The organism is Arthrobacter sp. sptzw42, from assembly GCF_059089685.1.
Genome location: NZ_JBNHEX010000012.1, coordinates 1 through 56,482, shown reverse-complemented (window position 1 = coordinate 56,482; position 56,482 = coordinate 1). Strand labels below are relative to the sequence as shown.

Here is a 56,482-nt window from a genome sequence, read left to right as displayed (position 1 = left end):
CCGGTGACCTTGTTATGCAGAACGGCGGAGCGCACGTTGGCATCTACGTCGGCAACGGCATGATGATCAGCGCCCTGAACCCCTCCCAGGGAACGCTGCTGCACTCGGTAGCCGCTACCGGCTCCTCCGCGTTCTTCACCATGAACTAGTTCTTCGACCTTACGGTCCAAGAGCTTTTTCTTTGCCCAAACACGCTTTTCGCTAAATCACACATCCCCGTTCAGGGCGTGCCGGCGTACCCCCAAGATGCCGGCACGTCCAGTCCCCTTTGGCTGCCTACATGCGGTTCGAAGGAAAACGAAAGAGAGAACTGATGACTACTCGTGCAACCGCACGGCACCGCGCCGAGGTCACCAAAACCAACTCGCTCGCCATCATTGCCAAAGCTGTCGGCGACAACGCCGGCGGCGTAGGACGCCAGGCGGCTGTTATCGCAGCGGCTTCCGGCCTTGTCCTGACCAGCGGCCTGGCAGCCAACGCTGCTGACGCCAACGTCCAGCGTGATTCCGCTCCGGCTTCCACCCTGGAAGTTGAATCAACCGTTGAGGCTCCGATTTCGGCTGCTTCCACCATCGCCATCTCCTTCGAGAAGCCGGCTGTAACCACCACCCCGGCCCCCGTAGTGGAAGCCCCCGAGCCCGAAGTCGAGGCAGAAGCTGAGGTTCAGAAAGCCGCTCCGGCTCCTGCTCCCGCCACACGGACTGCCGCTGTCGCCAAGGTGACCGCCACGGCGCCGGCAGCAGCCGCTCCGGCAGCAGCCGCGCCCGCCGTTTCTGCACCGGCAAGCGGCAAGGGTGCGGCCATCCTGTCCGCCGCCTACGCACAGCTCGGCGTTATGCAGGACTGCACCATGCTGGTTACCAACTCCCTGGCTGCCGTGGGCATCAACTTCCACGACTGGCCGGCAGGCTACCTTTCCCTGGGCCGTACGGTTAGCGCTGCAGAGGCTCAGCCGGGCGACCTCATCTACTACGCCAACGGTGGTTCCGGCATGGCGCACATCGCCGTTTACGCCGGCAACGGCCAGGCCGTCCACGGTGGCTACAACGGCAACCAGACTGTTGTCTTCAGCGCCAACGTAGGCTCCGGCCCGGTGTTCATCCGCGTCAACTGACACTCTTCCGCCACGTTTTGCATAGCTGACGAAATCCAGACAGGACCCCTGCCCTTCCGGCGGGGGTTCTGTCAGTTAACCCGGAGGGTTTGCGGGTCCCGCGCCTATTTTGGTTCGGACACGGCTGCCTCCGGCTTCAGCGATTAGCTGATAGTGCACTTCTTTGTTTACTCTTGTGGTGTCGATCCATAGCCCGGACATGCCGAGGGCAGCCGGCCCTCGTGCCCCTGACGGGTGCGGCCGTGAAGAGGTACGTGCATGCGCACTCTCGTTCTGAATGCTGGATATGAACCGCTGGCGGTTATTACTTTCCGCCGGGCGCTGGTGCTTGTGCTCACGGGCAAGGCGAGCGTTGTGGCTGAGGGGGACGATCCCGTCGTGGGTCCCCAGGAGATTCTGGGCCGCCCGTCCGTGATCCTCCTGAACCGCTACATACGCCCCAGATACAACCAGTCCACGGCCGTTAGCCGACGCGGAGTGCTCCGGCGTGACGGGCACAAGTGTGCCTACTGCGGTAAAGCTGCGCACACCATCGACCACGTTCAACCAAAGTCCCGCGGAGGTGCGGAGTCCTGGGAAAACCTGGTGGCTGCCTGCTTGAAATGCAACAACGTCAAGGGCGACCACACCCCGGCGGAAATGGGCTGGAAGCTGAGGTTCGTCCCGGAGCCTCCGCATGGGACCATCTGGCAGATCAAGGAACTCGAGAAGCCGACGCCCGCCTGGGATCCGTTCCTGCTGCCCGAACGTGCTGCGTAGCACCAGTGTCGGACGGCTTCCGTGCCCCCGGACTAGGCTGGGGGAATGGAGCAAAAGGGGTCGGATTTCAATGCCTTGATCCTGGCCGGCGGTCGGTCATCACGGCTGGGCGGAGTACCGAAGCAAGGGCTCGTCTTCCAAGGTGCAACCCTCCTGCAGCAGTCACTGGCCGCGGCCTCCGGGGCCTTCCGTACAGTAATAGTTGGCCCGGACCCAGGTGCACTTCCCGCAGGTGTGCTCTCATGCCGGGAGCAACCCGAGTTTGCAGGCCCGGCCGCTGCTGTGGCCGCTGGCCTTGACGCGTTGGCCCAAGCCGGAAGCGAACAGACGTACACCCTGGTGCTGGCCTGTGACATGCCGCGGATCTCTGCTGCCGTGCGGGCCCTGAGGAAGCCGCTGGACGACGATGAACTCGGAGGCGACGGGCTCATGGCCTGTGGGGAAGACGGGCGGCCCCAGCACCTCGCCGGGTTCTACCGCACAGGCATGCTAAAAAAGGCTGCGGAGGATCTTGCGTCGCGGGGCGCCTTAACTAACGGTTCGATGCGGGCACTCCTTGCTAGTCTTGACCTGCAGCTTGTCACCGTCCCCACCGGTTCCACTGACGATGTGGATACCTGGGATGATGCCGCCGCACTAGGAGTTGACGCCGGGACTACGACGAATTCCAGGACCGGCGCGGCAGCAGTTGATTTGGGAGGCAGTCAGTGAAAAGCCAGGACGAAACGCTGGAGGAGTGGTGCAGGTCCCTGCTCCAGGCTTATGAGCTTGAGGACGTCCAGGTGGATGTCAACGCCGTCCTCGCCCTTGCAGGGGCAGCAGCCCATTCTGTCGTGCGGCCTGCGGCGCCCCTCACTACCTTTATCGCCGGCTACGCGGCCGGCCTGGCTTCAGCGGCCGGATGCAGCACGGAAACGGCGTCCATGGAAGGTGCCCTGGCCGTGGCCCGATCTTTGGCTGCCGACTACGACGCTGAAGCTGCCGGGACTCCCGGCGAATGACCGAGGAGCCCGGGGAAGAACGGAGTTCAACGGACCTGCCGGAGAGGCCGCGGCATCTGGCCCACACCTGGGAGGAAGCGAGGCTTGCCGCCTTCGAAGCAGCCACACCTATTCCGGCCGGACCTGTTCCCCTGCAGTTTGCCCTGGGCCGAAAGCTTGACCAGGACATTACTGCGCTCCAGGACATGCCCCACTACGCCTCCTCCGGCATGGACGGCTGGGCGGTCAACGGCAGCGGCCCGTGGATCCTGGCGGAACCGGGCGCCCGGCTGGCGCCCCACCAGGCCAGCCCAATCGTCACCGGCGGGCTGATTCCTCCCGGCGGAAAGGCTGTGCTTCGCAGCGAAAGCGCCGTACTCGGCACGGACGAGGACGGCCTGCCGGTCCTGATGACGGGTGGGAGCGCCCCGCCCGGGGAACCCCGCAACGGCCAGCATATTCGCAAAGCCGGGGAGGAAGCCCTGGCCGGAGACGTGCTGGTCAAGGCGGGAGCGAAGCTCAACCCTGCCCATCTGGCACTTGCGGCACTTGCCGGCTACGACGAACTGCAGGTCCAGGGAAAACCCCTTGTCCGGATGCTGTTCACCGGCTCCGAAGTTATTGAACAGGGAGTGCCAGTCCCGGGCAAGGTGCGGGACACTTTCGGTCCGCAACTGCCGGCAGTCGTGGAGATGCTTGGCGGCATAGCGGGGGAACAGCACCGGATCGGGGACTCCTACGATGAGTGGCTCGCCGCCTTGGAGGACGTGGTACCTGAGGTGCCCGGCGCTCCAGACCTGCCGGCCGACGTCGTCATCACCACGGGCGGGACCGGACGCTCAGGCACGGACCACCTCCGCACGGCGGTGGCAGAACTGGGGGGCAGGCTCGTCGTCGACGGGATCGCGATGCGCCCGGGACACCCGGCTGTCCTGGCGGAACTGCCGGACGGCCGCTTTGTCCTCGGTCTTCCAGGGAACCCGCTCGCCGCCATGATGGCACTGGTCACTGTTGGGGCGCCCCTGCTCGCCGCGCTCGGCCACGGCAGCCTGCCCCCTGTCCAGGAAGTGCCCTGCGGAAGCATGATCGAACCCGATCCGGGGCGCACCCGGCTGATGCCCTTCCGGCTCCTCTACGGGATGGCATCTCCGGCGCAGCACAACGGCCCGGGGATGATGCGCGGGTTGGCCTCGGCCGACGGCGTGATGGTGGTGCCGCCCCACGGAGTCCAACTCGGCGAGTTGGTGCCGGCCGTTGCCCTGCCCTGGGGGCCACCCAGTCCGGCAGCTGGTGATCCTGCCGGGAAGGCAAAGCCAAGGAGCGCACCGCGGCAAACCAGGACCGCCGCCAAACCGGCAGCCAGCGGGCCCGTAGACTGGAGTGAACTGCTTGGCTGACGCTGCTCCCGGCCGTGCCCGGTTGGTGTCAGGCTGCGGCAGTTGTCATGATGGACCTATGAAAACGCAGGGGTGGGAATGGGCCGGGTAACCCAGCGCCGGAAGGTGCACAAGTACGTCCTTGACGGTTCTCCGAAGGCGCTCGAGTTTCCGGTACGCCACCGTGAGGATGTCCTCGCTGTGGAGGAGCCCCTGGAGATCCGGCTCGGACAGCTCTCCTTTTCTGTCACTATGCGGACCCCTGGCGACGACTTTGACCTGGTGGCCGGCTTCCTGGTGTCAGAGGGGATCATCTGGAGCTCCGAGCAACTCGTGTCGCTGCGTTTCTGCGCCGGCGAAGATGAAAACGGCGTCCAGACATTCAACGTGGTGGAAGTCCAGCTAAGGGCGGACGTCACAATTCCGTCCATCGGCCGCCACATCTACACGTCGAGCTCCTGCGGCATTTGCGGAACGGACTCCGTGGAGTCAGTCCAGAAGTCCTCGCACTACAGTCCCGCCGCAGACCCGCTGACCATCGACGCTGAGCTCCTCGCATCGCTGCCCGCCCTCCTGCGGAAATCCCAGCGCCTTTTCGAGGACACCGGGGGAGTGCACGCCGCCGGATTGTTCAACATCCAGGCCGACGGCGGCGCGGAGCTGTTGTGCCTCCGAGAGGATGTAGGGCGCCACAACGCCGTGGATAAGGTGGTGGGCTGGGCGCTGCGTGAAGGACTGCTCCCGCTCCGCGGCACCGTCCTCCAAGTCTCGGGGCGGGCGTCCTTTGAACTGGTGCAGAAAGCGGCGTTGGCGGGAATTCCCGTGCTCGCCGCGGTCAGCGCGCCGTCAAGCCTCGCGGTTGAGCTTGCAGAGGCCAGCGGCGTGACGCTTGCCGGCTTCAGCCGGGGAACCAGCCTCAACATCTATGCCGGTGACCACCGGATCGTCAGGCCCGTAGCCCGGACTGCCGCCGACGCCCGGACCTGAGCCGGTTTCCCCGCCCGCCCTGCGCGGAAAACGTTTTTTGGGGGATGTTGTCCGCCGGTTATGGCGAGTAAGCTACCAGCGGGTAGTTTTATCCGCCGAATGGACAACATGGTCCACGATTTCAGCGCTGAAGAGGGCCAACATTGCATGACGACCGCCGAATCACGGAAGTCCGCCTCGAAAGATTCGTCCGAGAACGCATCAACCCCGCCGTATACAGCCGGAGCCTCCCCCTCAGCCTGAGCAGTTGGGACGTGCCGGACGAACCCGTGCCGGCCCTCGAGGCCATGCGGCAGAAGTTCCAGCCGCAGGAACACGGCGCTCCCTGGGGAAAGCCGTGGGCTACCAAGTGGCTTCATCTCCAGGGGGAAGTCCCCGAGTCCTGGGGCACGGAGCCGGACACTACCCTTGAAGTGGTGGTCGATCTGGGGTTCACCATCGAAGTGCCGGGTTTCCAGTGCGAGGGCATCGCATGGCGGGCCGACGGCACCATCATCAAAGCGGTGTCGCCGCGGAACCAGTACATTCCGCTCAAGCTTCTGGGCGGCGGCATGGCAGTGGACTTCTATGTGGAGGCCGCCGCAAACCCTGATGTTGCGCAGGGCTGGACGTTCGCCGCCACACCTTACGGCGACAAGGCAACGGCCGGAACGGCACCCCAATACAGGCTGGGAACCATTGCCATCGCCGAGCTGAACCAGGCTGTGTGGGAACTGCAGCAGGACATCTGGACCCTGTCCGGCCTGATGGTGGAGCTGCCCCTGGAGCTGCCGAGGCGGCACGAGATCCTGCGGGCGCTTGAGCGCATGATGGACGTGATGGATCCCGACGACGTCGCCGGCACCGCAGCCGCCGGCAGGGCCGCCCTCGCCGAAGTGCTGGCGCGTCCCGCCTATGCGTCCGCTCACCAGCTCGTTGCCACCGGCCACGCGCATATCGACTCGGCCTGGCTTTGGCCCGTCCGGGAAACCATCCGCAAGTGCGCCAGGACGTTCTCCAACGTAGTGGCGCTGATGGATGAGTACCCGGACTTCGTTTTCTCCTGCTCGTCGGCGCAGCAGCTGGCCTGGATCAAAGAGTTCTACCCTGAACTCTTCGGCCGGATCCGGGAAAAGGTGCGCGCCGGGCAGTTCGTACCCGTAGGCGGCATGTGGGTGGAGTCCGATACCAACATGCCCGGCGGAGAGGCGATGGCGCGGCAGTTCGTGGAAGGGAAAAGCTTCTTCCTTGCCGAGTTCGGCGTGGACTGCCAGGAAGCGTGGCTGCCGGACTCCTTTGGATACTCCGCAGCCCTGCCCCAGATCGTCAAGTCCGCCGGCAGCCGGTGGTTCCTCACCCAGAAGATCTCCTGGAACCAAACCAACAGAATGCCGCATCACACCTTCAACTGGGAGGGCATCGACGGCACCAGGATCTTCACGCACTTCCCGCCGGTGGACACCTACAACTCCCAGCTCAGCGGACGCGAACTCGCCCACGCCGAGCGGAACTACCGCGACCACGGCCGCGGCACCGTCTCGCTGGTGCCCTTCGGCTATGGTGATGGCGGTGGCGGCCCCACCCGGGAAATGCTTGCGGCTGCCGTGAGGACAGCAGATCTGGAAGGATCTCCCAAGGTGCGGATCGGTTCCGCCGCCGGCTTTTTCCAGCAGGCCGAGGATGAGTATCCGTCGCTGCCGGTGTGGGTGGGGGAGATGTACCTCGAACTGCACCGCGGCACCTACACCAGCCAGGCCCGGACCAAGAAGGGCAACCGGCGCAGCGAACACCTGCTGCGCGAAGCGGAGCTATGGTGTGCAACTGCAGCGGTCCGTGCAGGGGACAGGTTCACCTACCCCGCCGCCGAGCTCAAAAGGCTCTGGCGCCTGGTGTTGCTGCAGCAGTTCCACGACATCCTTCCAGGCAGCTCCATTGCCTGGGTGCACCGGGACGCCGAACGCGATTACGCAACCATCGAAGCTGACCTCGAAACGCTGATCACCGCTGCTGCCAAGGCAGTGGTTGGCTGCGGAGACCGGGAGTTCCTGTTGAATGCAGCACCGCATGCCCTGGGCGGCGTGCCTGCGATGGCTGCCGGCGTCCCTGCGGCGCAGTCTGCTCCCGCCCGCTCCGCAGCGCGGGACGGTGGTTTCGTTCTGGACAACGGCATCATCCGGGCAGTCCTGGATGCGGACGGCCTGCTCACTTCGCTTTGGGATTATGCCACTGGCCGGGAAGCGATTGCGCCGGGAGAACGCGGCAACCTTTTGGAACTACACCGCGACACCCCCAATGAGTGGGACGCCTGGGATATTGACGAGTTTTACCGCCGCAACGTCACTCCGTTGACCTGCGCGGAGTCGGTGCGGACTGTCGACGAGGACGGCACGGCTGCGGTACTGGTGGAGCGGAGGGCAGAGTCCTCGGCCATTACCCAGCGCATCAGCCTCGCCGCCGGAAGTCCTTCGCTGTCGATCACCACGTCTGTGGACTGGCAGGAGCGGGAAAAGCTGTTGAAGCTTGGCTTCGCACTGGATGTGCGGGCGGACCGGTCTGCGGCGGAAACACAGTTCGGTCACGTCTTCCGGGCAACCCACACCAACACGTCCTGGGAAGCGGCGAAGTTCGAAATTTGTGCACACCGCTGGATTCACGTGGGGGAGCCGGGCTACGGCGTCGCCGTTTCCAACTCGTCGACGTACGGCCATGACGTCACCAGAAGCATCAGGGCGTCCGACGGCGGCACCACCACCACAGTGCGTATGTCGCTGCTGCGTGCCCCGAAGTTCCCGGATCCGGATGCGGACCGTGGACGTCACGAGCTGACCGTCACCGTCCGGCCCGGCGCCGGCATTGCCGATGCTGTCGAGGAAGGATACCGGACCAACCTTCCTCCGAGGCTGGTCACCGGAGCCTCGCCGGTGGAGCCGCTGGTTTCGCTGTCAAACCCGGCTTTGGTGGTGGAGGCTGTGAAGCTCGCAGAGGACGGTTCCGGAGATGTCATTGTCCGGTTGTACGAATCGCTGGGGCAGCGTTCCGGGGGAACGCTCACCGCGAACTTCCCGGTACGGCGGATCACTGCCGTGGATCTGTTGGAACGCCAGGTGGATGCTGCCGGCGTAAACGCCGGCGTGGACGGGGCGGAGCTGCTGCTGCGGCCGTTCCAGTTGGTGACGCTGCGTCTTGTTCGCGGACAGGAGCAGGCGGGCGGAAAAGGGCCTTAAATGGCTGAGTGGGGGCGGTCCCCAACGGCCGCCACCACTCATCCCCCCAAAGCGTGCAAAGGCCCCCGGGGGCCGCATTCGTCCAAGAAAGTATCCCCGTTCGTAAACGCCCCGCAGCCCCCACCTTCACACATTCATGATTGTTTCACATTCTAATGATTTTGTGAAAGCGGGAAAGGTTACGTTTCGGTAGATGTCCTTCTCAGCGGGTGGCTCCTGCTGTTTCTGACTCTCGCGACCCAGATGAGGGCCAGGCCGAGGACGAAGCAGAGCACCGCCGTGTAATTGACGATGAACTCCAGGGCGCCCAGCGCGGGCGGCACCACAGGGAACAGCAGGGTGAGGGCTATAGCCATTCCGCCCACTGCCAGCAGCCCGGCGGCCACCCGTACCAGCACGGGAAGTCTGCTGCCTACTGCGCGGACCATGGCCGGAAGCAGGACCAAGGACACGTAAGAGGGATAGGCTCGTCCCGCCGCCCCGTAATACTCCACCAGGACGAAGTTTCGCTCGCTTTTGCCCGCTGTTGCCGACAGTCCGGCCGAGGAACCGGTAGTGTCCATCAGGAAAAACAGGATGGTCATCACCAGGGAAATGACCAGCAGCACCATCATGCCCAGCCTGCCCGTGATGAGCCGGTAGGCATGGTCCGCTCCAAATCCCCGTGTCACCCGTATCCCCACAAAGTAGATCGCTCCGAAAATGATGAAGCGCAGCAGCAGGTTGGCGAGGTTCGTGCCTCCCAGCGCTCCGTCAACCGCCGCGTAGGGCGCCTCAATGCTCAAAAGGATGGCCGCAGTCAGCAGAGCAAAAATATAGAAAAGGGACCGGTTCTCTCCCCGAAGTGCACTCGGTACCCGGGCCGCTGCGATAAGTCCGCAGATTGCCAGCGTGGACCACTGAAGAATTTCGATCATCCCAGGTTCTCCCAAATCTTTTCTGTCTGCGCCTGGTCCTGTTCCTGCCGCCGCAAAACCTTGCCCAACGCCTGTAGCCGGTCGCCGGCCAGGACCGCGAGGTCGCCGTCGGACAGGCTGTCCAATGCGGCCTGGCGTGCGCCGGGAGGCCAACCTGCCTCTTCCTCGGTGATCAAGCCGGTGGCCACCAGGCCGCTTGCGGGGCCCACTCCTGCCGCCCGCGCCGTGGCCACGGCCAGTTCTGCTGAAAGCCGGTTGGCGGTCAACTGGGCTGAATAGTTCTGTGGCGCTATGCCGGTGGCGGCGGAAACACGGTGCCGCACCTCGCCGTCGTCAATGGCATCAACCCAATTCTTGACGGACGTGGCGTGCGGCGCAGGTGACAGCGGGGGCGGCGTGCTTCCCGGGTTCCCGTCGGGGCCCATGCCCGGGCGGGCCAGCATGGCGCGCAGGAGGTCAGCGGTGGAAATCTGGCTGACCAGCTCGCACCGGGCAGGCGGTTGCTGCGGTCCGGCCAGTTCCCGGTACGGTTCGAAGTCGGCCAGGGCAGCCACCGGGTTGATGTTGTAGGCGCGGCTGATGCTGACCACCGTGCTGACAGAAACTTTTCCGCGCACCAATTGCTGGGCCAGAGTGGTCCGCTTGATTCCCGAGATCCGGCAGACATCTGCCGTACTGGCGTCCGGCGCGATTCCTTGCAGCCAGCGCTGGAACGCCTTGGCGGGGAGGGTCATGAAGGGCTCTCTGCAGATCGGATGATTTGTTGATTTTAGCCTGCCCTTGTCCGGCCGATTTTACCCGCACCCCAGTTTCGGCTATGCTTGATGGTCGAGCCCGTTGGTCCGTACACCCCCCAAGTCCGGACCAGCGGGTTCTTTTATGTCCGGGCTCCGGGCGCCGTCCATCTGACGGAATGCAGAGGCTTTGCGGGCCGAAAGGCGCCAGACCTGCTGCGCGCTGCGGTGAAAGGATGACTCCATGACTGCGACCCTTGTTGCAAAGGATCTTTCCGGCGGTCACGACCACCGGCTGCTCTTCTCCGAACTCTCCCTCACGGTCGCCCCTGGTGACGTTGTCGGTGTGGTGGGGGCTAACGGCGCCGGAAAGTCGACACTGCTCCGCCTGCTTGCCGGCGTCGACCAGCCCCAGGGCGGGACCGTCAGCCTGGCTCCCGCTGACGCGTTCGTGGGCTGGCTTCCCCAGGAGCACGAGCGCGTTTCCGGCGAAACGGTGGCGGCGTACATTGCCCGGCGGACCGGCTGCGCCGAGGCCACCGCCGAGATGGAGTCCACAGCAGAGGCGCTGGGTTCCGGCGCGCCCGGGGCCGATGATGACTACGCCCGCGCTTTCGACCGCTGGATGGCCTCCGGAGCCGCTGACCTGGACGACCGCATTCCTGCCGTACTGGCTGATCTGGGCCTGGACACCGGCACTGATGCCGAGATGACCGGGTTGTCCGGGGGCCAGGCCGCCAGGGTTGCGCTCGCGGCCCTGCTGCTCAGCAGGTTCGACGTCGTCCTCCTGGACGAACCCACCAACGACCTGGACCTGGCAGGACTTGCCAAACTCGAGGATTTTGTCCGCGGATTGCGGGGCGGCGTTGTCCTGGTCAGCCATGACCGGGAATTCCTTGCCCGCTGCGTCACCACCGTAGTGGAACTGGACCTGGCGCAGAACTCCGTAGCTGTTTACGACGGCGGCTATGACGCCTTCCTTGAAGAACGTGCAGTGGCCCGGCGGCACGCCCGCGAGAAGTACGAGGAGTTTGCCACCACCAAGGCGGACCTGGTGTCCAGGGCCCGTACGCAGCGTGAATGGAGCTCACAGGGCGTTCGGAACGCCATGAAGAAGAGCCCGGACAACGACAAGATCCGCCGCGCCGCCAGCACCGAGTCCTCGGAGAAGCAGGCGCAGAAAGTACGGCAGATGGAATCGCGGATTGCCCGGCTGGACGTGGTGGAAGAGCCACGGAAGGAGTGGCAGCTCCAGTTCTCCATCGGCAAGGCGCCGCGCTCAAGCGCCGTCGTGGCCACCCTCCGCGATGCTGTGGTAAAACAGGGCACGTTCACCCTCGGCCCGGTCAACCTCCAGCTCAATGCGGGGGAACGGATCGGCATCACGGGCCCCAACGGCGCCGGCAAGTCCACCCTGCTGCGCCTGCTGCTGGGTGACCTCGCAGCGGAGTCCGGCAGCGCAGCCATGGGCGCCTCGGTGGCCATCGGCGAGATCGACCAGGCCCGGGGGCTGCTGGCAGGCCACCTTGCCCTTGCCGACGCCGTCGAAGCTGTCCTGACGGACCTTAACCCGGCAGAGGTCAGGACGCTGCTGGCAAAATTCGGCCTGAAGGCGGACCACACCGCGCGTGCCGTTGATTCGTTGTCACCCGGCGAGCGGACCAGGGCTGCCCTGGCCCTGCTGCAGGCGCGCGGAGTGAACCTCCTGGTCCTGGACGAGCCCACCAACCATCTTGACCTTCCCGCCATCGAACAGCTTGAGGAGGCGCTGGAGAGCTACGACGGCGCCCTGCTGCTGGTGACGCACGACCGGAGGCTGCTGGAAAACGTGCGGCTGGATGTACGTTGGAATGTGGAAAACGGGACCGTAACGGAGCAGCAGCAATGAGCATGGAACGGGTGGCATGGGGCTCCCTCTACAACATCACCCGCGCCAAGAGCGGTTCCCGGCCGTTCTCCAAGGCCACCCTCAAGCGCGTCCTGGGGTTTGCCCGGCCGCACCGGGGCAAGCTCCTGGCCTTCGTGGCGTTGTCCATCGTGATGGCGTTCCTCGCCGTGGCCACGCCCGTGCTGGCAGGGCAGGTGGTGGATGCGATCGTGGCCAAGGCCGCCGCGGAGGAAGTGGTCCGCCTTGCGGTGCTTATCGCCGTCGTGGCGGTGGCCGAAGCAGGCCTGGGTTTGGTGAGCCGCTGGCTGTCCTCCACCATCGGTGAGGGGGTGATCGTGGACCTTCGCACCAAGGTCTTCGACCACGTGCAGAAAATGCCCATCGCGTTCTTCACCCGGACCCGCACCGGCGCCCTGGTCAGCAGGTTGAACAACGATGTGATCGGTGCCCAGTCGGCGTTCGCCGGGACACTGTCCGGTGTGGTCAGTAACGTGGTGGCCCTGATCCTCACGCTCATCGTTATGCTCGGAACGTCCTGGCAGGTGACAGTCCTGGCCATGATCCTGTTGCCGGTCTTCCTTATCCCAGCGCGGCGGATGGGGTCCAAACTCGCGGACCTGCGCCGCGAGGCGGCGGAGCACAACGCGGCCATGGGCACCCAGATGACTGAACGCTTCTCCGCCCCCGGCGCCACCCTGGTCAAGCTCTTCGGCCGCCCCGATGAGGAGTCCCGGGAGTTCGCCGTCCGCGCCGGCCGCGTCCGCGACATCGGCGTCCGGACCGCCATGCTGCAGTTCACCTTCGTGACCGCCCTGACGCTGGTCTCCGCGCTCGCCCTGGCGCTTGTGTACGGGCTGGGCGGATGGTTTGCCATCACCGGCCAACTGGCGGCAGGCGACGTTGTGGTGCTGGCCCTGCTGCTGACCCGCCTCTACGCCCCACTGACAGCCCTCTCCAACGCCCGGGTGGAAATCATGAGCGCCCTGGTCAGTTTCGAGCGTGTTTTCGAGATCCTGGACCTCAAACCCCTGATCCAGCAAAAGCCGGACGCCGTGCCTGTGCCGCCCGGCCCGGTAGCAGTTGAGTTCGACGACGTCCGTTTCGCCTACCCCTCGGCGGACAAGGTTTCACTCGCCTCGCTGGAAGAGGTGTCCACCCTGGACACCCGCGGCGGGGAAGAGGTGCTCCATGGCATCAGCTTCCGGGTGGAGCCCGGCCAGACGGTGGCGCTGGTGGGATCGTCCGGCGCCGGCAAGTCGACCATTGCCCAGTTGCTGGCCCGGCTTTACGATGTGGACTCCGGCGCCGTGCGCCTGGGCGGAACCACGCGCGGGACTGGACTGGACCTGCGTGACGCCACCTTCGATTCCCTCCGGGACACGCTGGGCATGGTGACGCAGGACGGCCACCTCTTCCACGAAACCATCGCCTCCAACCTTCGGCTCGCCAAGCCGGACGCCACTGAGGAGGACATGTGGGAGGTAATCCGGCAGGCCCGGCTCGAAGCCATGATCCGGTCCCTGCCGGACGGGCTGGACACCGTGGTGGGCGAACGCGGCTACCGGCTTTCGGGTGGTGAGCGCCAGCGGCTCACGATCGCCCGGCTGCTCATCGCCCAGCCCCGCGTGGTGATCCTGGACGAGGCAACGGCCGCGCTGGACTCCACCAACGAAGCTGCAGTGCAGGCTGCCCTTGGTGCCGCGCTCGAGGGGAGAACCGCCGTCGTGATTGCCCACCGCCTGTCCACCGTCCGTGCCGCTGATGCGATCCTGGTGGTGGAGGACGGCCGGATTGTGGAACGGGGGACCCACACAGAACTGCTGGCCGCCGAGGGACGCTACGCGGAGCTCTACCGGACGCAGTTTGCCGAAGCCACGGCAGTGGCGCAGGAAGCAGTTCCTGAGTTCTAGCCTTCAGGCGGGGTGCCTGCACGCCGGACGTCTCCAGGCCCTGCGGCCAGCTTCGGAAGGATATGCTCCGTGAGCAGCGGGGCGAGGTCCGCGGGCAGTTCGCCAGCCAGTTCAAGCCAGCGGATCTCCGCTATTTCTGCAGACGGATGGGCCGTCCAGGTACCCGGCGCCATGAAGACGGTTGCCTCGATATCCGTGGCGGCCTCGTTGGCGGCCTCCGCGATCCAGACTCCCATCAGCTGAAGCTCGCGCGGATCGAGGACGATACCCACTTCTTCGGCCAGTTCCCGTGCCGCCGTCTGTGCCGCTGTTTCCCCCATTTCCGGCTTCCCGCCCGGGTGCATGAACATGGCGGTGCCGCGCTTCCTCACAGTCAGGAGCCGGCCGGCATCGTCGAAGACACACACCGCGGACACCACGATGCGGTTCTTCATGCGCCCACCGTAAGCCACACCAGCACTGAGGTGAGCAGGAGGTCCTTCTGCGGCCCCGTCACGTCCCAGCTGTAGCTGAAGCGGTTCTCGTCAATGTACTTGTAGGCCACGCGGTAGGTGTCAGGATCGCACCAGTGCTGGTCCAGGTTGGCTTTAGGCGTGAAGCTCATGGTGTGGAAGGGGCGCCCGTCCGGAAAAAAGACGTCCAGGGCGTCGGGGTGGTCCGTGGTCTTCAGCAGGTAGTCACGGGAGGCGGGGCCGGTGAAGGTGGGCCAGCGCATGGTGCCTTCTTCGCGGAGGGCCAGGCCGTCGTCGTCCAGTGGGTCAAAGCGCACGACGCCGGAAAAGGTACCGCGGGTGCCGCTTGCCCTGTCCAGCAGGTCCCGCCGGACAGCCCACTGCCCCGATTCCGCGGGGGCGGCCGGGCCGAGCAGGTAGGCACGGAGTGCGAACTCCGGGGGAGAAAAGTTCAAGTGCCCTCGATTGGAATCGAACCAACGACACCGGCTTTAGGAGAGCCGTGCTCTATCCACTGAGCTACGAGGGCGGGCGTCCGCAGGATCGGCAGGGCCGGTCCGGCTCGGACACGGATACAAGCATACAAGGTACAGAGCCGTACTACGCTCAAGGCATGAGTTCAGCGCCGTCCACAGCCCGCTCCGTGGCGTTCATTCCGGACACCGCGTCCACGCGGCAGTACATCGGCGCCTGGTCCGTGCTGAGCGTGCTGCAGTATTTCGCGGCGGAGGCGGCAGTCATCGCCGCCTGGGCCGGACCCCGCCCGTACGACCTGCGCACGGGCTACATCAGCGACCTGGGTGCCATCAACTGCGGGATTTTCGACGGCCGTGAGGTTTGCTCGCCGCTGAACTGGCTGATGAACGCCTCCTTTGTGGTCCAGGGGCTGGGGATGCTGCTGGGTGCGCTGCTCCTGAGTTCGGGGCTTCTGCGGGTGGCTGCCCTGGCCAGCGCATACGTGCGGCCGGGCCGGCGCGTTCCTTGGCTGGCCGCCGCCGCTTTCCGGGTGCTGACAGCAACGGCGGGAGCCGGAACGGTGATCGTGGGACTGGTTCCGGAGGACATTGGCTCGGGCTGGCACTACGCCGGAGCGGTCATGTACTTTGCGGCCGGGTCGGTTGCCCTGCTGGTCCTGGGGATCCTGTGGCTGCGAAAAACACTTCTGGCGTGGTTCATCCTTGCCTGCGGCACCGTATCCGCTGCCGCCCTGGTAACCGGCGGGCTTACCGGCATGGCTGTGCCGGAGCCCGGGACCTTGGAGAGGCTCATGGCCTACCCGGTCACGGTGGGAATGGCCACCGCCGGGTTGGTGATCGCGCAGCGGGTGCGCCGGCACCGGAAACTGGTCCGCGCCGAGGCTGCCGCCGGGCAGGGGCTGCAGGGGAGTTTTTAGCCCTCGGCGTCTTGAGGCTTCCGCGCCCGCAGGAATACCGCGGCGGCCCCTGCCAGCAGGCTCAGGACCAGCAGGACCCAGCCGGCGACGGTGAGGGTCGATGCCAGGGCGACCTGGCCGGCGTTGGCCGTTTCCGCTGCCAGCACGCCGTCGATGGCCGCGTTGCCCCAGAGCCGGACGGCGACAAACAGCAGGGGGAGAGCCCACAGCGCCCAGCGCAGCGTTTTCCGTGCAACGCTTGTTCCGATCAGCAGCAGCCAGGTGAACCCGAAGATCAGCGGAAACAGGGTCCCCGCCGTTTTGTGCACGTAGTTGAGCTGGCCGCGCGCGTCCTCGTCCATGGCCGAGCGCAGCTGGCCGACGTAAGCGGGATCGAAACCGCCGATCAGTGCATCGGGCATGGCCAAACCGGAGGCGAGCTGCCGCAACTGGTCCAGCGTGAGCAGGTGCACGTACCAGAACAGGAACAGGCTGGCCACCACTCCGGCGATCAGGATGAGGTTGCCGTTGCTTTCGGCTTTTTGCGGAGTGCGGGCGGTGGTGGAATTTACCACAGGGGGAAGATGGTGCTGCGGTACAACCGCTTTTGAACCATGCTTCTTGATCCGCTGCGCAGGAGTTTTGGCCATGGCACCATTATCCAGCCCCATAAACTGAAGCCATGACCATTGGCCGGCACAGCGCTGCTGAACTTGACCCTTCCCTGGACGACTACCAGCTGGGGGCAGCCCTGGTCCGCGAAGCCGGGCAGCTGGCGCTGCTCATGCGGATGGCCGGCCTGCAGTCCGAGCAAAAGACTTCCATTTCCGATGTTGTGACCGCGGCAGACCACGCCGCAGAGGCTTACGTGCTGGAGCAACTGCAGCGCTGCCGGCCGGAAGACGGCATCGTGGGAGAGGAAGGCGCCTCGGTGCAGGGCACCAGCGGCCGCACCTGGGTCATCGATCCTGTAGACGGCACCTACAACTTCCTGCACGGCTCCACGTACTGGTGCTCCGCCATAGCCCTGAAGGATCCCTCCGACGTGGTGCTCGGCGCCATCTTCCAGCCTGAGGAGGACAAGCTTTGGGTTGGCGGCAAAGAGCGCGCGGCAACCTTGAACGGTGAGCCCCTGACGGCGTTCCATGAAGGCGGGGGAGCGCGGAACAGCACTGCCGTTGCAGAGTTTGGCGCGGCCACCTACATTCACCCCAGCTGGCTGATGGACCCCCTGTGCGCCATGCCCTGGCACGCCGCCGCAACCTCGGCCGCGGCCCTGCGGATGCTCGGCTCGGGCTCCTGCGACCTGGGCCGGGTGGCTGACGGGCAGCTCGGGTGCTGGTTCCAGCACAGCTGCCCGGAGTGGGACTGGCTGCCGGGCAAGGCCATTGTCCGTGCCGCCGGCGGAGCCGTGGACACCGTCCGTGTCAACGGCCTGGAATGGTTTATGGCAGGAGGCACGACGGCGGTACGCGAGTTGCGTGCGGCGTTGGAGTCGGGCTCGGTGGCATAAACGTGCGGGTAATCCCGGCCACGTAATCCACAGCCTGGAAGTGAGTGTCGGCCCCACCGCCTAGACTTGTAGGCATCATGGATATGTTGTTCGACCCGTACTCTGACGGACCTTTTAAGGCCGCTTCCGCCGCCGCTGTCCGCACCAAATCGCCTTCCGAGGGTGTAGCTGCGGCTCCGGGGACAGGCGGCAGCGTCCGTGTGGACCGGGCTCCGGAAGGGCAGGGCCACCGGGGGCACCGCCTGGATGCCGCCCAGCTCCTTGAGGGGTTGAACCCCCAGCAGGAAGAGGCGGTCAAACACACCGGTCCGGCCCTGCTGATCGTAGCCGGTGCCGGTTCGGGTAAAACCCGTGTGCTCAGTAACAGGATCGCCTACCTCATCGCCACGGGACGGGCCCACCACGGGGAAATTCTCGCCATCACGTTCACCAACAAGGCCGCCGCGGAAATGCGGGAACGCATTGAAGTGCTGGTGGGCGGCCGCGCGAAGATCATGTGGATCTCCACCTTCCACTCATCCTGCGTCCGTATCCTGAGGCAGGAAGCGGCAAACGTTGGTCTGAAATCCAACTTCTCCATCTACGACTCCGCGGACTCCCTCCGGCTGGTCACGCAGGTGTCAAAGGCACTGGACCTGGATCCCAAGAAGTTCGCACCCAAGGCCATCCAACACAAAATTTCCGCGCTGAAAAATGAGCTCATCGACGCTGACTCGTTCGCCGCCTCGGCGAATTACAACGATCCTTTCGACCAGGCGGTGGCGGACGTCTTCAAGGGCTATACGCAGCGGCTGCGCCAGGCCAACGCCATGGACTTCGATGACCTCATCGCGGAAACCGTCTACATGTTCCGTGCCTTTCCGGCGCTGGCGGAGTCCTACCGCCGCCGGTTCCGGCATGTCCTGGTGGACGAGTACCAGGACACCAACCACGCCCAGTACGCTTTGGTCCGCGAAATCGTGGGCGAAGGCCCGGGAGCGTCGGAGCTGACAGTGGTGGGCGATTCGGACCAGTCCATTTACGCTTTCCGCGGCGCGGACATCCGCAACATCGTGGAGTTCGAGAAGGACTACCCCGCGGCGCGGACCATCAAGCTGGAGCAGAACTACCGGTCCACGCAGAACATCCTCAGTGCCGCGAACTCCGTTATCTCGCGCAACCCCAACCGTCCCGAGAAGCGGCTGTGGACGGCCGAAGGTGACGGCCACAAAATCGTGGGTTATGTGGGTGAGAACGAGCACGACGAGGCCCAGTTCATTGCCAAGGAAATTGACCGGCTCCAGGACGAGGACAACCTCCGTCCGGGGGATGTCGCCATCTTTTACCGCACCAACGCCCAGTCACGCTCCATAGAAGACGTGCTGGTCCGGGTGGGCCTGCCCTACAGGGTGGTGGGCGGCACCCGCTTCTACGAGCGCAAGGAAATCAAGGATGCCCTCGCGTACCTTCGTGTCCTGGTGAATCCGGACGACGACGTCAACCTCCGCCGGGTGCTCAACGAACCAAAGCGCGGCATTGGGGACAGGGCCGAAGGCGCCGTCGCGGCCCTGGCACAGCGTGAGCGGATCTCCTTTATGGCCGCAGCCCGCCGTGCCGAGCAGGCCCCGGCCATGGCCACCCGCTCCGTCAACGCGGTCCTGGGGTTCGTAAAGCTGCTGGATGACCTCGCGGAAGTGGCGGCGGGTTCCGGTGCGGCCGCGGCCTTGGAAGCCGTTCTTGAACAGACCGGTTACCTGGCAACACTGCGCGCCAGCACCGATCCGCAGGACGAGTCCCGGGTGGAAAACCTGGCCGAGCTCGTGGCAGTGGTGCGCGAGTACGAACAGGAAAACCCGGAAGGAACGCTTGAGGCCTTCCTTGAACAGGTGTCCCTGGTGGCCGACGCCGACCAGATTCCGGATGCGCCCGGCGGCGACGCCGAAGACACCGCCGCCGCCGTGGCGGAAGCGAAACGGCTGGGGGTTGTCACGCTGATGACGCTGCACACCGCCAAAGGACTCGAATTCCCGGTGGTGTTCCTGACCGGCATGGAGCACGGGCTGTTCCCGCACCAGCGCTCAGCGACGGATCCAAAGGAACTTGCCGAGGAACGCAGGCTCGCGTACGTGGGGCTCACCCGTGCCCGCAAGCGGCTCTACGTCACCCGCTCCGAGGTCCGCAGCATGTGGGGCCAAAGCCAGTACAACCCTGCCAGCCAGTTCCTGGAGGAGATCCCGGCCGACCTCGTGGAGTGGAAGCGCGAAGGCACCACCAGGCAGGCAGGCTGGGGCGGCGGATCCATCGGGTCCAGCCGTTACAGCGGGTCCTTTTGGGGCGCCGGAACAGCCCGCGGTGCCGCCGCTGACCCGTCGGCCGGCTTCAATTCCGATGTTCCGGCGGTCGTAGCCCGGACGCGGGTGCAGCCGCAGAAAGAGGTCGTTGCCGTCAGTGTCGGGGACAAGGTCAACCACACGAGTTTCGGCAATGGAACGGTCCTGGCGTTGGAGGGGGCGGGGGACAAGACCGTAGCGAAGGTGAAGTTCGACGTCGGCGAAAAGCGGCTGCTGCTGCGGTACGCGCCGCTGACTAAACTCGACGCATAACGCATACGGGGGATTGTTTCGGGGATTGTTGCCGCCTGGAGGGGAGCGTTACGAGCTGATTTCCGGACCCGCCGAAAGCGCCTCCCTTGCACCTTCTAAGGCGTCAAAAACCCCGTAATTCCGCGGTTTTTCTACGCTCCATAGAATAGTGTGCTTACTCACATAAGCGGTAGTCTTGGACGGGCCGGTCCCTCCAAAGGACTAGAGTTCCCAGTGGAGCATCACGCCGCGTGGCTCGTTTCCAACACGCCTCCGGTGCGAGCAATTCCGCAGCCCGGTCATCGTCTTCTGATGGTGTCCGACTGTACAGAAACTACTTCGACGTAGAAGGACACTAAACCGTGGACCTGTTTGAATACCAGGCGCGCGATATGTTCGAGGCGCACGGTGTACCCGTGCTTGCCGGCATCGTGGCGCACACCCCAGAAGAAGCTAAGGCAGCTGCCGAGAAAATCGGCGGCGTGACTGTTGTTAAAGCACAGGTCAAGGTTGGCGGCCGTGGCAAGGCCGGCGGCGTCAAGGTCGCAAAGTCCGCTGACGAGGCTCTTGAGCATTCCACCAACATCCTGGGCATGGACATCAAGGGCCACACCGTCAACAAGGTGATGATCGCCCAGGGTGCCGATATCGCCGAGGAATACTACTTCTCCGTCCTCCTGGACCGGGCCAACCGCAACTACCTGGCCATGTGCTCGGTTGAAGGCGGCATGGAAATCGAACAGCTCGCCGTCGAACGCCCCGAGGCGCTCGCCAAGATCGCCATCGACCCCGCCGTGGGTATCGACCAGGCCAAGGCCGACGAAATCGTCGCCGCCGCAGGCTTCGCTGAGGAACTCCGCGGCAAGGTGGCCGCAGTGATCCTCAAGCTCTGGGACGTCTTCAAGAAGGAAGACGCCACCCTCGTAGAGGTCAACCCGCTTGTCAAGACCGGCGCAGGTGACATCATTGCACTGGACGGCAAGGTCACGCTGGACGAGAACGCAGAGTTCCGCCACGCCAAGCACGCCCTCCTTGAGGACAAGGACGCCGCTGATCCCCTCGAGGCCAAGGCAAAGGCGCAGGACCTCAACTACGTCAAGCTGGACGGCGAAGTGGGCATCATCGGCAACGGTGCAGGCCTGGTCATGTCCACCCTTGACGTTGTTGCCTACGCCGGCGAGAACCACGGCAACGTCAAGCCCGCCAACTTCCTGGATATCGGCGGCGGAGCCTCCGCTGAGGTCATGGCCGCAGGCCTGGACGTCATCCTCGGCGATGAGCAGGTCAAGTCCGTCTTCGTCAACGTCTTCGGCGGCATCACCGCCTGTGACGCTGTTGCCAAGGGCATCGTTGGTGCACTGGCCGAGCTGGGCCACTCCGCGAACAAGCCGCTGGTAGTCCGCCTCGACGGCAACAACGTTGAGGAAGGCCGCCGCATCCTGGCCGAGGCAAACCACCCGCTGGTTACCCTGGCCGCAACCATGGACGAGGGCGCCGACAAGGCCGCCGAGCTCGCCAACGCAGCTAAGTAAAGGGACGCACCATGTCTATCTATCTGAACAAGGACTCCAAGGTCATCGTCCAGGGCATCACCGGCGGCGAAGGCACCAAGCACACCGCACTGATGCTGAAGGCCGGCACCAACATCGTCGGCGGCGTTAACGCCCGCAAGGCCGGCACCACCGTCCTGCACGGCGACAACGAGATCACCGTCTTCGGCACCGTCAAGGAAGCCATGGCCGAGACCGGCGCCGACGTCTCTATCGTCTTCGTGCCCCCGGCATTCACCAAGACCGCCGTTGTCGAAGCCATCGAAGCCGGCATCGGCCTCGTCGTTGTCATCACCGAAGGTGTTCCGGTCCAGGACTCCGCCGAGTTCTGGGCACTTGCCCAGGCCACGGTGGACGCTGACGGCAACCAGGTCACCCGCATCATCGGACCCAACTGCCCCGGAATCATCACCCCCGGCGAGGCACTCGTCGGCATCACCCCGAACAACATCACGGGCAAGGGCCCTATCGGCCTGGTTTCCAAGTCCGGAACCCTGACCTACCAGATGATGTATGAACTGCGTGACCTCGGCTTCTCCACGGCCATCGGCATCGGCGGCGACCCCATTATCGGCACCACGCACATCGACGCCCTGGCCGCGTTCGAAGCTGACCCCGAGACCAAGGCGATCGTGATGATCGGCGAAATCGGTGGCGACGCAGAAGAGCGTGCCGCCGACTTCATCAAGGCCAACGTCACCAAGCCGGTTGTTGGCTACGTTGCAGGCTTCACGGCTCCCGAAGGCAAGACCATGGGCCACGCCGGCGCCATCGTCTCCGGTTCCGCCGGAACCGCCCAGGCCAAGAAGGAAGCCCTCGAGGCTGCAGGCGTGAAGGTCGGCAAGACGCCGTCCGAAACCGCCAAGCTGCTCCGCGAAGTCTACGCAGCCCTCTAGGCGGCAGCACCACCAGCAAAAGAAGCGGGGCCACCTGCCGTCTTTCCGGACGGCAGGTGGCCCCGCTCTTTGCTTTTTGCTTTCCTGCCCTCAAGTACGACGACGAAGGGGTCCTTCCAGCCGAAGCTGCAGTCCGTCGTCGCGCGCTGTCCTAGACCTTCGCGCTGCTGAGCAGCTCATCGAGCCGTTCGTAGCCTTCGGTCATGCCGCCTTCCATGCCGGACTGCGCCATCCCGTCCCGCGCCTCCTGGGTGGGGTAGACCGAATGGCCCCGCAGCCGGCACCGGCCGTTGCCCAGATCCTCAAACGTCATGAACTCCAGGCTGACCACGTCCGGGTAGCCGCCGAACTCAAAGGTCTGGATGGCGAACTCGTTCTCGCGGACCGTATGGAAGATGCCCTTGAACTCGTAGGGCACCCCTTCCGGGCCCGTGTGCAGGTAGCTGTAGCTGCCACCGGTGCGGAAGTCGTAGTGGTCGATGTCCATTTTGTAGCCCCGCGGCCCAAGCCACTGGACGAGCAGGTCCGGTTCCTTGTGGGCGCGGAACACCTCCGCCACCGGGAAGTCGAACTCGCGCTCGTAGTCGATGAAGGGAAGGCCTTCGGGGACGGTGAGTTTCAGGGAATTGGTCATGACTGTTCCTTTGCCTTGGCGCCGCCATGCCCGGCGCTGGATTCAAGCACGGCATCCAGGCTGCGGAACTGCTCCTCGCGGACCAACCTGTACTGGTCAATCCAGGCGGTGAGTGCCTCCAGCCGTGCGGGGTTCAGGTGGACGGGCCGGCGCTGGGCATCCCTGCTGCGGGTGACCAGCTGCGCCTGCTCGAGTACCTGTATGTGCTTCGAGATTCCCTGCTTGGACATCTCAAAGGGTTCCGCCAGTTCGTTTACGGTGGCCGGTCCCCGGCTGAGCCTTGCGATGATGCTTCTCCGCACGGGATCAGCCAGCGCCATGAATGCGGAGTCAAGGGCCGCGCTTTCGGGAATCATTCCCACCTCTTTAGTCAACCAACAGCTTTATCAACTGCTTGGTTGTTTAAGGGTAGGGCTGGGCACGCTCCAACGCAAGCCCCAGTCCTGAAATAGGCTGAAAGGATGAACGACCCCTCGCAACTCCCCGTCCCCCTGGTCCGTCAGGGCAGGACACCGTGAACCTCTCCGGGAATTTGGGCCCAAGCCCCCGCAGCCTCGAAGTGAACGACCTCGCCGTCTTCGACCAACTGGTCGCCGCGCGCGGAACGGAGCTGGACGGCTGGCACGCCCAGTCGCTCGACCTGCGCGGCCGGGCCCCGGCCCTGGAACAGGTGAAGGTTGAGGGGGCCATCTTCCTTGGCTGCACCTTTGACGACGGGATGGAGGACACCCTGCGACGCCGGGGAGCCCTGATTTTCCCTCGCCTCGAGTCAGTACCCTTCAACCCCTACCGGGCAGAGCTGTACTCTCCCGCCGAGCTTTACGCCGGCTTAAACGAGGCCCCGTATGAAGAACTGCCGGACGCCCGCATCTACCAGTGGAGCATTCAGCCAGGGCAGCGGCACCGGCTGGACGCCACCCTCGCCTCAGCGCTGCACGACCACGCCATCGGCGATGCGCTGGAGGAAGCCATCCGTTCCGGCCCCTTCACAGCCCGGTCCGTGGTGGGCGTCATGGGCGGGCACGCAGCCCAGCGGGGAAGTGCCGACTATACCCAGGCAGCCCGGCTCGGCAGGCTGCTTGCCCGGGAGGGGCATGTGGTGGCGACCGGCGGGGGACCGGGAGCCATGGAGGCCGCCAACCTGGGCGCCTATCTCAGCCAGGCGGACGACGCCGGGCTGGAGGCTGCGCTGGCAGGGCTCGCCTCCGTCCCGGGGTTCCGTCCCTCGGTGTCCGCATGGGCGCGGGCGGCGGCAGCCGTCGTCGACCGCTATCCGGACGGAACGCCGTCGCTGGGCATCCCCACCTGGTTCTACGGCCATGAGCCGCCCAACTACTTCGCCACCCACACCGCCAAGTACTTCGCCAATGCCATCCGCGAGGCCATCCTGCTGGAGCTTTGCCAAGGCGGCATCATTTTCCTGCCCGGAGCCGCCGGAACCGTGCAGGAGATTTTCCAGGACGCTTGTGAAAACTACTACGGCGCCCGCGAGAAAATTACACCAATGGTGCTGGTGGGCAGGCACCACTGGGAGCACCAGTATCCGGCCTGGCAGATGCTGCGCAGCCTGGCCGCGGGCAGGCCAATGGCGGACCGGATTTTCCTGGTGGACACCGTGGATGAGGCAGTGAAGGTTTTGGGGACCTGACCGCGGCCTGGCCGTTGTTATCCGGCTGCTCAGAGGTCCTTGCGGCACTGGGCTTTGCTCAACGCGTACAAGCCGTTGAGGTCCCCTTCGGACAGCCCCTCGGGAGTGCCGATTTCCGGGTACATCAGCTGGGTGGGATCCTCCACATGGTCCAGCCCCATCACATGGCTGAGCTCGTGCAGGATCACAGCAGTGGCATACAGGTGGCCGTTGGGATTCAACAGCTCATCGGCTATCTGCGGTGCGTCCAGGTCGAGGCCGCCGGTTACAAAGGTCTTCGGGCCGTCGTCGTAGCCGTAGTGGGTGCTGCCTCCGGTGCCAATCACCTTGCCCTTGAGCTGCGGGGCCACCTCCGGGGTAGTCCACGCGATGAGCAGCGGGGCCCAGCGATCGCCGTAGGCGTCCGGCTGGTAGGGCGGCCGCTGCGGCGATGGCAGTTCGCGGGTGGTGCCATCGTAAATGAACGTTATTCCGGTGGCAGCGGAAACAACAGCAATGGCTTCCGGGACCAAGTGCTGCGCGCCCGCGGGCGCCAGCTCGTCATTGATGACGTAGTGCAGCGGCCGGCACGGAGAGTACCCTACCGGGCTGCCGTCGCCGTTAACCGCAAGAAACTGATAGGAATCACTGGCCACGGCTGGCGGTACAGGCGCGCCCAAGGGGGCGGCTCCTTCCCCGACTCCCGCCGGCGGCGCTCCCGTCCGTGCCCCCGCAGGCTGTCCGACGGATTCCGATGCGGCACCGCCTTGAGGGCCGCCTTCCTGTCCGCCGGCACCCGGCCCAAGGCGAACGTCGAGGAGGTCCTTGAACCGCGGATCATCAAGCACCAGCGCTGCCACCAACAACGCCGCGGAGAACAGGGCACCCGTAAGCACGAACCGAAGGGCCCTTGCGCTGCTTCCAGGGCGTGCCCGCCTTCCGGCACGGCGTGGTGGTTGTCCGTCCACTACAGCACCCCCACATGTCGCCAGCTCATCCGCTGCCGCCAGCGGACCTGTTGCCAGTGCACTTTACAGCCCGTGGTCAATCGACAGCAGGCAACTGCTACTGGACAACCGTGCCGAAGACCAGCCCCAGCAGGTAGGTAACCGCAGCGGCGCCCAGCCCGATGGCGAGCTGGCGCAGCCCGCGGGTCAGCGGGGACGTGCCGGAGAGCAGGCCGACGATGCCGCCGGTAACCAGCAGGGCAACGCCTACAAGCACGCCTGCCACCATCAGGGCGGCTGCGCCGGTCATGCCGAACAGGAACGACATAATCGGGACGATGGCGCCCGAGGCAAAGAAGCAGAAGCTGGAGAGCGCCGCACCCCAGGCTGTGCCCACGGCTTCGTGCTGGTCCCCGGCCTCGGGAAGTTCCGGCTGCAGGGACAGGCTGGGGTCACAGTCGCAGGACAGGAGGCCCATGCGTTCGGCAACGCGGTGCTGCGCTGCTTCCTGTGACATACCCCTGGCCAGGTAAACGAGCAGCAATTCGTTGTGCTCAAGGTCCAGTTTGGGTGCCGCGGCCAGGGTGACCTGGGTGGGCCGGGTGGCTGCCAGGAGTTCCCGCTGCGAGCGGACCGAGATGAACTCGCCGGCTGCCATGGACATGGCACCTGCCAGCAAACCCGCAATCCCGCTGAGCAGCACTACGCTGCTGGCCACACCGGATGCAGCCATGCCCATCACCAGGGAAAGGTTGCTGACCAGGCCGTCGTTGGCGCCGAAGACGGCGGCGCGGAAGGTTCCGGCAAGCCGATTGCGGCCGCGCGTGGCCAGTCCACGGACCACTTCCTCGTGGATCTGCTCGTCTGCGGCCATCGCATCCGTTGCGTTGGGGTCCTTGGCGTAGGGGGAGCGGCCCTCCGCACGCTGGGCCAGGGCCAGCACGAACACCGAACCGAAGTGTCGGGCCAGGAAACCGAGCACCTGGCTGCGGATGGAGGCCGGGCGGGGCTTGCCGGCGTGTTGGCCGAGGAGACCCAGCCAGTGGGCTTCGTGCCGTCCTTCCGCTTCCGCAAGGGCCAGGAGGATGTCGCGTTCCTCACCCTGCCGGTTTTGCGCCAGGTCGCGGTAGACAGCGGCCTCGGCCCGTTCATCTGCCAGGTACTGGCGCCAGCGCCGGATATCCGCGGTGGAGGGCGGGGGCACCGGCGGGGCTGCCGGTGAAGGCGCTGAGGGGCCGGTGGCGGCAGGGCCGGAATCCGCGGAAAACGGCTCTGACGGGGTGTCACGGTGGCGGTATGGATCGGCGTGCTGAGACACGTAAAACTCCTGGGCTGGATGGGGCGTGGTGCGGCCCCATTGCCCCGCCAGCTTACCGCGGAAATTCGCGGTTTTTCGGCCGGCCTCCCTACCTGGAAAGTTTCGGTTCCCCTCAAAAATGCAGGGGTTTAGGGCCTTCCGGCCGCCGTTCGCTGGCCCTTGACCACGGCAACCCGCGGTGCTGTGATGAAACTGTGGCGCTCGCCGACGCCCACCAAAAGAGCACGTCAGAGGCGAACAAACGGAGGTAGCACAATGAACACCACCGGACAGCACCCGGACATGCCCCACCTGGATTCGGTGGAAGCCGATCCCGCTTATGACTATGCCGAGGATGTGCCCGTCATGAAGGAAGACTGGGACGCCGAGGATGAATTCCTGGATGCGGAGGAGCCCGTAGTCCAGACGCCGCCCGTAGTCATCGACGCGGAGGAACGCGTGGTTCCCCTGGATGACGACGAGTTCCGCGAGACGACTGAATAGCGCGAAACCGGAAGAGAACTGACGACGGCGGCACCTCACCTTCGCTTGGTAGCGAGGGTGAGGTGCCGCCGTCGTCCGGGTGACCGTTAAGCTGCCGTCAGGAGGCCGTAACTGCTTCCGGCGCCTCGGTGTCCTGCCCGGAAACGCGGCGCTGCCAGTTGCGCATCACCTGGGGGTCGGTGGGCTTTGTCAGCAGGGAGACCGTGACGTACACCACGGCGGATGCGAGCAGGCCGTAGTAGATGGGTTCGTTGGCGTAGATGCCGTCCAGCGGCGCCTTTGCGTTGATTTCCAGGATGATCATGGTGCCAAGCGTGACGACCGAGCCCACGGCCATGGAAGCGGCCGCGGCCACGCCGGTGCCGCGCTTCCAGACCAGGCCACCGAGGATGGCGACCAGGAGGCCCCCCACCAGGATGTCGTACGCGATGGTCAGGGCCGCCACCACGTCCTTGGTGATGATGGCGATGACGATGGCAACGATGCCCAGGGTGAGGACCCAGATGCGGTTGGCCTTGACGTCGTGTTCCGGGTTGTCCGTGTCCTCGGTGTTGACCGTCTTGCCGAACCAGCTGGCCACAAACGGCAGGACGTCCGCGCGGGCAACTGTTGCGGCCGCGATGAGTGCCCCTGATGCCGTGGACATCATTGCTGCCACAGCGGCGGCCAGGACCAGCCCGCCGATTCCGATGGGCAGCAGGCTCTGGGCCACTTCAGCGTAGACGTCGTCCTTCGCGGCAATTTCGATGTCGGCCAGTGCCACGCTGGCGGCCATGCCGATCAGTGCGCCGGCAACACCGTAGAGGATGCAATAGATGCCGGCGGTGGCGCCGCCCCACCTGGCCACCTTGGCTGTCTTGGCAGTAAAGACGCGCTGCCAGATGTCCTGGCCGATCAGCAGGCCGAGGGTGTACACCACGAAGTAGGTGATGATGGTCTGCAGGCCGATGCCGTCGATCTGGAAAAAGCTCTCGTCCACCCGGCTGCGGATGCCGTCCATGCCGCCGGCGGCGTTGAGGGTGAACGGGAGCATCAGGAAGAAGATCCCGACCGTCTTGATGATGAACTGCACCTGGTCAGCGAGGGTGATGGACCACATGCCGCCCACCGTGGAGTAGATCAACACGATGGCGCCGCCGACGGCGATGGCCATTGCGCGGTCCCAGTCGAAGAGCACCACGAAGATGGTGGCGTAGGCGCCGGTGGAGGTGGCGCAAAGCATCAGTGTGTACGCGAGCATCACGATGCCCGAAGCCTCGGTGGCCCTGCTGCCGTACCTCAGCGTGAGCATCTGCGACACGGTGTAGATCTTCAGCTTCTGGATGGTCCCGGCAAACAGCAGGCTAAGGAGCAGGACACCGGCGCCAATGGCGACGACCAGCCACATGCCGGAGATGCCGAATTTGTAGCCGAGGCCTACCCCGCCCACTGTCGAGGCGCCGCCCAGGACGACGGCCGCCATGGTCCCGGTGTAAAGGAACGGGCCAAGGCGGCGGCCGGCCACGAGGAAGTCGCTGTTGTTCTTGGTGCGGGACTTCCCCCACCAGCCGAATGCCAGCATTGCGAGAAGGTACACCACCACGATGGCGATGTTGATGACATTTGCGTCCACGAGGACTCCTTGGAGCTGTTGGCAGCCGGGTGGTTCCGGGAAAGGGAGCCGGGAGCCGCTGCACGAGGGGGATGAGGCTGAGAGTCGAATCTCGGATATTGCCCTATAGGCAACAGATGTTTTCCAAAGAGTAGGCTGTGACCGTGGTAACAGTCAAGAGAATGCACGCTTGCCCGGCCACGAGCGCCATGCACGCGTCACAGAAGCCGCTGGCTATTAGTATTGCTCCAGAGTGGGGCCGGGCGGCCGGCCGTGAAAGGTACGCAGATGAAGGCACTGCCAGTTGAGCCCAGCAACGTACCTGTTGCCATTGGCTCCCGGATCCGCGCCGCGAGGCAGTCCCAGCGGCTCACCATTGAGCAGGTCGCTGACGCCACGGGACTCACCAAGGGGTTTCTCAGCCGGGTTGAGCGTGACCTGACATCCCCTTCCGTAGCCTCGCTGGTAACGCTTTGCCAGGTCCTCTCCATCTCCATTGGTGAATTGTTTGCCGCCCCGGAAACGCACCTCACCAAACGCAACGACGGCCCCCGGATCTCCCTTGGCGGCCAGGGGATCGTGGAGCGCCTGCTCACGGCTCGTTCGGAGCGGCGCATCCAGATCATCCAGGCCTGCATCGAACCGCACGGCCGCGGCGAGACGGAGCTCTACGCCGTCGACTGCGACGTCGACGTCCTTCACGTCATCAAAGGCAGCATCCGGCTGATTCTCACCAACGAGGAATATGACCTCACCACAGGGGATACCGTGACCTTCCCCGGCCGGGAACCACACACCTGGGTCAACCCGACGGATAAGCCGGTCGAGGTTCTCTGGGTTCTGGTTCCCGCCGCCAGCCGCTGACAGCCCCTTGTCTTCTTTTGTTGATGCCCTGGGCTGGTCGTGCCTCAAGCCAGGCTTGGCCGGTAAACAACTGGTGCACATATGAAAACAAGCTGTATGATGGCAGTCACATCCATTCTCAACTCCTCGAAGGAGAGGCCTCCATTGGAAGAGCTGCGCATAGAAGCCAACGGCAACCTTGGCCCCATCGATTCATCCCGTATTCCCCGGTACGCAGGGGCAGCCACTTATGCCCGGCTTCCCCGCCTGGACCAGGTGCAAAAGGCGGACATCACGGTGGTGGGCGTTCCTTTCGACTCCGGCGTCTCCTACCGTCCGGGAGCCCGCTTCGGTGCGAACCACGTTCGCGAGGCAAGCCGGCTGCTGCGCCCCTACAACCCGGCCTGGGACGTCAGCCCCTTCGAGAATGTCCAGGTGGCCGACGCCGGGGACATGGCGGTCAACCCGTTCAACATCAACGAAGCCATCGAGACTGTCCAGCAGAATGCTCTGGACCTCACCGCCGGCGGTAGCAAGCTGGTGACCCTTGGCGGCGACCACACCATCGCCCTGCCCTTGCTCCGTGCAGCCGCCGAGCGCGCCGGCGAACCTATCGCCATGCTGCACTTCGACGCCCACCTTGATACCTGGGACACCTACTTCGGTGCCGAATACACCCACGGCACCCCGTTCCGCCGCGCCGTCGAGGAGGGCATCCTGGACACCGAGGCCATCAGCCACATCGGAACCCGCGGGCCGCTCTACGGCAAAAAGGATCTCGACGACGACCACCGCTTTGGGTTCGGTATCGTCACCTCCGCAGACGTCTACTACCAGGGCGTCCTCGAAACGGTGGCCAGGGTCCGCGACCGGATCGGCAACCGCCCCCTCTACATCTCTGTGGACATTGACGTCCTTGATCCGGCACACGCACCCGGAACCGGCACCCCGGAAGCGGGCGGCATCACCAGCCGCGAACTGCTGGAAATCATCCGCGGCTTCCGCGGCATGAACCTGGTGGGCGCCGACGTCGTGGAAGTGGCCCCCGCCTACGACCACGCCGAGATCACCGGTGTGGCAGCAAGCCATGTCGCCTACGAACTGGTGACCCTTCTGGCGGACAACGCCGTCGCCGGGGACCGGTTCGGAGCCGAAACAGGCTATGCAGCGCAAGCCCTTGGCCAGGAAGCCCGCCGCCCCGCAGGCTTCGCCGCAGCCGGCACGGAGTAGCCAGGATGATTGGTTCCGATCCGGGGATGGCAGCTCCGAGGAAAGGCACGGATGCCCGCAACGGCGGGGACCTCGTCGTCGAAACCCTTGAGGCGCTGGGCGCGAAAACTGTCTTTGGCATCCCCGGCCAGCATGCACTGGGACTCTTCGACGCGATGGGCAGGGGCAACCTGCAGTTTGTGTCATCCCGGGTGGAGAACAACTCGGCGTTTGCCGCCGACGGGTACTCCCGCGCCACCGGTGAAGTGGGCGTCCTCTTCCTTTCCACCGGGCCCGGAGCCCTGACATCGCTGGCCGGGCTGCAGGAAGCCTACGCGACGGGGGTTCCCATGGTGGTGGTGGCCAGCCAAATCCCGCTCGAGGGCCTCGGCGCCCGGCGCAAGGGCATGCTGCACCAGCTCGATGACCAGAAGGCTTCGGCGGCCAACGTCACCAAGAGCCAGCGGCTGATCCAGCACGCATCGGGCATTCCGTCCGCGATCCAGGACGCATGGACCGAGGCGATATCCTCGCCGCAGGGACCGGTATGGCTCGAGATCCCGCAGAACGTCCTGCTCGATCCGATCATGGTGCCGCCTGTGGAGGATGCCCTCGCTGAAGCTGCGGACAACCCGCCCCGGGTGGAACTGGTCCGCGAAGCCGTGAAATGGCTGCAGGCCGCGAAGCGTCCGGCCATTATTGCCGGCGGCGGCACACGGCGGGGCCGGGCCGAGAAGCCACTGCTCTCCATCGCGGAGAAACTTCGCGCCCCGGTGATCTGTACTCCTGGCGGCAATGGCGCCTTTCCCTGGACCCATGAGCTGTCGCTGCAGTCCTGGATCGAGGACCGCTACATGACCGATCTTCTGGAGGACGCCGACGTCCTGGTGGTGGTGGGTTCGTCCCTCGGCGAAGTCACCTCCAACTACTTCACCTTCGAGCCGCGCGGCAGGATCATCCAGATTGACGCCGAACCCCGGGTTCTGGAGTCGAACCGCCCGGGGCTGGGGATCCGTGCTGACGCCGGGCAGGCCCTCGCCGCCCTCGACGAGGCGCTTGCAGCTGGAAGCGGAGCCACCCCCGACTGGCACGGCACCCCGCCCGAGGACCTGGTGAAGGAATCGCTGGCGAAGGTCCGCGCACGCCTCGAGGCCCAGGACCTCGGCAAGGAACTGAAGTTCATGGCCGACATCCGCGAAGCAGTCCCGGCGGACATGCAGACCTTCTGGGACATGACCATTTCGGCCTACTGGGGCTGGAGCTGCTGGGACGCCCGCGAAGGCCAGTTCCACTCCGCGCAGGGCGCCGGTGGGCTGGGCTACGGCTTCCCCGCAGCCATCGGCGCAGCAGTTGGACTGCAAACCGTGGGCAAGCCGGGCCGGGTCCTCGCGGTCTCCGGCGATGGCTCGTCGATGTATTCGATTTCCGAGCTGGCCACCGCCAAGCAGCACAACGTTCCGGTCACGTGGTTGATCGTGGACGATGGCGGCTACGGAATCCTGCGCGAGTACATGGTGGGTGCCTTCGGCAAGGCCACCGCCACCGAACTCGCACGTCCGGATTTCTTCAAACTCGCCGAAGCATTCGGCGTGCCGGCCGCAAGAGTTGCACCTGAGGACGTGGGGGAGGCGCTTAAGGCCGGCTTCGCAGCGGACGGGCCCAACGTCGTCGTCGTCGAAACCCTCCTGAAGATGTTCGCCCCTACCCACCTTCCCGAATAACCCGCCGGGCTCCCAGCCAGGCACAAACAGTCGAAGGCCCCGCAACACGAGTCCGTGTGGCGGGGCCTTCCTGGCAACCGCTCCGCCTGATGGGGGACAGGCGGAGAAGCTGACACCAACCTAATGGAAAGCATGCTTACTTTCAACCTGGGGCGGTTCTGACCCTCAGGGTTCCGACTCCGGGGCTGTTAGTTTCCCAAAGCAACCATTTACCTATATAGTTGCTTCAGGCAAACAAGTAGGGAGCGCCTGAAGCCATGGCAGTAGCACCGGATACAGCAGCGGATCTCGTGTACCAGATATTCGACCTCCAGCGGGCGGTGCGGTGCATTGCCACCGCCAGCGTGCGTGGGCAGGGCACCGGGATCGCGCTCCAGGGCGTCCTGCGCTTCGTCGGCGAAGGGGAATCCCGTGCCACCCGCCTGGCCGAGCGGTTGGGGGTGAGCGCCCCGGTCCTCAGCCGCCATATTGCCGACCTTGAAGAGCATGGGCTCGTGGTCCGCAGGCAGGATCCCGACGACGGCCGGGCCCAGTTGGTTGCCCTCACGCCCCTGGGCGAGGAAAGGCTCCGCCACATCGAGGAGCAGCGGACAGCTGTCCTGCAGGACTACCTGCGCACCTGGAGCGAGGAAGACGCGGGCAACACCGCGAAAACCCTGCACAAACTCACCGAATCACTTCTGCAATCAGCCCGGGCAAAGGCGGCCGGCACCTTCCAACCCATCCCTAGGAGCTGACCCATGGCAACCCGGACCGAAACAAGCCAAACCGCCGCCCCGGCGTTATCCGCCGCACCCCCAGGAACACCTCCGGAGATGTCCCACCGCCAAATCATGGAAGCCCTAACCGGGCTCCTGGCGGCCTTCTTCACGGCAATCCTCAGCAGCACCATCGTGGCCAACGCGCTGCCCACCATCATGTCCGATCTGCACGGAACGCAGACGGACTTCGCCTGGGTCATCACGGCCGCGCTGCTGGCCAACGCCGCCACCACCCCCATCTGGGGCAAGCTTGCAGACCTCTTTGACAAAAAGGTCCTGGTCCAGCTCAGCATCGTGGTCTTCGTGGCCGGTTCCGTGATGGCTGGGCTGTCCGAGACCATCCCGCTGCTCCTCGTGGCCCGGGTCATCCAGGGCGTCGCCATGGGTGGCCTCACCGCCCTCGCCCAAGCCATCATCGGCACCATGATCCCGCCGCGCGACCGTGGCAAGTACTCCGGGTACATGGGCGCGGTGATGGCCGTCGGCACCGCCGGCGGGCCGCTGCTGGGCGGCTTTATCGTGGACAGCCCGCTCGGCTGGCGCTGGACCTTCTTCGTCTGCGTGCCGCTCGCCGTCGTGGCACTGATCCTGCTGCAGGTCACCCTCAAGATCAGCTACGTCCGCCGGCCCGCCACAATCGATTGGCTCGGGTCCATCCTGCTCACTTCGGGCGTGAGCCTGCTGCTGATCTGGGTCTCCTTCGCAGGCAACCCCGCCTACTACGACTGGATCTCCTGGCAGTCCGCCCTCATGGTGGGCGGCGGCGTCATTCTGCTCGCTCTGCTGGTCCTGGTGGAATCCAAGGTTGAGCAGCCCATCATCCCGCTCAAGATCATCTCCGAGCGCACCACGGCCCTGGCCATCGTCGCGTCCGTGGCTGTGGGTGTCGCGATGTTTGGTTCATCCACGTTCCTCGGCCAGTACTTCCAGGTGGCCCGCGGCGCGACCCCCACCGAGGCCGGGCTCCTCACCCTGCCCATGATCGCCGGAAACCTGGCCGGATCGGTGGCAACCGGCCTGCTGATCAGCCGCACGGGCAAGTGGAAGGACTACCTGATTGCCGGTTCGGTCCTGCTGATCGGCGGACTCGGGCTGGCCGGCACCATGGACCACACCACGGAGCTCTGGCACGCAGGCGTATTCACCGCGGTGCTGGGCCTGGGCCTGGGCATGCTGATGCAGAACCTCGTCCTGGCGGTCCAGAACACGGTCCGGGCTGCGGACATCGGGACGGCCAGCGCATCGGTGGCGTTCTTCCGGTCCGTGGGCGGCGCCATCGGCGTATCGGTTCTCGGCGCCGTCCTGGCCAACAGGGTCAGCGAACTTGCGACGCAGGGACTGACGGCAGCCGGAATTCCGGTGCAGGGAGGCTCCGCCGGCTCCAGCATGGATCTGGCCCACATGCCCGAACCCGTCCGCGCAATCATGCGCGCCGCCTATGGTGACGCCACCGCGGAGGTCTTCCTGATCTCCGCCGCGGTGACCGTTGTCGCCCTGGTATCCGTGCTGTTCATCAAAGAAAAGCCGCTGCGGCGCACGGTGGACATCCAGCCCCTGCAACCGGCGCCGGAGAAGGAAAGCACGACGCCGGTCCCAGCCTCCGCTGCCCGGTGAACCCCGGCATTACTCCTCCGGGATGTTCTTGTGCTGGGCTGTTTCACCGCCGGAAGGAGTTTCGTAGAGTTGGAGGGCTAACGGTGTCAGCCCCAGCTGGTACTACTTAAGCCCTCACCACTTCGCGCACTCTTCCAAAGGACCCGTGGGCATGCTCCTCACCCTTATACGGCGGTACTCCAGGCCGTACAAGCCATACATACTGGCCGTCATCGTTTTCCAGCTGGCGTCCACCATCGCGGCGCTGTACCTTCCCAGCCTGAACGCCCAGATCATCGACGAAGGGGTATCCCGCGGGGACACGGACTTCATCTGGCGCACCGGCGGAATTATGCTTTTGGTCGCCTTCCTCCAGGTGGGCACGGCCATTGCCGGCGTCTACTACGGATCCAAAACGGCCATGGCCGTGGGGCGCGACCTTCGGCGCGGTGTGTTCCGCAAAGTCACCAGCTTCTCCGCCAAGGACGTCAACACCTTCGGCGCGCCCACCTTGATCACGCGCGGCACCAACGACGTCCAGCAGGTCCAGATGCTCGTGCTTATGGGGCTGAACTTCATGGTGGCCACTCCCATCATGTGCATCGGTGGCATCATCATGGCCCTGCGTGAGGACATCAACCTGTCCTGGCTGGTCTGGGTCTCGGTACCCGTGCTGGTTGTGGTGGTGGGCTACCTGGTGGTACGCCTCATGCCTCTTTTCCGGGCCATGCAGAAAAAAATTGACCGCATCAACGGAGTCCTGCGTGAACAAATCATCGGCATCCGGGTGGTCCGCGCCTTTGTCCGCGAACCCTACGAAACCGAGCGCTTTGGCGAAGCGAACAAGGACCTGACGGACGTTTCCCTGAAGATCGGGGCCCTGTTTGTCCTGATGTTCCCCGCCATCGGCATGATCCTGCACCTGTCCACCGCCGCTGTGCTGTGGTTCGGCGGCCAGCGGGTGGACACAGGCGAAATGCAGGTGGGAGCACTCACCGCGTTCCTCCAGTACCTGCTGCAGATCCTCGTGGCCGTCATGATGGGCACCTTCATGGCCATGATGATCCCCCGTGCCTCGGTGTGCGCGGACCGCATCGGTGAGGTGCTCGACGTCGAACCCTCCATCCACGATCCCGGGCGGCCCGAGGCACCAGCCGCACTGGCCGGGGTCGTGGAATACCGGAACGTCACCTTCGCGTACCCGGGCGCGGAGTCGCCGGTGCTGAGCAATATCAGCTTCACCGCAAAACCGGGGGAGACCATCGCCATCATCGGTGCCACGGGGGCAGGGAAAACTTCGCTGGTGTCCCTGCTGCCGCGCCTCTACGACACCGTGGAAGGGGAGGTGCTCCTGGACGGAGTTCCGGTCAGCAAACTGGACCGGGCAGAGATCACCAGGCGAGTGGCACTGGTGCCGCAGCGGCCCTACCTGTTCTCGGGCAGCATCGAACACAACCTCCGCTTTGGCAAGACCGAAGCCACGGACCAGGAACTCTGGGACGCGCTCGAAGTGGCACAGGGCGCCGACTTTGTCCGGAACAAGAAAAACGGGCTGAACTCCCGCATTTCCCAGGGCGGAACCAACGTCTCCGGCGGTCAGCGCCAGCGCCTTTGCATCGCCCGCGCGCTGGTTACCAAGCCCCGGGTCTACCTCTTTGATGACTCCTTCTCCGCCCTTGACGTCGCTACCGACGCCCGCCTCCGGGCGGCGCTCAAGCAGACCACCGCCGACGCCACCGTCATCATCGTGGCGCAGCGCATCTCCACCATCACTGAAGCGGACCAGATCCTGGTGCTGGACAACGGCCGCATCGTGGACCGCGGCACCCATGGGCAACTCCTGGAAACCTCACCCACCTACCAGGAAATTGTTGAATCCCAGCTAAGCGTGGAGGAAATGGCATGAGCCCCCGCAGGAAAAACTCCGCTGACGTGCACGGCTCAACGGACGCCCCAGACCAGGCTGGGGCGGGCCTGGTTGAGGACGGCGCGGTTGAGGACGAGGAATTCTTCGAAGAGGAATACAAGCCTTCCGAAGCTGACGGCGACATGTTCGGCGGCATGCCTGCCAAGAAAGCCGAACACTTCTGGCCGTCCGCCAAGCGGCTGATGGGACTGCTGAAGCCAGAGGCCGCGGGCATCTACGCCGTGGTCGCGATGGTGGTGGTCGCGGTGGTCCTGAACGTTATTGCCCCCAAGATCCTTGGCCAGGCCATGGACGTGATCTTCGGCGGTGTGGTTGGCAAGCAGCTCCCAGCGGGCGCCAGCAAGGAAGAGTTCGTGGCGGGATTGCGCCGGCAGGGGCAGGACAACTTCGCGGACATGATCTCCAAGATGGAGCTGGTACCGGGCAGCGGCATCGACTTCCAGAAACTCTCCTTCCTCATCGCTGCAGTGCTGCTGATGTACTTCGTAGCCAACATCTTCCTGTGGCTGCAGGGTTACGTCCTGAACCGCATCGTCATGAAGGTTATCCGCCGGCTCCGTGACGACACTGAACAGAAGCTCAACCGGCTGCCCTTGAACTACTTCGACACCCGCCAGCGCGGCGACGTCCTCTCCCGGGTAACAAACGACGTGGACAACATCCAGCAGGCGCTCCAGCAGGCGTTCGCCCAGCTGATCAACTCGCTGCTCACAGTCATCGGCATCGTGATCATGATGTTCATCGTCTCCTGGCAGCTGGCCCTCATTGCCCTCGTGGCACTGCCGCTGTCCGGCGTCGCCGCCGGGATCATCGGCTCACGCAGCCAGAAGCTTTTTGCCGCCCAGTGGAAAAACACCGGTTCCTTGAACGGCCAGATCGAGGAGTCGTTTTCCGGCCATGACCTGGTACGGGTCTTCGGACGGGACGCCGACATGCTGGAACGGTTCGAGCAACGCAACGAGGCCCTGTACAAGGCCAGCTTCGGGGCCCAGTTCGTGTCCGGCATCATTTTCCCCGTGATGCAGTTCGTCTCCTACCTCAGCTACGTGGGCATTGCCGTGGTGGGCGGACTTCGGGTGGCCTCGGGCTCCATGTCCCTGGGTGACGCCACCGCCTTCATCCAGTACTCCCGCGAGTTCACCCAGCCGCTGGGTCAGATGGCCGGGATGGCCAACATGCTCCAGTCCGGCGTGGCGTCATCCGAGCGTGTATTCGAATTCCTGGATGCCGAAGAACAGGACTTGGAAACGGCCACCGAGCACCTGCCGGCCAAAACGAACGGGCACGTTCAGTTCAGGAACGTCACCTTCAGCTACACGGAAGACAAACAGCTAATTGAAGACCTGTCCTTCAACGCTGAGCCGGGCCACACCGTTGCCATCGTTGGTCCCACCGGTGCCGGAAAGACCACCCTGGTCAATCTCGTGATGCGCTTCTATGAGCTCAATTCCGGATCCATCACCCTTGACGGGGTGGACATCACCCGGCTCAGCAGGTCCGAACTGCGTTCCAAGGTGGGCATGGTGCTCCAGGATGCCTGGCTGTTCGGCGGGTCCATCTACGAGAACATCCGCTACGGCAACCTGGACGCCACCGAGGAACAGGTCATGGCCGCGGCCAAGGCCACCTTCGTGGACCGCTTCGTGCGCGCCCTCCCCGAGGGCTATGACACGGTGATCGACGAGGAAGGCAACAACGTCAGCGCCGGTGAGAAGCAGCTCATCACCATCGCCCGTGCCTTCGTTGCCAACCCGTCGCTGCTGATCCTCGACGAAGCCACCAGTTCCGTTGACACCCGCACCGAAGTGCTGGTGCAGAAGGCCATGGCGGCGCTGCGCACGGACCGCACCAGCTTTGTCATCGCCCACCGGCTTTCCACTATCCGCGACGCCGACACCATTTTGGTGATGGAGAACGGCAGGATTGTGGAACAGGGCAACCACAAGGTCCTCCTTGCCGCCCAGGGCGCCTACCACCGGCTGTACATGTCCCAGTTCGCCGGCGCGAACGCCGGCGAACTGCCGGTGGACGATTCGACGGCGGTGCACAGTTGAGCGCTCAGGAGGCACTTGCGCGGGAGAACGCGGCGGTGCAGCACGGCGCACATATACAGGAGGATTCCATGCAGCAGGATGCACGGGTGCAGGACGCCCCGCAAAAGCCGGACAGTGACGGCGGGCGGCGGATCGAGGTCCTGGTTCCCATGCGTTGGGGTGACATGGACGCTTATGGGCACATCAACAACGTCCAGATTGTCCGGATGCTCGAGGAAGCGCGGATTGGTGCTTTCGGGCCGCCGCGGGGAGCAGGACTGCCCGGTATCGAGCCCCACGTCTCCCTCTTCAACGACGTCCCCGACGGCACCATGGCGCTGGTGGTGGACCATAAGATCCGTTACGTCAGGACCTTGGAGTACCGAAACATTCCGGCTGTGGTCCAGGTGTGGATCGGCGCCGTCAAGGGAGCAAGCTTCGATATCCATTACCTGGTCCAGGATCCCGTCACGGGGGAGGAGTGCGTGAAGGCCAGCAGCCACCTCGCCTTCGTTGACGAAACCACAGGGCGGGTGCAGCGCCTAACACCGGAACAAAAGGAACGGATGGCGCCGTTCACGGCCTGAGCCGATATCACCGAGGTGTGGTCCGGCTGCTCCGGAAATGTCCACTGGGGCGGGTGCAGCCATTGCACTGGAGAAGGTGGCACCGGAAACTGAAAACCCACAGCACAGAGGAGCAGACAATGGCCCAGAAAAAGACCTGGAAAGAAATGTCACCGTCAGCTAAGGCTGGCACCATATTGGTAGGCATCGGGCAGGTGTCCCTCCTGGTTGCGGCGCAGCGGGACATTTCGAAGCGTCCGGCCGCGATGATCAACGGTCCGAAGGCTGCCTGGCGTGCGGCATCCTTCATCAACTTCATAGGGCCCGTGGGCTACTTCACCTTCGGCCGGAAAAAGCCCGGAGCGGTGTCGTAGCGGGGGTGAAGCCGCGGAGGCGCGGGCGGCTCCGAGCACCGGTTCAGCTTCACCCTGTAAATTTGAATCCATGACCCCCGCCTCCACTGCTGCCATGACCCGCGCCCTCGGCATCTCCAAGGAGATCGAGGACGCGGCGTGGTTCGTGCTTGGTCCGGGGCTCCTCGGCAAACCATCAGCACTTGATGGCCGCACCATGACCTGGACGTCCGAGGCCGCGGCGGAACTCCTGGAAAGGCTGGAACGGGGCACGCCGGATCCGAAGGCGCCCATGATGACGAACCTCCGGCAGAACCTCGACGGCGCGTCCCGGCAAGCAAAGCAGCTGGCCGTCGAACTGTTGTTCCTGCAGTCCCTGCCGCTGGCCCATGAGGTGAAGTCCCTCAAGGTCAAGCGCGCCCGCGTGGCCGAGGCCGCCTCCTGGCTCGAACCCCCGCTTGACCTGCCCGATGAGCTGTATGAGGGCCTGACGGACCATGGTGTCATCCGTGACCGGACGGCTGAGTTCAACTGGACAATCTGGGACCACCTGAAATGGCTGTGCCGTTTTGTGCAGCAGGTGGACCAGCAGCCTACCGCTGACATTGCCGCAGCACTGCAGGACCCGTTGCAGTTCCACCGCCTCGCCGCAGCCACGCCCGGCGACCAGCCGGCCATCCGCCGCAGCATCGAGTTCCTCACCTGGCCCAGCTACTTCGAGCCCGTCGTCGCGGATGTGGAACGCCAGGAGATCCGCGACGCCTTCGCCTCGCTGGTGGGCGGCGCGAAGGGCGACGCCGAGGAGGACGTCACCGCGGACATCCATCGCATCCGCCTGCACCTGGATGAGCAGGCCGGCCAGCGCATCGACTGGCACGCCCGCCAGCTCGTCAGCCAGTGGCGCAAAGTGGGCGACCCGGGCCGGCGGGCGTGGCTGCTGCGCACGCACAGCGACAACACCGAGCTGCTCACAGCCTGGCAGGGCGAGGAGAAGGTGACGCTCGACGTCGAGCATCTCCGCCTGCTGGATCCCGGCGTCACAGCGGGCCTGGTCCAGCACGCAGTGGACGAGGACTACAAGCACCTCGGCTACGTGGAGCGCGAGGACACCAAAACGGTGGTCTTTGCGTTCCTGACGGTCATGAAGCCCGGGGACTTGGTGCTGTACCAGCACTCGGGCGCCGTACGGCTCGGCGTGGTGCTGGGCGAGCCCGAACACAACGCGGACAACCGGCGGTTGCGCCGGAAGGTCCGCTGGTTCGATGAAGGCCACACCACTACGAGCCTTCCCCGCCACGTCCAGCGGCAGCTGGCCACACCCGGAATCGTCGTCGACCTGACCCGCGTGGTGCAGGCCCTGCAGGCCCTGTTGCCGGCCGAAGCGGAAACAGAGCCCGACGGCGATGCTGAAGCGGCCGCCGTCGTACCTCCCGTCCAGGAGGGCTTCCGTGCGCTGACCCGCGAGTTCGCAGACGCCCTGCACATGGAGCTGGAGCCGCTCCAGGAAATTGCCGAGCTGCTGGAGGAGAACCGCCAGCTGGTCCTGTATGGTCCGCCGGGCACCGGCAAGACCTACCTGGCCAAGCACCTTGCCGCAGAGCTGGCGGACGACACCACCGACGAGCGGGTCAAACTCGTGCAGTTCCACCCGTCGTACGCCTACGAGGATTTTTTCGAGGGCTACCGGCCGGACAAAACCGACGAGGGCCAGGTCTCCTTCAAACTGGTGGCCGGCCCGCTCCGCCGGCTGGCTGAAGAAGCAGCCAAGCCGGGCAACGAAAAGAAACCGTACTTCCTCATCATCGACGAGATGAACCGTGCCAACCTGGCCAAGGTTTTCGGCGAACTGTACTTCCTGCTGGAGTACCGCGATGATCGGATTTACCTGCAGTACAGCCCTAACGAGCCGTTCACGCTGCCGGACAACCTTTACATCATCGGCACCATGAACACCGCGGACCGGTCCATCGCCATGATGGATGCCGCCATCCGCCGCCGCTTCGCGTTCATCGAGCTGCACCCGCAGACGGAACCGGTGAAGGGGTCCCTGCTCCGGTTCCTCGAGGCGCGCAGGTTGGACACCACCCCGGCGTTGCTGCTGGATGCCCTGAACAGCGCCATCGACGAGTGGGACCGGGACCTGATGATCGGCCCGTCGTACTTCATGAAGTCCGCCGCCCACACTCCTTCCGGGCTGCGGCGCATCTGGAAGTACGAGCTGATGCCCCTGCTTGAGGAGCACTATCACGGCCAGCTGACCCGGGCGCAGCTGGAGGAACGCTTCGGACTGGACCGGTTGCTGGAACGCCTTGCGGGCCGCTGATCCCGGCTCGTCCGTCCGGCATCTGGTGCTGGACGAACTGTCCCGTGGAATGGTGGGACGGCTGGACACGGCCAGCGCCGCTTTCCTGAACTCCAGCGGTCTGGCCAAGGCGTCTCCGATGGGCCTCGGACTGTACCGCATCGAGCCGGTGGGCAAGGTGGGCTCGGTGCGGACTCCCACGGTGCAACTCGATGTCCGGCCCAAGGACCGGCTGGGGCTCAGCCGGCTCCTGTTCCTGCTCAGCTACGCCGGCGAACAGGGTTTCCGTCCGGATACCGTTGCGGCGCTGGAAGACAGCGAGCTGTGGAGCGCGCTCGCGGAGTCGCTGGCCCAGCTCGCCGAACGGGCACTGGGCCGCGGCGTCCTGCAGGGCTACCCGACCGTGGACGAGTCCCTCCGCACGGTGAAGGGCCGCATCCGGATCTCTGACCAGATCTCCCGGCGGCCGGGGATGCTGGTGCCGCTGGAGGTGTCCTATGACGAGTTCAGCGAGGACATCGCCGAGAACCGCATCCTCCGCGCCGCATTGGAGCGGATGGGCCAGGTGCCGCGGGTCCGGCCGGAGGTGTTGAGCCGGCTGCGCCAGCTCAAGGGAAGGCTCGACGCCGTAACCCGCCTTCCAGCAGGCGCCCCGCTGCCGAGGTGGACGGCAACCCGGATAAACCTGCGCTACCACGTCGTCCTCCGCCTGGCAGAGCTGATCCTTCGCAACGCCTCGGCCGAAGCCGGCCAGGGCCAACAGCAGACGGCGTCGTTTGTAGTGGACATGGCGCAGGTGTTCGAGGACTTCGTGGGCACCGCGTTGCGCGAGGCCCTGTCGCCCTACCCGGGGGAGCTGCGGCTGAAATACCACGCGCTCCTGAGCGAGGCGGTCCGGGACTCCGACCGGCTTTCCGTGCAGCCGGACGCCGTTCACCTCCTGGGCGGGCGTCCCGTAGTGGTCTTCAACACGAAGTACAAAGCTGCCTCCGACCTCGGGGCCTCCCTCACCGCCGACCATTACCAGATGCTGGCCCACTGCACCGCTCTGGCGGTCCCCACTGCATGGCTGGTGTACGCAGGAGCCGGCGAGGTTAAGCTGCGCCGCATCCTCAACACCGACATCGACATCGTGGAGTTCCCGCTGGACCTGTCCAGGCCGCCGTCGGAAATCCTCGCCTCCATCTCGGAACTGGCCCGGCAGTCCTGGGGCGAGGTGGTCCGGCAGGCGTCCGCGCGCTAGCCGGGCAGCGCCCGGAGGGCACCCGGGCCCTGCATGCGGGGTTAGGGTCCGGGTGGGGACTACACCGGCACCCGGAACGTAAACGTGGTTCCCTTGCCCAGGTCGCTTTCCACTTCGATGGTCCCGCCGTGGGCCTCCACGATGGCTTTGCTGATCGGCAGGCCCAAGCCGACGCCAGGGATGGCTGTCCTGCGGACGCTGCTGGTGCGGAAGAACTTTGCGAAGACCTCGGAGGCGTCCTCGGGGCTCATGCCCATTCCGGTATCGCTGACCCGGCAGGCCAGGTGGCCGTCCTCCTGTGCCAGCGTGACCAGCACATTGCCGCCATCGGGGGAGTACTTGAGGGCGTTGGACACCAGGTTGTCCAAGACCTGGGAAATCCGTGCCCCGTCCACGTGTGCCTCCAACCGCTCCGGTGTATCAGCAGCCAGAACCACACCGGAGGCCGCCGCTTTCGGCATGGCGGAGGAGACGCTGCTGCGAACAAGATCAGCCACGTCAACAGTGTGCGGGGAGACGATCAGCTGTCCGTTGCGGCTGGACAGCAGATCCGATACCAGCGTGAGCAGCCGCTCCGAATTCCTCCGGATAATTTCCAGCATGTCCCGCTGGGATTCCTCCGGCTCATCGCTCAATAGAATTTCCACATACCCAAGGATTGATGTCAGTGGCGTGCGGAACTCATGCGAGACGCTGGAGACGAAGTCGTCCTTGGCCGCCAGCGCGTTGACCAGGTCCGTGACGTCGCTGAAGGCGATCACGGAGCCGGAGAATTTCCCGTCGGCGTCCTTCATTGCCCGGGCGGTGGTCACGAAGGCACGTTGCTCATTGCCTGAGCCAAGCCAGACAAGGTAATCGGTGAACGTTTCTCCCAGCACGGCACGGCGGACAGGGCGTTCCTGCACTGGAACCAGCGTTTTGCGGTCCGGTCCGTAAACGAGCAATTGGGACTCGTCCGGGTCCGCTATGTCCTTGGGCCGCGCCAGTTCGTGGTTTACCCGCTGCTTCCGGTTCATCAGCACGTCATGCCCGTCGGCGTCCACCGCCAGGACGCCCAGGTGGACGGTGTCCAAGACCGTATTCAACAGCGCTTCCTGGCGCTGGCTCGTCTGCAGGTTCGCCTGCAGCTGGGCGTCCTTATCCTCCAGCTGCCGCTGTTGCCGCATCATGCTGTGGGTCAGGACACTGACGGACACGCCGATGCCCAGCATAATCACGGGCAGGAGCAGGGCGCGGGTGAATTCCTGGGCTGTGGAGGCACCCTTAAGCAACAAGGGCACCCAGATGATGGCAAGCGGTCCCAAAAAGGAGAGCCACAGTGCAGCCCGCGGGTAATATCCGGAGGCACATAGCCAAATGACCGGGAACACCGAAAGCAAACCCAGGGTGGTCAGGCTTTCCTGCCCGCCCTCCCGGGCAAAACCGATGGAAATGAAGTCCAGCAGTGGAACGATGAGGAAGCTTGTATAGGGCAACCGCTCCCAAGGGGTGAAGTAGCAAATGCCCATGATGGCAAGCTGTGAAATGACGAAGACGGCAAACAGGGGATTTTCAAGCGTGCCGGGAAAGAACGCCCACACCAGGAACACGGTGAAGAGAGTCGTCACAAAGAGCGGCATCTGGCTCAGCGCTACCCGTTGCGTCAGCCGGAGCTCGTGAAAGGGCCGCCGAAAGAACCTTATCCGGCCGGACGACCACGCTACGGGCTTAGTCATGGCGTGGAAACTTGCGGGACAAGGTGTGTAAGGCCATATCAGCAGGATATCCGCAGCCAGCTATACTTCAGACGTTGGCTGCTGAGGGGACGCTATGAGTGATGCACGTGTCGGACTGGTTATTGAGGATGACCACGACATTCGGGAACTGGTTCGCACAGTGTTGACCCAGGCAGGCTTTGACGTGACCGTAGCGAGCAGCGGCGCCGAGGGCGTCCTGACGGCCAAAACACTCAACCCGGATGTCATCACCCTGGACCTCGGGCTGCCGGACATTGATGGTTTTGAGGTCTCCCGGCAGATCCGTGAATTCTCCGATGCCTATATCGTGATGCTGACGGCCCGCACTGAAGAGCTGGACACCCTCATCGGGCTGGAATCCGGCGCGGACGATTATCTCACCAAACCGTTCCGGCCCAGGGAGCTGCGCGCCCGCATCGCTGCGATGATGCGCCGTCCCCGTTCCGTCCCGGAGCCGTCAGACGCAACAGATGCCGAGGCATCAGCGGATGCCCTGGCGCACCCCGAACGTGGCAACTACAGCCATAACGGGCTGGAGTTAAGTTATGCATCCCGCACGGTGGCCGTGGACGGCACCGAGATGAACCTGACCCGCACTGAGTTCGAGCTACTGCACGCACTGCTGGAAGCAGGCAGGACTGTCCGGACCAAATCGGACCTGGTGCGTCGGCTGCGGGACGAGGACTACGACGTCGGGGGTTACATCAGCGAAGCGGACGAACGGTCCGTCGAGGTGCATATGGGGAACTTGCGCAAGAAACTGGGGGATTCGCCGCAGAAGCCGCGGTGGCTCCAGACGGTTCGCGGTGTGGGCTACAGGCTGGCTCCGGGCGAACACTGAGTCTGCAGTCTGTCCATCGTTTGCCCGCTGCACCGGCTGATTGGTCGAAGGAACGTTTTAGCAAGCCTGGGCAGGACGACGGCGGCGTCATCGTCAAGCCCTTCAGTCCGGATTTCGCCCTCCAGGGCTGCCGCCAGGCCTGCGAGCCGCTCGGCGCCCACCATTTGGCTGGATGTCTTCAGGCTCAGCACAGCGTCGACCGAACCGTCCAGGTCGCCAGCGGTCAGGGCGAGCCTCAGGCGGCCGATGCGATGGGGTAGGTAGTTGATGAAGTTGCCAACAAAAACCCGGCAGTAGCCCTCGTCCTCCCCGAGATCCTCACGGAGCCGGTCCAGGACTGTATGGTCCACCAATGGCCAGCCGGAGTCGTCGGACGGGGTCATCGCTGTCCTTTCGGCTGTGGTCTTCCACTCCGGAAACCGGTGGATTACGTGGGGCATTGGCTCCTTCTCAGATTAGGGCTGCTTCGCCTGCTCACGACGGGTCCGCGTGAGAATTGTGGCTTTCTTGATGAGGCTGTAAGTACAGCCCTGTGCCCGACCTTGCTGCTCCGCACTTCGTTATGGGCGTCACATGGTCCCGCCTGCAGCAGGAGCCCCATGTGCGTCATCAACAGCGCGTCCTGGCCCGGTTTACCGTTTTGTGCGGCCCCCTTGGGTCGCCGCAGTTAGCTGGCCGCTGCTCCGGACCCTTTCGTGCTGCAGTCCTCCAAGCGGGACAACGAAGTCATCCTTCCGGGCCGATATCAAGAGCTACCGGGGTAAAGGCAAAAGATCGCCTCAAGAATGCTCCCTGTTCAGGCCCGGGCCGGAGGGCGAGGGTGCGGCGCCGAGAAACTGCACCAGCTGAGCTTCCAGTGCCGAGCCGTCCTTGAGCTCACATTCCCAAACGGTGAGCACCTCCCAGCCGGCGTCCTCCAGCAGGCGGCGCTGGCCCGCGTCGCGCTCCTTGGTGCGTGAACGCTTGGCTGCCCAGAACTCGGCGTTCGCTTTGGGCGCGTGCAGGCCCACCCGGCAGTTGTGGAAATGCCAAAAGCAGCCGTTGACGAAGATGACTTTGCGGCGGCCCGCGAAGACAAGGTCAGGATTGCCCGGCAGGCGGGTTCCGCCCGTGCGTCCGTGCAGGCGGTATCGGTATCCCTTTGCGTGGAGGAGGCGGCGGACCAGCAGCTCGGGCTTGGTGTTTTTGCCGCGGATCCGGGACATGTTCCAGCTGCGCTGCTCCGGGCTCAGCTTGTCCGCCATGCTTCCAGTCTAGGTTCCTAGAAACCGCGCTCCGGCTGGTCCCCGAGCTGGAAATGGCGCCCGGTCACCGATGTGGGTTCGATTTCGACGTAGAAGTCCTTGAGCGTGGGCAATCACGACTTCAGCCCCAGCTCCTCCACGGAAGCGAGTTCGGCCGAGTTGCTCAGGACCCGGGCTTTGCCCCGAAGGACCACGGACCACGCCTCGTCCGAGAGGATGCCGTCGGCCTCGAAAAGCACTGCTGAGTTTATGATCAGCTGGGCGAGCTCGTTGCCAGGAGCAGTCCGCAGGTACAGCATGCCGCCATTCTTCTGTGTCCCTTGGGAAAGTTCCAGGGGCTCGACGCGTTCATTCGTCGTGACCAGCTTGAGTCAACGCCGCGGAGGACTGCTTACGAGTCGGCTTCTTCTATGACGTTCTCCGAGACAAGTGGGTGGTGAATGGAGGGGCCTGCACCTGTGGATAAGTCTTATCGCTGAAATGTGAGGTGGGCTACCCTTAGATCACTGTCCGGAGTATGCCGTCTTGAAACTACGGGGGGATTAGCGGCCCATGACATCGCATAACGTATTCGCATCCAGATTGAAGCGTCTTGGCGGTGTCGCCACAGTTCTCGCCGGAGCGTTGGTGCTGGCCGGGTGTGCGGGCGGAGCGCCTGCAGATCCCGGCGCCGTATCCCCGACTGCTGCACAGTCAGCCTCCTCCAGCCCTTCGGCCACTCCGACGGCGACACCAAGCGCCGCCTACAAACCCGCCGACGCATCCGGCCCAGCCCAAAACGTCCCCCTTCCCGTGCTTCCCGAAGTGGCAAAAACGGAGACGAAGGAAGGGCTTGAAGCTTTTGTTCGCTACTGGTACTCAACCCTAAATTACGCTTTTGAAACCGGTGAGACGGACAAACTTGCAGAAATAAGCGGACCCAGCTGTGTCTTCTGCAATGGACTAAGAGACGGAGTGACAGAGGCATGGAGAGAAGGTCGTTGGGTGTCGGGAGGAAAAATTGAAACGCCTGCCATCTCTGTCGTCTTCGACCCCGGGGTGGAACCACACGCCATAGTCCAGGTGCTGCAGCAAACGATCGAAATCAGAAAACCGGATGGGAGCCTTTTTCAAGCCCCGACTGCGGCTACAAATACGGGGAGCCGTGCGGCCGCTACTTTTGGCCCCACAGGCTGGACGATGACTGACCTCGGTCTAATCAGGTAAGAGGATGAAAGCCGGGCCTCTGAAAGTCCTCTGGATGACCTTGCTGCTACTGGTTGTCAGTCCCACCCTCGCGTTCGCCGACATTTCACTCGGCTATGAGGAGAAGGGACTAGGAATTGGTGCGGATCAATGGGTTATCGAAGAAGGCACGGGCCACCTTGTGCGTGCAGCGCCAGGCTCTGTAAATACCGACCCCAACGAGTACAAGTACGAGCTCCAATGCCACCTTGGCGGGGGTGATTTCGATACTCCGTGCCTCGCCCGGCAGATTGAATGCAACGATGGCCCGGAGGGCGAGGAGGGCATTCCCGTCATCTGGCTGTCAAGGCCCCGCGGGGTTCCCGGCGCTGTCTGGGCCCACCACTCGGGCCCGACCTGCCTTTACGATGCTCAGCCGGAAGACCTGCTGCCGCGAATTGCCGCGGACATTCAGCGGCAGTTCGAAAGCCTGCCCGTGAACGCCGGAACGGTCGTTGCCCAACCCAGCCCCCACACGCTAAGGGGTGCCGAAACAAACTTCTATGCCGAAGCAGTTGAACAGCAGTTCGACGTCACGATGTTCGGCCAGCAGGTGCACATCGTGGCCACTCCGGTCCAGTACACCTGGAACTACGGCGACGGCACTGTCTTCGGTCCGCAACCGTCAATGGGAGGCCCGCTGCCGCAGGACCGGTGGGGCGAAAAGACGAGGACGAGCCACGCTTACGGAACTACTGGGGACTTCCAAATCGTGCTGACCACCACCTTCCAGGGAACTTACTCGGTAAACGCAGGCCCTCCGCTGCCCATCCCCGGTCAAGGCCAATTCAGTGCACCACCTCAAACCATCAGCGTCTGGCGGTCACTGACTCGGAACTATGCCGACGACTGCAACGTGAACCCGCAAGGGCAGGGCTGCCCGGGCGTCGGGGCACCGCGCTGATCTCCTGCCGTTGCCGGACGGGCGCGCCGACGGGTGCGATACACACATCCGTCGGCGTCAGCTCCCTACCTGCGGTAGGTCGGGACCGCGCGGCAAGGGTGTGATCCGCACCGCATCCGGAATAGTTGCAGGTGCCTCCCAGTTGCGCCAGACAGTACGTCGAATACTTCGAAAGGACGCGCATGCTGTTTTCCCCTCTGGCCCTTGGCGAACTTGAGCTCCCGAACCGACTGGTGATGGCGCCCCTGACCCGGCTCCGCGCCGGAGAGGATGGTGTTCCCGGACCCCTCATCGCGGAGCATTATCGCCAGCGCGCTTCGCTTGGCCTGATTGTCAGCGAAGGAACCTACCCCAGCCAGGCAGGCCGTTCCTACCCCGGCCAGCCCGGCATCGTCACTGAGGAACAGGTAGCCGGTTGGAAGAAGGTCACCGACGCGGTCCACGCCGAAGGCGGCCGGATGTTCGCCCAGGTTATGCATGGCGGCCGGGTCTCGCACCCCGACATCACAGGCGGCAACACCATCGTCGCCCCCAGTGCAGTAGCCATTGAGGGCGACGTTCGCACCCCCTCGGGCAAACAGCCCTACCCCGTGCCGCACGCACTCACCACGGACGAACTGCCTTTGGTGTTTCAGGAATTCGTGGCCGCCTCGCTGAACGCCATAGAGGCAGGGTTCGACGGCGTGGAGCTGCACTCGGCCAACGGCTACCTCCTTCATGAGTTCCTGGCACCGAACTCCAACATCCGCACGGACAGCTACGGTGGTTCCCCGGAGAACCGGGCTCGTTTCGTCATTGAGGCGGTCAACGCGGTTGTGGCAGCAGTGGGAGCCAACCGGGTGGGTATCCGTATCTCGCCGGAGCACAACGTCCAGGGCATTGCGGAGGTTGACGCCGCAGATGTCCGGGCAACCTATGAGGTGCTGGTGGACAGCATCGCCCCGCTGAACCTCGCCTACCTCAGCATCCTGCACCACGAACCGGCCGGCGAACTGGTCCAGGACCTCCGCGCCCGCTTCGGCGGCACCTTCCTGGTCAACACCGGCTTCAGCGTCGTCACCACCCGGGAGGAAGCGGCTGCGCTGGTGGCGGACGGCCACGCTGACGCGGTGGTGGTGGGCCGTCCCGCCATCGCCAACCCCGACCTGGCACGGCGGTGGAACGAGAGCCTGCCGCTGAACGAGCCCGACCCCTCCACCTTCTACGCCGAAGGCGCCAAAGGCTACACAGACTACCCGGCCTACGCCGGCTAATTGCCCTTCAACGCAATTACGCGATAACAACGACGGCGGCACCCGGCCTGGGTGCCGCCGTCGTTTGCTGTCCGGTGTGCTGTCCCGGCAGCGGGCGCCGAGCGCCATCCGACGGCCTTCGGCTACTTGAAGTTGGCCCACCGGGCTCCACAGGGGTCCCGGCGGTGATCGAATGCTACTCCAGCAAATGGAGTTTTACTAGGGGCGGGTCCAGCGACAGCAGGAAGTGCTAAAGAAGCGCCTCCCGGCCGGTTCCTTCTGTCATCACGAGCTTGCCGTCCTCGATGGACACCAGCACGCTTTTGGGCTTTCCACTGACCTTCGTGATCGCCTTTAGGCCCTTGTTCGTCACTTCAACTCCGACGTGCGCGCCCTTTGCCGGCAGCTCCACGGACACCTCGGACGCGATGCCGAGTATGGGATTTGTGGAAACGTCCAAGTCCCGCCGCGCCTGCTTGCCGTTCACCGTCACGGTGATGTTCGCTTCCTCGAACCCCTCCTGAAACACAATAAGCAGTTCCCGCATGATGCCCTCTTCCTCGAGCGATGGGTGCCTTGTGACGGTATTCCAACTACAGCACTTTGCGGGCGGCAGCGGAATAGCCAGCTCCCAGGCGGTGGCGTTCAGCGCCAGTGGAGCGGGGCCAAGCGCTTAGGGCAAGATGTTCTGGTGACCCAACTGCCGCATGCTCCTTCCCCTGCACCGTCCGCAACCAGCAAAAGGGAGGACGGAATCTATAGCCAGATCGCAGCCGAACTGGGTGTCAAAGCCTGGCAGGTGAAAGCAGCGGTGGAGCTGCTCGACGGCGGCTCCACCGTCCCCTTTATTGCCCGGTACCGCAAGGAAGCCACCGGCACGCTGGACGACACGCAGCTTCGCGACCTCGATGAGCGCCTGCGCTACCTCCGCGAGCTGGAGGACCGCCGTCGTACGGTGCTCGATGCCGTTGCATCGCAAGGCCAACTCACCCCCGAGCTGCAGAAAGCGATCCTCGCTGCTGATACCAAGTCCCGGCTCGAGGACATCTACCTGCCCTTCAAATCCAAGCGGCGGACCAAAGCACAGATGGCCCGTGAAGCCGGCCTGGAGCCGCTGGCCGACGCGCTGCTGAAACGGCCGGAGCTTCACCCGGATCGTGAGGCCGCCAAGTACCTCAACCCTGAGCACGCCGTTGGTGATGCAACTGCCGCGCTCGCCGGTGCGAGGGCCATTCTCGTGGAGCGGGTTGCGCAGGATCCCGACCTCGCCGCAACCCTGCGCGAGCGTCTTTGGACACAGGGCCGCATGGTGTCCCGCGTGAAGAAGGGGAAGGAGACCGAGGGGCAGAAGTTCGCTGACTACTTCGAGTTCGCGCAGGCCCCGGCGGGTATGCCGTCGCACCGGGTATTGGCTTTGCTGCGCGGCGAGAAGGACGGCGTCCTTGAGCTCGATCTTGCCGAAGCAGACCCCACAGACGACGCCGCCCTTGTCGCCGCGCGTTCCCGGTACGAGTCAGCGGTGGCCAGGTGCCTTGGGGTCGCCGACCGCGGACGTCCCGCTGACAGCTGGCTAATGGAAACGGCGCAGTTGGCGTGGCGGTCGCGCGTGCTCGCGCGGTTGACGGCCGATCTTCGGGGCAAGATGTTCGCCGCCGCAGAGGACGAGGCCGTCCGCATTTTCGCCGCCAACCTTCGGGACGTGCTGCTGGCAGCACCTGCCGGGAACCGGGCGACGCTGGGACTGGACCCTGGGCTTCGGACCGGCGTCAAGGTAGCAGTGGTGGACGGCACCGGCAAGGTTGTGGCAACGGACACGGTCTACCCGCACGCGCCGGCCAGGAAGTGGGACGAGGCGCTGGCAACGCTGGTACGGCTGGCACGGCAGCACACCGTCGAACTGGTGGCCATTGGCAACGGAACCGCGTCCCGGGAAACGGATAAGCTCGCCGCTGAACTGATAAAGCGTCTGCCGGACGTGGAGCGCAAGCCGCAGAAGCTTGTGGTTTCTGAAGCCGGGGCATCCGTCTACTCGGCTTCAGCCCTCGCCGCGGCCGAGTTGCCGGGGATGGATGTGTCTCTCCGCGGGGCAGTGTCCATTGCCCGCAGGCTGCAGGACCCCCTTGCCGAACTGGTAAAGATTGATCCGAAGTCCATCGGCGTTGGCCAGTATCAGCACGACGTGACGGCATCGAAGCTGGACCGCAGTCTGGACGCAGTCGTGGAGGACTGCGTCAACGCCGTTGGGGTCGACGTCAACACTGCTTCGCCCGCGCTGCTTAGCCGGGTTGCCGGCGTCGGGCCGCTGCTGAGTGAAAACATCGTGGCGTACCGCAACGAGCACGGGCCCTTCACAAAGCGGGCCGAACTGAAGAAAGTGCCGCGGCTCGGAGCCAAAGCGTTCGAGCAGTGCGCCGGCTTCCTCCGGATCACCGGGGGAGCGGAGCCGCTGGACGCGTCCAGCGTGCACCCGGAGTCCTATGCGGTGGCCCGGAAGATCCTGGTTGCCGCCGGTTCTGCTCCCGCATCATCGCTGGACCCACGGGAGTTTGTTGACGATACCGTTGGGCTTCCCACGGTGCAGGACATCCTGGTGGAGCTGGACAAACCGGGGCGGGACCCGCGTCCCGCCTTCGAAGCTGCCGCCTACTCGGAGGGGATTGAGAAGATCTCCGACCTCAAGCCGGGGATGGTTCTGGAAGGGACCGTGACAAACGTTGCAGCGTTCGGGGCATTCGTGGATGTGGGCGTCCATCAGGACGGACTGGTCCACGTCTCGGCGCTGGCGAACCGTTTTGTGTCAGACCCGCGTGAGGTGGTGAAGTCCGGGCAGGTGGTCCGGGTGAAAGTGCTTGAGGCAGACCCCGATCGTAAGCGCATCTCCTTGACGCTGCGGCTTGAGGATGAACCTACTTCGGGTGCCGCTGGTTCCGGTGCCACGGCTGCCGGAAAGCCTGGCGGCCGGCCGCAGAACCAGGAGCGCGGGGGGAAAGACCAGAATGGCCGGCGCGGCGGCAGCCCCGGTGGCGGACAGGGCGCCGCCAGGGGGTCGGAACGGGGGGTTGGCCAGGAGCAGGGACGAAAGGGTGGCAAGCCGGCACGCAGCGCCCCGGCGGCTGGCCGCGGTTCTGCTTCCCAGGCGGCCCCTGTAGATACCGCGATGGCTGAAGCGCTGCGCAGGGCGGGGCTCGGCAAGTAGCCGGACTGGAGGCTGGCGATTGCGTGTCCAGGTGCGGGCGCGGCAGCTGCGCCTTAGGCCAGTGACAGCACGAACGCGAGGATGAATCCTGCGGCCGTGCTCAGGGCGACGGCCGGGCCGCCGTGTTCGTATGCTTCGGGCATTAGGGTGTCCGCGAGCGATGCGATTACGGCGCCGGCGGCAAAAGCCAGGGGAATGGAGATGGCTTCCGGGGCTGTTCCGGACAGCGGTCCCGCACCCACTACGACGGCGATAACCAGCAGGGCCGCACACGCCAGCCAGAGTCCGAGGATGCTTCCGGTTGACCGGCCTTGGCTGCGCATGGATGCCGAACCTACCAGCGCTTCCGGAAAATTGGAGACAAAGATGGCCGCGAGGAGTGCCAAACCGCCGGTTCCTTCACCAAGCGCGATTCCGAGAGCAACGTTCTCCGGCACACCGTCAAGAGTTACTGCTGCCAACAGCGCCAGGCCTGCTGCTCCACGCGTTGATGCAGCTGTGGGCGCCTTATCGCTGGCAGCTGCATCGGTGTCCAGCTTGGCGCTGCCCTGGAGCTCGTCTGCAGGAGTGGCCTGTTTGTCGTCGCCTGCTTGGGCCCACCGGTCCAACAGTGCACTGAGGACCGTGAACACTACTGCCCCGCCCATTAGACCGACGGCCGCGCGGACGATCCCGCCGTGTTCGTAGGCGTCCTCGAACAGTTCAAAAGCGAGTGCTGTAATCAGGGCACCTGCGGCGAAGGCGAGCAACATGGCCAAGAGGCGCTTGGGAAGTTCGAAGCGGACACCGATGAAAGCACCCAGGACCAAAGCACTGGATGCTATGACGCCGAACCACAGCGACATCATCATGCCGCAAGTATAGGAGCAGGCCCTTGACGTGGGAATACTTAACCGGCCCGCGATGCGGTGGGCGCACTTTCCGTGATGAGGGGGTTTCTGCAAAGGTGGGTTCATGACTTATTTCTTGGAGTACACGATTCCTGCCGCCGACGACGCCGAGTTTGAGTTCCCGCACGATGAGATCAACTCTGGTACCACCATTCCGCTGACTCAGACCAGTGCAGATGTTGTGCACACTCCCGAGCTGCCAGCGCGAACCGGCATCATCGGGGCTACTGTTCCCGAGGCTAAGCTGGAGGCGGAGCAGTTGATCACCCACAGCCGTGCAACTGAGGCATCCTTGTACTTCGACCCGTCCAACTCCCTGAACGCCGGGGTTGGGAACCTCGTGGCAAGGTTCAGTAAAGGCCGCGGCTGGCAGGACGTTTAGCGAACCTTCGGGGTCAGTTATCGGCCCACGAACCGGGGCCGGCCGAATTGGGTCCGGACCCCGGGCGAGTACAGTACGGAATCCGGCGGGCCAGCCACTTCCATCCCTGCGGCTCCAAGCAAACCATCTTCTAGTTCGAGCACGTCTGCAACGTACAGGGGCCACGGTTCGTGGGTGTTCGGGATATAGACCGTACGGCCCCTAAAAGTGCTGTGCAGCCCGAAGCGCGCAGTCAGATAAATGGACAGTGGATCGTCCGCAGGCTTCCCAAGATTCGGCGCAGCACGGAAAATGCTGCTGGCGCCCTGCCTGAACCTGCGGACTGAGTAGCTGGTAACTGGGGCCAAAGCCGACGGCGGCGCGTAACCGGTGCGCGACCAAACATAGGGTATGCCCGCCGCCCGAGCGGCCAGGACCACGGGGAGCCGGTTTGCGTCCAGGCTTAGAAAAACCACACCACGCGTGCCGTCGGACTCCCTGGAGTAGAGGCGGACATTGACCTCAGTGAAATTTCCCAGGTGCGGGATGCCTGGTCCCCGTCCTATGCCCGCCTCCTTCATGCGGAAGCCGATAAGGCCGGCCCAGGAGGTTCCGTCGAAGGTATCCGGCTGAACGCCCCGGGGCATAAAACGGGCTGCAACGGGTTCCGGAATGCGCCAGTGCAGGAAAACGGCATCTATCCATCGCTGATCCATGATGACAGGAAGAGGCAGTTCCTCCGGCAGTGGCCACCGTAGCGCCCTGTTTAGGTGTTGGTTCATCGCCCGCTCCTGCTAGTGCTCGAGTACCCCGGGAAAGCCGGCCGACGTCGTGAAGGTGGTTCGGGGGAACCAGCCTTAGCACGGCGGACGTCATGCTGTGAAGCCTAATGGAGGTGATCAAAAGGAAGCAGTGCCTTCCCGCAACCGAGATACCGGCTTACGGGCGTGCGCCCACGGGCGGCAGGTCGGTCCTTGCAGCCGCTCGGGCTCCCCGGGGACGAGGCTGTTTACGCAGCGTCTCCGGGTGGAACCAAGGGCCTTCGTTCCCGCGCGGTGGTGTTTGTTTCGGTGGTGGCTTGGGGTGGTGGGGGTGGTTTGAAGTAGTGGTTTTGTTGGGGTTTTTGGTGGGGGTCGAGGTGGTTTGGGGGTGTGTACCAGGGGGTGCCGTTGATGGTGGTGATGGTCCATTGTTCTTTGTGGATCAGGTGGTGGTGGCTGCTGCAGAGGAGGGCGCCGTTGTTGATGGTGGTGGTTCCGCCGTGGGACCAGTAGGTGATGTGGTGGGCTTCGCACCAGGGGGCGGGGATGGTGCAGTGGGGGAAGGTGCAGCCTTGGTCGCGGGCGGTGAGGGCGAGGCGTTGGGTGGGGGTGAAGAGCCGGGTTTTGCGGCCTAGGTCGAGGATTTCGCCGTGGGTGCCCAGGAGTGCGGGGATGATGTCGGCGTCGCAGGCGATCTTGCGGAGGGTGGCGGCGGCGACGGGTCCGGTAA

51 protein-coding genes, 1 tRNA gene and 1 pseudogene (1 of these 53 cut by a window edge) are annotated in these 56,482 nt (G+C 64.6%); 34 read left to right on the top strand and 19 right to left on the bottom strand.

Features of this window, described 5'->3' with window-relative positions:
• From AC5RT4_RS14415 to AC5RT4_RS14380, 8 genes are all read left to right on the top strand, one after another.
• Positions 1–149, top strand: the final stretch of a protein-coding gene (locus AC5RT4_RS14415; protein ID WP_494041303.1) for a C40 family peptidase. The gene continues 562 nt to the left of window position 1, outside the view; 149 of the gene's 711 nt are visible here — the last part of the coding sequence; its start codon lies off the left edge, out of view; the stop codon is at positions 147–149.
• A gap of 164 nt (positions 150–313) precedes the next feature.
• Entirely contained in the window at positions 314–1,114 is an 801-nt protein-coding gene (locus AC5RT4_RS14410) for an NlpC/P60 family protein (RefSeq protein ID WP_494041302.1), read from the top strand.
• A gap of 258 nt (positions 1,115–1,372) precedes the next feature.
• Positions 1,373–1,873 (top strand): HNH endonuclease, encoded by a 501-nt coding sequence (locus AC5RT4_RS14405; protein WP_494041301.1) that lies wholly within the window; start codon positions 1,373–1,375, stop codon positions 1,871–1,873.
• Between the two features lie 45 nt (positions 1,874–1,918).
• On the top strand, positions 1,919–2,584 hold the full coding sequence (gene mobA, locus AC5RT4_RS14400) for a molybdenum cofactor guanylyltransferase (RefSeq protein ID WP_494106186.1): 666 nt from the start codon (positions 1,919–1,921) through the stop codon (positions 2,582–2,584).
• Complete coding sequence (locus tag AC5RT4_RS14395) at positions 2,581–2,874, top strand: DUF6457 domain-containing protein (protein WP_494106185.1); 294 nt, start codon at positions 2,581–2,583, stop codon at positions 2,872–2,874. The genes mobA and AC5RT4_RS14395 overlap by 4 nt, the downstream gene beginning before the upstream one ends.
• Positions 2,871–4,250, top strand: a complete 1,380-nt coding sequence (locus AC5RT4_RS14390) for a molybdopterin molybdotransferase MoeA (protein ID WP_494106184.1) — start codon at positions 2,871–2,873, stop codon at positions 4,248–4,250. The genes AC5RT4_RS14395 and AC5RT4_RS14390 overlap by 4 nt, the downstream gene beginning before the upstream one ends.
• 78 nt (positions 4,251–4,328) lie before the next feature.
• Positions 4,329–5,216 carry a formate dehydrogenase accessory sulfurtransferase FdhD gene (gene fdhD, locus AC5RT4_RS14385; protein ID WP_494106183.1) on the top strand — a complete coding sequence of 296 codons (888 nt, stop codon included), beginning with the start codon at positions 4,329–4,331 and terminating at the stop codon, positions 5,214–5,216.
• Positions 5,217–5,359: 143 nt separating this feature from the next.
• Entirely contained in the window at positions 5,360–8,419 is a 3,060-nt protein-coding gene (locus AC5RT4_RS14380) for an alpha-mannosidase (RefSeq protein ID WP_494106182.1), read from the top strand.
• Positions 8,420–8,598: 179 nt separating this feature from the next.
• Here the strand turns inward: AC5RT4_RS14380 and AC5RT4_RS14375 are convergent, their stop codons facing one another.
• Together AC5RT4_RS14375 and AC5RT4_RS14370 are read right to left on the bottom strand one after the other, a co-directional pair.
• Positions 8,599–9,336, bottom strand: a complete 738-nt coding sequence (locus tag AC5RT4_RS14375) for a hypothetical protein (RefSeq protein ID WP_494041295.1) — start codon at positions 9,334–9,336, stop codon at positions 8,599–8,601.
• Entirely contained in the window at positions 9,333–10,070 is a 738-nt protein-coding gene (locus tag AC5RT4_RS14370; RefSeq protein WP_494041294.1) for a hypothetical protein, read from the bottom strand. The genes AC5RT4_RS14375 and AC5RT4_RS14370 overlap by 4 nt, the downstream gene beginning before the upstream one ends.
• 244 nt (positions 10,071–10,314) lie before the next feature.
• On the opposite strand from AC5RT4_RS14370, the gene AC5RT4_RS14365 reads away from it, so the two are divergent.
• On the top strand, positions 10,315–11,958 hold the full coding sequence (locus tag AC5RT4_RS14365; protein ID WP_494106181.1) for an ABC-F family ATP-binding cassette domain-containing protein: 1,644 nt from the start codon (positions 10,315–10,317) through the stop codon (positions 11,956–11,958).
• Positions 11,955–13,868: an ABC transporter ATP-binding protein gene (locus AC5RT4_RS14360; protein WP_494106180.1), complete on the top strand. Its 1,914-nt coding sequence runs from the start codon at positions 11,955–11,957 to the stop codon at positions 13,866–13,868. The genes AC5RT4_RS14365 and AC5RT4_RS14360 overlap by 4 nt, the downstream gene beginning before the upstream one ends.
• On the opposite strand, the gene AC5RT4_RS14355 is transcribed toward AC5RT4_RS14360, so the two are convergent.
• From AC5RT4_RS14355 to AC5RT4_RS14345, 3 genes are all read right to left on the bottom strand, one after another.
• Positions 13,865–14,302: an NUDIX hydrolase gene (locus tag AC5RT4_RS14355; RefSeq protein WP_494106179.1), complete on the bottom strand. Its 438-nt coding sequence runs from the start codon at positions 14,300–14,302 to the stop codon at positions 13,865–13,867. The two genes, AC5RT4_RS14360 and AC5RT4_RS14355, sit on opposite strands and share 4 nt — an antisense overlap.
• Positions 14,299–14,775, bottom strand: coding sequence for a DUF6314 family protein (locus AC5RT4_RS14350; RefSeq protein WP_494106178.1), 477 nt, complete (start codon positions 14,773–14,775; stop codon positions 14,299–14,301). The genes AC5RT4_RS14355 and AC5RT4_RS14350 overlap by 4 nt, the downstream gene beginning before the upstream one ends.
• Before the next feature lies 1 nt (position 14,776).
• Positions 14,777–14,849, bottom strand: a tRNA-Arg gene (locus AC5RT4_RS14345).
• Between the two features lie 84 nt (positions 14,850–14,933).
• On the opposite strand from AC5RT4_RS14345, the gene AC5RT4_RS14340 reads away from it, so the two are divergent.
• The gene (locus tag AC5RT4_RS14340) at positions 14,934–15,713 is read left to right on the top strand and encodes a DUF998 domain-containing protein (RefSeq protein ID WP_494106177.1); all 780 of its coding nucleotides are present in this window, start codon (positions 14,934–14,936) and stop codon (positions 15,711–15,713) included.
• On the opposite strand, the gene AC5RT4_RS14335 is transcribed toward AC5RT4_RS14340, so the two are convergent.
• The gene (locus AC5RT4_RS14335; protein WP_494106176.1) at positions 15,710–16,342 is read right to left on the bottom strand and encodes a hypothetical protein; all 633 of its coding nucleotides are present in this window, start codon (positions 16,340–16,342) and stop codon (positions 15,710–15,712) included. The two genes, AC5RT4_RS14340 and AC5RT4_RS14335, sit on opposite strands and share 4 nt — an antisense overlap.
• A gap of 32 nt (positions 16,343–16,374) precedes the next feature.
• Here AC5RT4_RS14335 and AC5RT4_RS14330 point away from each other — a divergent pair, with 32 nt between their 5' ends.
• From AC5RT4_RS14330 to sucD, 4 genes are all read left to right on the top strand, one after another.
• Positions 16,375–17,205: an inositol monophosphatase family protein gene (locus AC5RT4_RS14330; protein ID WP_494106175.1), complete on the top strand. Its 831-nt coding sequence runs from the start codon at positions 16,375–16,377 to the stop codon at positions 17,203–17,205.
• 77 nt (positions 17,206–17,282) lie between these two features.
• A complete protein-coding gene (pcrA, locus tag AC5RT4_RS14325) occupies positions 17,283–19,787 on the top strand; it encodes a DNA helicase PcrA (protein ID WP_494106174.1) in 2,505 nt (834 codons plus the stop codon).
• Positions 19,788–20,128: 341 nt separating this feature from the next.
• Positions 20,129–21,298 carry an ADP-forming succinate--CoA ligase subunit beta gene (gene sucC, locus AC5RT4_RS14320; RefSeq protein ID WP_494106173.1) on the top strand — a complete coding sequence of 390 codons (1,170 nt, stop codon included), beginning with the start codon at positions 20,129–20,131 and terminating at the stop codon, positions 21,296–21,298.
• A gap of 11 nt (positions 21,299–21,309) precedes the next feature.
• Complete coding sequence (sucD, locus tag AC5RT4_RS14315) at positions 21,310–22,212, top strand: succinate--CoA ligase subunit alpha (protein WP_494106172.1); 903 nt, start codon at positions 21,310–21,312, stop codon at positions 22,210–22,212.
• Positions 22,213–22,363: 151 nt separating this feature from the next.
• Here the strand turns inward: sucD and AC5RT4_RS14310 are convergent, their stop codons facing one another.
• Together AC5RT4_RS14310 and AC5RT4_RS14305 are read right to left on the bottom strand one after the other, a co-directional pair.
• Entirely contained in the window at positions 22,364–22,846 is a 483-nt protein-coding gene (locus AC5RT4_RS14310; RefSeq protein ID WP_494041283.1) for an SRPBCC family protein, read from the bottom strand.
• Positions 22,843–23,202 carry an ArsR/SmtB family transcription factor gene (locus tag AC5RT4_RS14305; RefSeq protein ID WP_494041282.1) on the bottom strand — a complete coding sequence of 120 codons (360 nt, stop codon included), beginning with the start codon at positions 23,200–23,202 and terminating at the stop codon, positions 22,843–22,845. Before AC5RT4_RS14305 ends, AC5RT4_RS14310 begins: the two co-directional genes overlap by 4 nt.
• 158 nt (positions 23,203–23,360) lie before the next feature.
• Here AC5RT4_RS14305 and AC5RT4_RS14300 point away from each other — a divergent pair, with 158 nt between their 5' ends.
• Entirely contained in the window at positions 23,361–24,494 is a 1,134-nt protein-coding gene (locus tag AC5RT4_RS14300) for an LOG family protein (RefSeq protein WP_494106171.1), read from the top strand.
• Between the two features lie 29 nt (positions 24,495–24,523).
• On the opposite strand, the gene AC5RT4_RS14295 is transcribed toward AC5RT4_RS14300, so the two are convergent.
• Both AC5RT4_RS14295 and AC5RT4_RS14290 read right to left on the bottom strand, forming a co-directional pair.
• On the bottom strand, positions 24,524–25,441 hold the full coding sequence (locus AC5RT4_RS14295; protein ID WP_494106170.1) for a matrixin family metalloprotease: 918 nt from the start codon (positions 25,439–25,441) through the stop codon (positions 24,524–24,526).
• Between the two features lie 97 nt (positions 25,442–25,538).
• Positions 25,539–26,738: a VIT1/CCC1 transporter family protein gene (locus AC5RT4_RS14290; RefSeq protein ID WP_494106169.1), complete on the bottom strand. Its 1,200-nt coding sequence runs from the start codon at positions 26,736–26,738 to the stop codon at positions 25,539–25,541.
• A gap of 255 nt (positions 26,739–26,993) precedes the next feature.
• Here AC5RT4_RS14290 and AC5RT4_RS14285 point away from each other — a divergent pair, with 255 nt between their 5' ends.
• On the top strand, positions 26,994–27,221 hold the full coding sequence (locus tag AC5RT4_RS14285; protein ID WP_494041278.1) for a hypothetical protein: 228 nt from the start codon (positions 26,994–26,996) through the stop codon (positions 27,219–27,221).
• A gap of 97 nt (positions 27,222–27,318) precedes the next feature.
• Here AC5RT4_RS14285 and AC5RT4_RS14280 read toward each other — a convergent pair whose 3' ends face one another.
• Positions 27,319–28,833, bottom strand: a complete 1,515-nt coding sequence (locus AC5RT4_RS14280) for a sodium:solute symporter family protein (RefSeq protein WP_494106168.1) — start codon at positions 28,831–28,833, stop codon at positions 27,319–27,321.
• 267 nt (positions 28,834–29,100) lie between these two features.
• On the opposite strand from AC5RT4_RS14280, the gene AC5RT4_RS14275 reads away from it, so the two are divergent.
• The 11 genes from AC5RT4_RS14275 to AC5RT4_RS14225 all read left to right on the top strand — a co-directional run bounded on the left by AC5RT4_RS14275 (position 29,101) and on the right by AC5RT4_RS14225 (position 43,363).
• The gene (locus AC5RT4_RS14275) at positions 29,101–29,676 is read left to right on the top strand and encodes a helix-turn-helix domain-containing protein (RefSeq protein ID WP_494041276.1); all 576 of its coding nucleotides are present in this window, start codon (positions 29,101–29,103) and stop codon (positions 29,674–29,676) included.
• A 144-nt stretch (positions 29,677–29,820) separates the two neighbouring features.
• Positions 29,821–30,885, top strand: coding sequence for an agmatinase (speB, locus tag AC5RT4_RS14270; protein ID WP_494106209.1), 1,065 nt, complete (start codon positions 29,821–29,823; stop codon positions 30,883–30,885).
• Positions 30,886–30,890: 5 nt separating this feature from the next.
• Positions 30,891–32,585 (top strand): thiamine pyrophosphate-binding protein, encoded by a 1,695-nt coding sequence (locus tag AC5RT4_RS14265; RefSeq protein WP_494106167.1) that lies wholly within the window; start codon positions 30,891–30,893, stop codon positions 32,583–32,585.
• A gap of 257 nt (positions 32,586–32,842) precedes the next feature.
• Complete coding sequence (locus AC5RT4_RS14260; RefSeq protein WP_494106166.1) at positions 32,843–33,322, top strand: MarR family winged helix-turn-helix transcriptional regulator; 480 nt, start codon at positions 32,843–32,845, stop codon at positions 33,320–33,322.
• A 78-nt stretch (positions 33,323–33,400) separates the two neighbouring features.
• Positions 33,401–34,960: an MFS transporter gene (locus AC5RT4_RS14255; protein ID WP_494106208.1), complete on the top strand. Its 1,560-nt coding sequence runs from the start codon at positions 33,401–33,403 to the stop codon at positions 34,958–34,960.
• Positions 34,961–35,111: 151 nt separating this feature from the next.
• On the top strand, positions 35,112–36,845 hold the full coding sequence (locus AC5RT4_RS14250; RefSeq protein ID WP_494106165.1) for an ABC transporter ATP-binding protein: 1,734 nt from the start codon (positions 35,112–35,114) through the stop codon (positions 36,843–36,845).
• Entirely contained in the window at positions 36,842–38,920 is a 2,079-nt protein-coding gene (locus tag AC5RT4_RS14245; RefSeq protein ID WP_494106164.1) for an ABC transporter ATP-binding protein, read from the top strand. Before AC5RT4_RS14250 ends, AC5RT4_RS14245 begins: the two co-directional genes overlap by 4 nt.
• A 149-nt stretch (positions 38,921–39,069) precedes the next feature.
• Positions 39,070–39,486, top strand: a complete 417-nt coding sequence (locus AC5RT4_RS14240) for an acyl-CoA thioesterase (protein WP_494041350.1) — start codon at positions 39,070–39,072, stop codon at positions 39,484–39,486.
• 119 nt (positions 39,487–39,605) lie between these two features.
• Complete coding sequence (locus AC5RT4_RS14235) at positions 39,606–39,839, top strand: PLDc N-terminal domain-containing protein (protein WP_494041271.1); 234 nt, start codon at positions 39,606–39,608, stop codon at positions 39,837–39,839.
• 70 nt (positions 39,840–39,909) lie between these two features.
• A complete protein-coding gene (locus AC5RT4_RS14230; RefSeq protein WP_494106163.1) occupies positions 39,910–42,141 on the top strand; it encodes an McrB family protein in 2,232 nt (743 codons plus the stop codon).
• On the top strand, positions 42,128–43,363 hold the full coding sequence (locus tag AC5RT4_RS14225) for a 5-methylcytosine restriction system specificity protein McrC (RefSeq protein ID WP_494106162.1): 1,236 nt from the start codon (positions 42,128–42,130) through the stop codon (positions 43,361–43,363). Before AC5RT4_RS14230 ends, AC5RT4_RS14225 begins: the two co-directional genes overlap by 14 nt.
• A gap of 59 nt (positions 43,364–43,422) precedes the next feature.
• On the opposite strand, the gene AC5RT4_RS14220 is transcribed toward AC5RT4_RS14225, so the two are convergent.
• Positions 43,423–45,078 (bottom strand): sensor histidine kinase, encoded by a 1,656-nt coding sequence (locus AC5RT4_RS14220; RefSeq protein ID WP_494106161.1) that lies wholly within the window; start codon positions 45,076–45,078, stop codon positions 43,423–43,425.
• Between the two features lie 94 nt (positions 45,079–45,172).
• Here AC5RT4_RS14220 and AC5RT4_RS14215 point away from each other — a divergent pair, with 94 nt between their 5' ends.
• Positions 45,173–45,940, top strand: coding sequence for a response regulator transcription factor (locus AC5RT4_RS14215; protein ID WP_494106160.1), 768 nt, complete (start codon positions 45,173–45,175; stop codon positions 45,938–45,940).
• On the opposite strand, the gene AC5RT4_RS14210 is transcribed toward AC5RT4_RS14215, so the two are convergent.
• From AC5RT4_RS14210 to AC5RT4_RS14200, 3 genes and pseudogenes are all read right to left on the bottom strand, one after another.
• Positions 45,913–46,323: an Hpt domain-containing protein gene (locus tag AC5RT4_RS14210; RefSeq protein ID WP_494041349.1), complete on the bottom strand. Its 411-nt coding sequence runs from the start codon at positions 46,321–46,323 to the stop codon at positions 45,913–45,915. The two genes, AC5RT4_RS14215 and AC5RT4_RS14210, sit on opposite strands and share 28 nt — an antisense overlap.
• A gap of 396 nt (positions 46,324–46,719) precedes the next feature.
• Complete coding sequence (locus AC5RT4_RS14205) at positions 46,720–47,184, bottom strand: very short patch repair endonuclease (protein WP_494106159.1); 465 nt, start codon at positions 47,182–47,184, stop codon at positions 46,720–46,722.
• A gap of 17 nt (positions 47,185–47,201) precedes the next feature.
• Positions 47,202–47,480 (bottom strand): annotated as a pseudogene (locus AC5RT4_RS14200) (pyridoxamine 5'-phosphate oxidase family protein); the annotation flags it as partial.
• A 256-nt stretch (positions 47,481–47,736) separates the two neighbouring features.
• Here AC5RT4_RS14200 and AC5RT4_RS14195 point away from each other — a divergent pair.
• The 3 genes from AC5RT4_RS14195 (at position 47,737) to AC5RT4_RS14185 (ending at position 50,565) form a co-directional block, all read left to right on the top strand.
• Positions 47,737–48,390: a DUF6318 family protein gene (locus AC5RT4_RS14195; protein WP_494106158.1), complete on the top strand. Its 654-nt coding sequence runs from the start codon at positions 47,737–47,739 to the stop codon at positions 48,388–48,390.
• A 34-nt stretch (positions 48,391–48,424) separates the two neighbouring features.
• On the top strand, positions 48,425–49,312 hold the full coding sequence (locus AC5RT4_RS14190; protein ID WP_494106157.1) for a hypothetical protein: 888 nt from the start codon (positions 48,425–48,427) through the stop codon (positions 49,310–49,312).
• Positions 49,313–49,494: 182 nt separating this feature from the next.
• Complete coding sequence (locus tag AC5RT4_RS14185; protein ID WP_494041263.1) at positions 49,495–50,565, top strand: alkene reductase; 1,071 nt, start codon at positions 49,495–49,497, stop codon at positions 50,563–50,565.
• Between the two features lie 229 nt (positions 50,566–50,794).
• Here the strand turns inward: AC5RT4_RS14185 and AC5RT4_RS14180 are convergent, their stop codons facing one another.
• Positions 50,795–51,091 carry a hypothetical protein gene (locus tag AC5RT4_RS14180; protein ID WP_494041262.1) on the bottom strand — a complete coding sequence of 99 codons (297 nt, stop codon included), beginning with the start codon at positions 51,089–51,091 and terminating at the stop codon, positions 50,795–50,797.
• 144 nt (positions 51,092–51,235) lie between these two features.
• Here AC5RT4_RS14180 and AC5RT4_RS14175 point away from each other — a divergent pair, with 144 nt between their 5' ends.
• On the top strand, positions 51,236–53,740 hold the full coding sequence (locus AC5RT4_RS14175; RefSeq protein ID WP_494106156.1) for a Tex family protein: 2,505 nt from the start codon (positions 51,236–51,238) through the stop codon (positions 53,738–53,740).
• 53 nt (positions 53,741–53,793) lie between these two features.
• Here the strand turns inward: AC5RT4_RS14175 and AC5RT4_RS14170 are convergent, their stop codons facing one another.
• Positions 53,794–54,591, bottom strand: coding sequence for a ZIP family metal transporter (locus tag AC5RT4_RS14170; RefSeq protein ID WP_494106155.1), 798 nt, complete (start codon positions 54,589–54,591; stop codon positions 53,794–53,796).
• A 103-nt stretch (positions 54,592–54,694) separates the two neighbouring features.
• Between AC5RT4_RS14170 and AC5RT4_RS14165 the strand changes: the two genes are divergently transcribed.
• Positions 54,695–55,012 carry a hypothetical protein gene (locus AC5RT4_RS14165; RefSeq protein WP_494106154.1) on the top strand — a complete coding sequence of 106 codons (318 nt, stop codon included), beginning with the start codon at positions 54,695–54,697 and terminating at the stop codon, positions 55,010–55,012.
• 17 nt (positions 55,013–55,029) lie between these two features.
• On the opposite strand, the gene AC5RT4_RS14160 is transcribed toward AC5RT4_RS14165, so the two are convergent.
• Together AC5RT4_RS14160 and AC5RT4_RS14155 are read right to left on the bottom strand one after the other, a co-directional pair.
• Complete coding sequence (locus tag AC5RT4_RS14160) at positions 55,030–55,773, bottom strand: YqjF family protein (RefSeq protein WP_494106153.1); 744 nt, start codon at positions 55,771–55,773, stop codon at positions 55,030–55,032.
• A 227-nt stretch (positions 55,774–56,000) separates the two neighbouring features.
• Positions 56,001–56,482 (bottom strand): HNH endonuclease signature motif containing protein (locus AC5RT4_RS14155; RefSeq protein WP_494106152.1); only part of this gene is annotated, 482 nt, incomplete at its 5' end.

What these genes read in the sequence shown, in the direction of transcription:
- AC5RT4_RS14410 (WP_494041302.1), top strand. Translation starts at nt 314, where the DNA reads ATGACTACTCGTGCAACCGCACGGCACCGCGCCGAGGTCACCAAAACC.
- AC5RT4_RS14405 (WP_494041301.1), top strand. Translation starts at nt 1,373, where the DNA reads ATGCGCACTCTCGTTCTGAATGCTGGATATGAACCGCTGGCGGTTATT.
- mobA (WP_494106186.1), top strand. Translation starts at nt 1,919, where the DNA reads ATGGAGCAAAAGGGGTCGGATTTCAATGCCTTGATCCTGGCCGGCGGT.
- AC5RT4_RS14390 (WP_494106184.1), top strand. Translation starts at nt 2,871, where the DNA reads ATGACCGAGGAGCCCGGGGAAGAACGGAGTTCAACGGACCTGCCGGAG.
- fdhD (WP_494106183.1), top strand. Translation starts at nt 4,329, where the DNA reads ATGGGCCGGGTAACCCAGCGCCGGAAGGTGCACAAGTACGTCCTTGAC.
- AC5RT4_RS14375 (WP_494041295.1), bottom strand. Translation starts at nt 9,336, where the DNA reads ATGATCGAAATTCTTCAGTGGTCCACGCTGGCAATCTGCGGACTTATC.
- AC5RT4_RS14370 (WP_494041294.1), bottom strand. Translation starts at nt 10,070, where the DNA reads ATGACCCTCCCCGCCAAGGCGTTCCAGCGCTGGCTGCAAGGAATCGCG.
- AC5RT4_RS14365 (WP_494106181.1), top strand. Translation starts at nt 10,315, where the DNA reads ATGACTGCGACCCTTGTTGCAAAGGATCTTTCCGGCGGTCACGACCAC.
- AC5RT4_RS14360 (WP_494106180.1), top strand. Translation starts at nt 11,955, where the DNA reads ATGAGCATGGAACGGGTGGCATGGGGCTCCCTCTACAACATCACCCGC.
- AC5RT4_RS14355 (WP_494106179.1), bottom strand. Translation starts at nt 14,302, where the DNA reads ATGAAGAACCGCATCGTGGTGTCCGCGGTGTGTGTCTTCGACGATGCC.
- AC5RT4_RS14340 (WP_494106177.1), top strand. Translation starts at nt 14,934, where the DNA reads ATGAGTTCAGCGCCGTCCACAGCCCGCTCCGTGGCGTTCATTCCGGAC.
- AC5RT4_RS14335 (WP_494106176.1), bottom strand. Translation starts at nt 16,342, where the DNA reads ATGGCCAAAACTCCTGCGCAGCGGATCAAGAAGCATGGTTCAAAAGCG.
- AC5RT4_RS14330 (WP_494106175.1), top strand. Translation starts at nt 16,375, where the DNA reads ATGACCATTGGCCGGCACAGCGCTGCTGAACTTGACCCTTCCCTGGAC.
- pcrA (WP_494106174.1), top strand. Translation starts at nt 17,283, where the DNA reads ATGGATATGTTGTTCGACCCGTACTCTGACGGACCTTTTAAGGCCGCT.
- sucD (WP_494106172.1), top strand. Translation starts at nt 21,310, where the DNA reads ATGTCTATCTATCTGAACAAGGACTCCAAGGTCATCGTCCAGGGCATC.
- AC5RT4_RS14310 (WP_494041283.1), bottom strand. Translation starts at nt 22,846, where the DNA reads ATGACCAATTCCCTGAAACTCACCGTCCCCGAAGGCCTTCCCTTCATC.
- AC5RT4_RS14305 (WP_494041282.1), bottom strand. Translation starts at nt 23,202, where the DNA reads ATGATTCCCGAAAGCGCGGCCCTTGACTCCGCATTCATGGCGCTGGCT.
- AC5RT4_RS14285 (WP_494041278.1), top strand. Translation starts at nt 26,994, where the DNA reads ATGAACACCACCGGACAGCACCCGGACATGCCCCACCTGGATTCGGTG.
- AC5RT4_RS14275 (WP_494041276.1), top strand. Translation starts at nt 29,101, where the DNA reads ATGAAGGCACTGCCAGTTGAGCCCAGCAACGTACCTGTTGCCATTGGC.
- AC5RT4_RS14265 (WP_494106167.1), top strand. Translation starts at nt 30,891, where the DNA reads ATGATTGGTTCCGATCCGGGGATGGCAGCTCCGAGGAAAGGCACGGAT.
- AC5RT4_RS14260 (WP_494106166.1), top strand. Translation starts at nt 32,843, where the DNA reads ATGGCAGTAGCACCGGATACAGCAGCGGATCTCGTGTACCAGATATTC.
- AC5RT4_RS14255 (WP_494106208.1), top strand. Translation starts at nt 33,401, where the DNA reads ATGTCCCACCGCCAAATCATGGAAGCCCTAACCGGGCTCCTGGCGGCC.
- AC5RT4_RS14250 (WP_494106165.1), top strand. Translation starts at nt 35,112, where the DNA reads ATGCTCCTCACCCTTATACGGCGGTACTCCAGGCCGTACAAGCCATAC.
- AC5RT4_RS14245 (WP_494106164.1), top strand. Translation starts at nt 36,842, where the DNA reads ATGAGCCCCCGCAGGAAAAACTCCGCTGACGTGCACGGCTCAACGGAC.
- AC5RT4_RS14240 (WP_494041350.1), top strand. Translation starts at nt 39,070, where the DNA reads ATGCGTTGGGGTGACATGGACGCTTATGGGCACATCAACAACGTCCAG.
- AC5RT4_RS14235 (WP_494041271.1), top strand. Translation starts at nt 39,606, where the DNA reads ATGGCCCAGAAAAAGACCTGGAAAGAAATGTCACCGTCAGCTAAGGCT.
- AC5RT4_RS14230 (WP_494106163.1), top strand. Translation starts at nt 39,910, where the DNA reads ATGACCCCCGCCTCCACTGCTGCCATGACCCGCGCCCTCGGCATCTCC.
- AC5RT4_RS14220 (WP_494106161.1), bottom strand. Translation starts at nt 45,078, where the DNA reads ATGACTAAGCCCGTAGCGTGGTCGTCCGGCCGGATAAGGTTCTTTCGG.
- AC5RT4_RS14215 (WP_494106160.1), top strand. Translation starts at nt 45,173, where the DNA reads ATGAGTGATGCACGTGTCGGACTGGTTATTGAGGATGACCACGACATT.
- AC5RT4_RS14210 (WP_494041349.1), bottom strand. Translation starts at nt 46,323, where the DNA reads ATGACCCCGTCCGACGACTCCGGCTGGCCATTGGTGGACCATACAGTC.
- AC5RT4_RS14205 (WP_494106159.1), bottom strand. Translation starts at nt 47,184, where the DNA reads ATGGCGGACAAGCTGAGCCCGGAGCAGCGCAGCTGGAACATGTCCCGG.
- AC5RT4_RS14195 (WP_494106158.1), top strand. Translation starts at nt 47,737, where the DNA reads ATGACATCGCATAACGTATTCGCATCCAGATTGAAGCGTCTTGGCGGT.
- AC5RT4_RS14190 (WP_494106157.1), top strand. Translation starts at nt 48,425, where the DNA reads ATGACCTTGCTGCTACTGGTTGTCAGTCCCACCCTCGCGTTCGCCGAC.
- AC5RT4_RS14185 (WP_494041263.1), top strand. Translation starts at nt 49,495, where the DNA reads ATGCTGTTTTCCCCTCTGGCCCTTGGCGAACTTGAGCTCCCGAACCGA.
- AC5RT4_RS14180 (WP_494041262.1), bottom strand. Translation starts at nt 51,091, where the DNA reads ATGCGGGAACTGCTTATTGTGTTTCAGGAGGGGTTCGAGGAAGCGAAC.
- AC5RT4_RS14170 (WP_494106155.1), bottom strand. Translation starts at nt 54,591, where the DNA reads ATGATGATGTCGCTGTGGTTCGGCGTCATAGCATCCAGTGCTTTGGTC.
- AC5RT4_RS14165 (WP_494106154.1), top strand. Translation starts at nt 54,695, where the DNA reads ATGACTTATTTCTTGGAGTACACGATTCCTGCCGCCGACGACGCCGAG.
- AC5RT4_RS14160 (WP_494106153.1), bottom strand. Translation starts at nt 55,773, where the DNA reads ATGAACCAACACCTAAACAGGGCGCTACGGTGGCCACTGCCGGAGGAA.